Genomic DNA, 57,671 nt, shown 5'->3' on the forward strand with positions numbered 1-57,671 from the left:
CGTTCGATTTTGGTTCCCGTAACAACTTCAATTTCATGGAGCACTTCATCTAAGGTAATTCCATATCCTGATCCAATATTAAAAACATGCTCTGTTCCAGTGTATGCGATGCATTGAAGCATAGCGCTTATTACGTCTGATATGTGTATATAGTCTCGAATAACAGAACCATCCCCCCATATTTCTATTGGCTCTTTGCGCAGTGCTTTCCCCAAGAATACAGCTATAGCACCTTGTGCTGAACTAATGCGCTGCTTTTCTCCAAAGGGATTAGATAATCTCAATACTATATAGTCGAGCCCATGTAACTGATGATATAGACTCAAATATTTTTCAATAGCAAGTTTCGTAATGCCATATGAGCAGATTGGATTTGTTGGATGATTTTCGTCAATAGGAAGATGTAATGGGGCACCATAAATAGTTCCTCCTGACGAGAGAAAAATAACTTTCTTAACTCCTGATCTGGCAGCTTGATTTAATAACCGGACAGTTGCCATGAGATTTGTTTCTATATCAAAAATGGGATCTAAGTTAGAGGATTTTGGCAGGACAGTTGAAGCTAAATGATAACAAATATCGCTATTCTTAATAGCATAGGCAATGTCTGAATCATTGGTAATATCACCCTCAATATATTGCAGCTGTGGATTAATATTGTCAAAGTATGTAGGTTTTGATCGGCTAAATACTTTGACCGAATGGCCTTCATCCACCAAGGCACTCACTAAATGAGAGCCTACAAAACCATTGCCCCCTAATACCAAGACATTCAGTTGAGATATTTTCATAAATTAAAATCGACTTAAAATCAGCACGTTAATCCTAAGTTATCCTTCATATAAAAACCAATAATAGGCGCATTTGCATTATCAGAGAACATCGGCAAAGCCCTTGCGTGTTTTTTGAAACCAGGCAAATCCTAACGAAGCAAAAACGAATGAGAAAGCAAAATAGTTAAGATAAGGCACAAAGGCAGGTATATGTCCCCAATATAAAACGTCCCGGATTCCCTCAATAAAGGGTACTAATGGGTTCAGGTTTAAAAGAAACTGGTATTCTGCAGGTATTATTGAAATGGGGTAAAAAATAGGTGAAAGAAACATCATGACGGTAATTATTATTCCAATCATTTGTCCCATGTCTCTAAGGTAAACACCTAATGAAGCAAAAATCCACATTAATCCCATAATAATTAACGCGACGGGCAAGATAATCATGGGCAAAAAAATCAATGTGCCAAGTGGCATGCCAAAGAACAACATATAAAATAGCAGCCATACACTCAAATTCATGACTAACTGAAACAAGGCTGAACACAAAGAAACCCAAGGCAAGATCTCTAAAGGGAAGACCACCTTTTTAACGTAATTAGTATGAGAAATAATTAATGAGGGCGCGCGCGAAATGCATTCGGAGAACAAATTAAAAACAATTAAACCTGCAAAAAGAATTAGAGCAAACTCCATTTTAGAGCCGCTACCGTTTCCCCAGCGTGCATTAAATATAATGCTAAAGACAAAGGTATAAACAGCCAGCATTAAAATGGGCTGAAAAAAAGACCAAAATAATCCGAGCACTGAGCCACGGTAACGACTCTGTACATCACGTTTGGCTAGCGATAGGATTAATCCTCTATTGCGCCAGAGACTTTGAATCATCTCAATGGGGGTGGCGGCAAAGTCTTTCATCGTATTTCCGTTGTTAAGCGTTATAAGTAGTTTAATTCAATCAATTGACCAAGCATCCTATCAATGTAAACTCTCCAGTCAGGTAAAACAATCTGGAGATTAGAGGCTAGAGTCTGATTATTTAGCACAGAGTTTTTAGGCCGAGCTGCTGGGAGCGGATAGGCTTCTGTCAGTATAGGATTAATTTTGGAAGGATCAATTTTTAACTCAATATTGGACGCTAGCGCTTTTTCAATCACATAACGGGCTAAATCATACCATGTTGTTACACCACTTGCGGTTAAATGATAAATACCTGGTTGTAAGCGATCTTGACGGGCTGCCATGATTGCTAAGCAGGAGATATCACTAATAAGCTCAGCAGAAGTTGGTGCGCCATGCTGATCACTTACAATGGAGAGGGTCTCTCTTTGTTTAGCTAAGTCTAAAATCGTTTTAATAAAGTTATGCCCACGGGCGGAATACACCCAACTTGTTCTAAAAATATATCCTAAACAGCCACTCTCTAGTATGGCTTGCTCCCCGGCTAATTTGGATTCACCGTAAATGTTTAATGGGTTTGTATGATCCGTTTCGACATAAGCTCCCAGCTTGTTTCCATCAAAAACATAGTCAGTAGAATAGTGAATTAAAGGCAAGCCATTTCGCTTGGCATATTGGGCAAGTGCTCCAACTAGCTCAGCGTTAACTTTGTAAGCTGTAATTTTATCTGTTTCAGCCTTATCAACAGCAGTATAAGCTGCGGCATTGACAATAAGGTCAGGTTTTATTTGCCCAAGTATCTGGTGCAAGGCATTAAGATCGGTTAAATCAAGTTCAGCACGTCCTAGGGCGCTAAGTTGGCCTAGGGGTAGTAGGCTACGTGTTAGTTCCCGCCCAACCTGGCCATCTTTCCCTAATAATAAAATATTCATGCTGTGTAGCTCCGTATTTTTTGATCTTCTAATCAATGGTCAATTTCTGAATTGCTGATTTTTGCCGTATAAATTTCTAGCGAATAAGTTCTTTTAAGCGTTTTACTCGCTTATGCCTTCCACGGTTTAAAATCCGGTTAGTAATTAATTTAAACAAGATTTTTGCCTGATTTTTTATCCCGTGATTTATGTAAAACTGCCTTGCTGTTTCAGCTATACGATCATCAAAATAATGAGAGTCTGATTGAATAGCTAAATTGAAAGAGCGAACATAGTGATACAAATTCATAAATTCAATAGCTGAGAATTTATCGGACATGAGTATTGCAGGATAATATCCCGCTTCCTGTGCTACATAGGGATAAACTCGCTCAATTGCATGAAGTAAGGTCCCATCAGAATTAACCGGCTCGATTGGAAAATCTTTGTATTGCCAATTCTCCTCGAATAAGCGCTTCAACGCCTTGGGGCGAAACCAAAACACTGACCCGAAGGGTGCCAAAGGTGGTTTAAATTCATTAATTGGTACTGTTAATCCTAGTTTTCTATAGATTGCGCTCGTCAGTGTAAAATTTGTTGTCCATTCAAAACCTAAGATAGGAAAGAAATTGGCATGGTTTGGTCCTGGTGGCGACAAAATACCCAAACGTGGATTTTTCTCGAAGGTTTCTAACACGTTATAGACCAGCGTTTGATTTGATAAGGTATTTTCAAAACATTTGTAACTGAATGAGGCGCCTACGGAACTAGGCTTCAAATGTGTAGTTTTTTTATCATGAGCGAAACAGACTAGATCGTAATCTAAAATGATATCTTTAAGTCCTACTAATAAAGCAGCAACATCTCGTCCACGGTTTTCAACCAAGTGGATTTCAAATTGATGGGTCCCTATAGCAGTTAGAATTTCATGGATTTTAGCCTTTTTCTTTTCAGAATCTGTAGTTATATACAGATGACTAAACTCCGGCATCGCCTTTGTCCAGTTCAAAGACTCTTGAATTAAATCTTCAAAATAAATATGGAAAATTAGGGCGATTTTCTTGTTTTTATATAGCGTTTTGATTTTTTCAGCGTCGCAGTGTTGGGTAGATAAGTTATATAGCAAGTTCATATTTTTTGCTAAATCATATTGATGAGATGTTCGTAAGATTGGATTCCAAATCAAATCTACATCATAATCAGCATGATTTTGTAAGTAGTGATAAAGCGCTGTAAGTTGCTCTCCAGATGTACTATGGAGCGTATCGTTTATTTCGTGGGAAAAGCTATTTCTTTTGAACACCGGGCAACGATAGTCGGCAACAAGTTTTTTGGGGCATATTAGCAAGGGATTATTATTAAAATCACGAAGCTCCTGCATTTCAACAGAGGTAGACCATTGATAACCTAAATCACTAAAATGTTTTGTAAAAATCGTTTCATGAAAACCAATGGCTTCTGCATAGCTATTAACTTCTTTCATTTCATCCCAGTATTGATGAAATGCCTTAGCTGAAAACAAACTCTTACGAACCGCAATAAAATAGGATTGAATATGGTCTGGGATATGGCCGTACTTAATAGTGCCGAAGGGATCTGAATCTTGTTTAAAATAAGAGGTTATTCCCCAAAAGTCCAAATCTTGCGTATCCATTTTTTCAAAAGACTCGGAAAAGGGATAAACTGGCCCCATCATTGTATTGTTAAACAGAATGACCTCATCATAGTCATTTAATTTGTTCCAACCGATGTGAGAAAGGGCATGCTTATAAGCCCAAACATCAAATCCTTGATTTTCGCGCTCAATAACGGTACCAAAAAACTCAAGTTTTTGACGTTCCTTAGGCTCAAGTTTGCCATTAACTACAATCAGGGTATCACTAAAGTTTTTTGTAAGATCTGCTAATAAATAGGTAACATACTGATCAACAATGCCAAATTCATCGAAGAAACATAGAATCCCCAAACGCTTTGTAGTGTCTGCATTGAGTAACATATACCTTTCACCTAAACCCAAAAAACTTCATTTAGTCAACGTAATCCCTGAATAAAACTGCTTAGTTATAACACAACCTTTTGTACTACCTAATAGCATCTGCTTATCTCGTCTTTGCGGGCAGGCCTTGTTGTGTGAATCTTGTTCTAATCAATCCGTTGCCTGGAGGCAGTGAAGCGGAATCCAGGCTACATTCCTATGCAAATACAGCAGCATTTTGGAGGCTTACACCTTGCTGATCTTTTACTGATAACAGAGGCGTTCCCTCTAGCGGCCATTTAATACCTAATTCGCTATCATTCCAGATAAGGCATCGTTCATGTTCTGGAGCCCAATAGTCGGTTGTTTTATAGATAAGCTCAGCTGATTCTGATAAGACCATAAAGCCATGGGCAAAACCTTCAGGAACCCAGAGTTGTTTATAGTTTTCTGCGGTTAATATTTCACTCACCCATTGCCCGAAAGTTGGGGAATTCTGGCGCAGATCCACTGCAACATCAAAAATCGCTCCAGATATAACGCGGACTAGCTTTCCCTGGGCTTGATTAATTTGATAATGCAAGCCTCGAACGACATTTTTGGTGGATCGTGAATGATTATCTTGTACAAATCGAATAGAAGGGTCGATAGCGTCGTTAAATCGTTGTTGATTAAAACTTTCTAAAAAAAAGCCGCGTTCATCACCAAATACCGTGGGTTCCAAAACAAGAACCTCAGGTATTGCCAGAGAACTAATTTTCATACAACTTCCTCCATCAATACACTCATCAAATATTTACCATATTCATTTTTTAGCAATGAATTAGCTAACTTTTCTAGCTGATCGCGATCAATCCACTGCTGCCTATAGGCAATTTCTTCAAGACAAGCAATCTTTAAGCCTTGTCGATTTTGCAAGGTGCTTACAAACATACTCGCTTCTAACAAAGAATGGTGAGTTCCTGTATCAAGCCAGGTATGACCTCTGCCCATAAGCGTTACATTCAGTAGTCCCTGCTCAAGATAGAGGCGATTTAGATCAGTAATTTCGAGCTCCCCTCGCGCAGAAGGTTTCAAATCATGGGCTAAATGAGCCACATTTTGATCATAAAAATAAAGTCCAGTAACGGCATAGTTTGATTTTGGTTGTTGGGGTTTTTCCTCTAGAGAAAGTACCTTCCAATTTGAATCAAATTCCACAACACCGTAACGCTCAGGATCATGTACGTGATAAGCGAAAACAGTGGCTCCACTATTCCGCTCCATAGCATTGGCACATAAATGATGAAGGTCGTGGCCATAAAAAATATTATCGCCCAATATCAGTACAGAGGGGCTGTCCCCTATAAAAGACTCACCTAAAATAAAGGCTTGGGGCAATCCTGCTGGGGAGGGTTGCACCACGTATTCAAGATTTATCCCCCATTGCTCTCCTGTCCCTAAAAGTTGTTGAAACAAGGGCATATCTCTTGGTGTTGATATAATTAGAATGTCCCTAATTCCAGCAAGCATTAAAGTACTTAATGGATAATAAATCATTGGTTTATCATAAATAGGTAGAAGCTGTTTAGAAATTACAGTTGTAGCTGGATATAAGCGTGTGCCCATCCCACCAGCTAAAATAATTCCTTTGTACTGCATACTAAATACTCCGTGTGAATTAATCATGCTAACTATAGATTTATATAAACAACAAATCTTGTAGGATAATTGGCAATTTAAGCAATAAGATCTTCTTATTCAATAACAAATTTCTAAACATATTCAACAAGAGGACAAATACCATTGAATTGTTTTTAAAATCCCTGACTCAAAAGTTTCACTAGGTTTCCAATCGAGTTCAAGAGCTATTTTACTCGCATCAATTGCATAACGTTGATCATGACCTGCTCTATCAGGAACAAAACAAATTTGTGATGAGTATGAACCACCATCTTTGCGAGGCGCTAGTTCATCCAAAATTCTGCAAATCATATTGACTACATCAATGTTCGGTTTTTCATTCCAGCCACCAATATTGTAAACCTCCCCTAAACGACCCTGTGCTAAAACGGTTCTAATAGCCGTGCAATGATCACTAACGTACAGCCAATCGCGAACTTGTTGTCCATCTCCGTAAATTGGCAAAGGTTTACCCAACAACGCATTTTGTATACACAAAGGTATTAGCTTTTCGGGGTGTTGGTGTGGGCCGTAGTTATTTGAGCAATTTGTCGTTAATACTGGCAAACCATAGGTGTGGTAATAGGCACGAACTAAATGGTCTGATGCTGCCTTACTCGCAGAATAAGGGCTATTGGGTTCATAGCGGTTCATTTCCGTAAACGCAGGGGCATCCGGTGAAAGTGAGCCATAAACCTCATCTGTTGAGACATGCAGAAAACGAAAAGCATCCTTTGCTGGTCCGCTTAGTTGATTCCAATAGTTACGAGCTGCATCCAGTAGGCGAAAAGTTCCAACAATGTTTGTTTGAATAAATTCTTCTGGACCTTGAATAGAACGGTCAACATGACTTTCAGCTGCAAAATGAACAAGGGCTCGAACTTGATATTTTCTGAGTAATTGGGAGACTTGCTCGGAATCATTAATGTCAGCGTTTACAAAAATATGCCGGGAGTCGGTACTAAGGCTAGCTAAATTTGTTAAGTTGCCTGCATAAGTCAGCTTATCCAAATTAATTAGGGGTTCATCGTTTGTTTTGAACCAGTCTAATACAAAATTGCTTCCAATAAATCCTGCGCCACCTGTTACAAGAACTGTCATATCTATCCTAATGTAAGCGTTCACGCCCTATTCACAGAATAGTCTGTATTTAGCGCAACCTGCACTCAAATCCAAACTTTCACCAAGATTCAAACTTTCACCCTGAACGGATACATCCTAATAGGGGGGGCTGTCTTAGCACAATGCCGGTGATGTTACTAAACACATTATAAATAGTCAAACAGCAGCATTGGTGCGTCCTAATGGCATCAGAGTCATTTAGAAAAAGAGGTTAAAATCTTTTTCTTTAAAGGGGTTATATATTTTCCTTTTATTGGATCCATGCCTAATTTCATAATCATTTTTATGAAGCCAAATGATAGTTTTTTATTCCAATGTATCGAAGCGGATACGGATGTAATTAAAAGCGAAGATAAGTACCAAATGGGGTGCTTTTCTCTAACTATTTTGCTTTCAGTAACAGCATGCGCGTAATTAATTAGCCAAACAGGAGGTACCTGACCAAACTTTGTTTTAAACATTCCATTTATTTCAGCATGCACTTTGGTTCTTGAGCCCAGTGTTTTATTGTCCGCATATAATCTCGATCCTGCTAGTTTCTTTTCTAGGTAGGCAAACTTAACCCCTGCCTTGCCGAGCCTGAGCCAATACTCATAATCCATGCAGTAATTAAGTGAAGTATCAAGCAAGCCATATTTTTCTACTACTCTACGCCTGAAAAAAAGCGCGGGCTGGCAGATAATGCAAACAGATTTTAAGCGCTCAAGACTCCAAGGTTCTGTGGGGTAAGTTTCAAAGGCATGATCATCCAGATCAATATGATCCGCCATACCATAAACCACATCAATGTCAGGGTTTTCTGCAAAGAAATTAAGAACAGAGGCTATGGCTTCTGGATAGTAGATATCATCAGAATTTAACCAGCCGATAATCTCGCCACTTGTTGCAGCAATTCCTTTATTGACAGCATCGGTCTGCCCCTTATCTTTTTCTGAAACCCAGCTATGTAAGGAGCTAGCGTTTTTTAGAATTTCAACAGTATTATCGGTGCTGCCTCCATCGAAAACAACATGCTCAATTTCTCCCCCAGCTTGGTTGGCTACGCTTAAAATGGTGCGTTCAATAAATTGGCCTTGATTATAAGACGGAGTAATAATGCTGATTTTCATCTTGGCTGAAACCTCTAACTTAGTTCAATTGACTCGTGGTTGTCTCGTTTAATGCAACATCACCTGCTAGTTGAGTATCTTGTGATTTCTCTCGTATAGCGGTTTGAAAAAGCTCCCAATATTCTTGAGCCATGAGTTTTGAGTCGGAAAACAATTTCGCACGTTCCTTGCCTGTTACTATGAGTTTCTCTCTTAAGGCCTTATCAGTGGTTAATGTGACAAGTGCTTCTGCAATTTGAGTGGGAATGCGCGGGTTAAATAATAGGGCTGCATCTGCTGCAATTTCAGGTAGTGACGTGAGATTAGAGCAGGCAACAGGAGTTCCTGAGGCCATCGCTTCAATAACGGGGAGACCAAACCCTTCATAGAGAGAGGGAAATACAACGGCAGAGCTATGGGACATTAGTACTGCTAATTCATTATTGGTTAAAAATCCTGGAAAGATAATACGATCGCTAAGGTTCATACTTGCCGCCGCATTTTGCAACCAGGAATGTCTAAGGCCTTCGGCGCCGGTACAAACTAATTTGATATTTGCAGGCAGCTTATCTTTAGAGGCAATACCAAAAGCAGTAAGCAGCATCTCATGATTTTTATGCTTCCAAAAATTTGCAGGGTAGAGCAAATATTGTTCTGATGTTAGACCAAGACGATCCAGAATAGTCTGATCTTGCCCTTCATTAGGCAAAATGCGCTGAGCCATTTGTAAATAAATTGTACGTATTTTTTCTGGGTTAAGTTCGCCATACTTAATTGCAGATTGTCGAGAATATTCAGAAATTGCGGTCAGCATGGATGAGTTACGACAGGCATCAATAAAGGTTTGATGACGGTGTATTATCTCTTCTTGGCTAAAAAACTCGGGATAGGTTTTGTATTGCAGGTCATAAATCGTGCAAACAGTAGGCACGCCTGCCTCGAAATAAGTCGGTGCAGTAAAAGGACAAAAAAGCAGGTCGGCCTTGATTTCTTTTAAAACGGAATGGGCTTGTTTACGTTTTAACATCGTATAAAGTCGATAACCTAATCGTCCTAGTTTACGACCGATGTAAGGTAATTTTTGTAAACTTGACATCAGCTTATTAAATAAGGGGAGTGACTTTACTGAGTTACCTAAGACCATAATACATTTAATATTTTCACTCTCCATAGCCTTTAGTTCGCTATGGGATTTTTCCTGGGTTAAAAGGATAAATGAAGTTTTAGGTGCTAGCTGCGCAAGTTGCTTGAGTAATTCAAGAACAAAGATTTTTGCCCCACCATTCTCTCCGCCAGGAAGTACAGGAGTTAGGTCAACTGCTACCGTCTCTATGCGTTCTGCCATCAGTTTTTCCTTTGCAAAAGTTTGTTACGGATGATTCGGGGGGCGCGGTTTGATAAAAAATGAATAATTGCTTGAGCCCTGAAATGTAAGCGATTTAACTTAGTAGACTCTTTAATCTTTTGATTTATATTCATTTCCTGAGCTAGAAGCTCTAATTCTCTGGTTTCTTTATGACGCGCAATACGCTGTTCTTCGTTTTCATTAAGTAAGGCAGACAATCTCTTTATTTGGTTGAAGCGCTCCTGACGATCAGCTTCTAATTCGTTAAGGGTTTTTGTCATTTCTTCGATCTGTTGTGTACGTTTAAGGCGCTCTGTTTCGGACTCTTTGAGCATTGTTGTTAGGGCCTCGATTTGCCTGGTTTGTTCTTTTCGGTCAATTTCCCGGTCCTTCAGTATTTTGGCCAGGGTGTCGATTTGTTTTGCCTGATCGGTGGGTTCGGAGGCGAGTTTCTTAAAAGAATATGAAAAATCATTAAATCCCTTATCAAAGGTCAGTTGTCTGGCTTCAAATTCACAAAGCATTTTAGTTAAAACGTTTACCTCCTTGGTAAGATTCATAAGCTGCATATCATAAATTGATGATATCTTATCGAGACTAAGGCCATAGTCTATTTCAAAAGCAGCATTATTTGCCAGGAGGATATCCTCTTCTGCTTCTTTTTGAGCAACAACCGCGCAATCGGGGCTGACTCCCCTAAACACCTCAAGCAAACTAAGCTGAGTTGCACCGGCAAGCTCTTTGTTTTCCTGTAAGCGCAGTAACTTAGATTTACTGAATCCATAATATTCTGGTAGAAATCCTAATAATTGCGGAGGAATTGGATGTCTATGTGTCGGGTCTAGATAAAAATTCGCTGTACCTACAACGACATTTTCTGGATTTGGTGTTTCGATAATTAAAATACCACCTGGGCGTAATACACGTAAGGCTTCTTTTACTAGTATTTCTACATCTGCAAAAGGAATATGCTCAATAATATGAAAAGCAGAAATAATAACCTGGCTTTCATCGGCTAGCCCTTTCAGAAAAGTTATTGCTTCGCCAAGATGTACGTTTAAGCCTGCTTGTCTTGCGGGCTCAAGCATGTCTTCATTCGAATCTACGCCGCTGGCTGAAAAGCCATTTTCATTAAGTAGCTCTAACCATTCGCCCCGACCACAACCTAGATCAACTACATTAGCCTCAGGATAAAAGGCTAATAAAGGCTTTATAAAAGGCAAATAAACTTCCAGACGCGACTTGATAATTTGGCGTGGGCCTCGAAATTTTTCTTCAAATGCTCTGTAAAAATTTAGGTTCATTTTCTTCAACTTATATAATCTGGTCTTGTTTTGCCTGAAGAGTTTTATGTATCCAATTCTAATTCTGGTTGAATATCATAAATTCCACTCCAGCTAAAATGGCTGCCTTCGACAACCTCAAAAATCAAGAAGGATTGATCGAAAAATAAGGCTTGCTCAAATAATCCTCTGTCATAACCTTTGTTGGCTACTCCTACCATGAGTTCATAGGTGCCAGGGCCTAGCCGGCAGTGAAACTTGAAACGGACAGACAATTTTTCACCTGCTGAAACTGGGCGAGTTGGGTATTGCAAGGTGTAAGTATTGGCCTCATAGACCATAATACCAAGTTTTGTCCGAATACCAATTCCAATATGTGGGTCAACATAATCGTTATCGAATGCAGCTGTAACACGAATGGATATGTGATCTCCAGTGTGAATAATTTGGGTTTCACCAATAATTTCTACATTAACCCCGCCGATTGTTTTTGACGCAAGGACCGCTTTAGAGTCTCTGGTATCCAGCTGAGTAGTTGTTTCAGTGATCTGGGGTTGTACACTGGTTTTGGCTTCCATTCTTGATACTTGGTTTGCCATATAGAAATCCATTACGCTAGTTGCTTCTCCCATTTTAGCAATAGCCCCATTTGCAAGCATTATGCCCCGCTGGCAAAGGGCTCGAATCGTTTCTGGTGAATGAGAAACTAAAAGCAGCGATGTGCCTTCTTGCTGAAACTCCCTAATACGATTTATGCATTTATGTTGGAAATAACTGTCACCTACGGCAAGTGCTTCATCGACGATCAGGATATCAGGTCGAGAGGACGTGGCGACCGCAAAGGCGAGACGCATTTGCATTCCACTAGAATAGACGCGCATAGGTTCATCAAAATAAGAGCCAAGCTCAGCGAAGGTTTCAATATTAGCTATTAATTTATCAATTTCGTTGAGATTACAGCCCATTAACCCTGCAACATGACGAGCATTTTGTCGGCCGGTACGTTCTAAAGAGAACCCCATTCCTAGCTCAAGTATGGCGGCAATGCGGCCGTTTCGCTCAATAGTACCTTCTGTGGGTTGGAGGGTCCCTGTAATCATTTTAAGTAGGGTGCTCTTCCCTGCGCCATTTTGGCCAACCAGGCCAATAGCCTCTCCAGGTTGAACCTCAAAGTTAATTCCTCGTAAAACCCAATGTTCCTCTTGAGGTTTTACCGGAAGATTAAACCAGGATGCAAAGCGCAACCATTCAGAACGATAGGTCCGATATGATTTTCCAAGGTTATTTATTCGCAGTAAACTCATAATACATCAACCATTTCAGCGTTGGCACGACGAAATATAAACAGTCCTAGCAACATTAAGAGGGAACTAATTAGTATTGTTTCTAACAAACTGTAGATATTAGGAGTGATTCCATAGACAAAGACATCATGGTAAGCATTAATCAGGTTATAGACGGGATTAAAACTTAACCAATGCCGATAAGATTCCGGCAAAATATTTTCAGGATATATAATCGGGGTAAACCAAAACCAAAGCTGCATGACTATTGGAACTACTTGGGAAATATCGCGAACGAATACATTGAGCACCCCTAAAATCAAGCCGATGCCCAGGGCAAAGGTTAGAGTTATTAGAGTGAGCAAAGGTACAGTGACTAACATAGAAAATGAGGGTAGATGACCTAAGAAAAGAAAAATGACTAACATGCAAAATAGCAGTAGGAAATAATTGAGCAAACAGGCACCTATTACAATAGAGGGTAAGGTAATGCGAGGGAAGCTCATTTTTTTAATTAGATTACTTTGCTCTATAAACACGTTGGTACAACGAGTAATAATCTCCGAAAAAAGTGACCAGCATAAGATCCCGGCCATTAGGTAAATTGCATAACTGTATTTGGATTGGATGCCGGGGAGTTTGGTGCTTAATACATTAGTGAGGATCAGCGCGTAAATTAATACCTGGGTTAGCGGATTAATAATTAGCCATAAGGCACCAAGCTTACTCCGTGCAAAGCGATTAGCAAATTCATTACGAATAGAGCTTGTTATAAAATGGCGATACTTCCACAGGTTAGCTAACATATGTTAATACTCATATACATTCTTTTATTGGATTGCTTGAATTTGCCAAGGCTTTCCTTTTAGGCGATTGCAAGGCTTCTGCATAAAGCTGCAATAAAGCTAAGGCACTCTGCTTCCAATCAAAACGTTGTGCTTGTTTTTGGCTTTTCAAACGTAATTCGTCTCTTTGAGTTTTGTTCGAGGCTAGCTGCAACATCGCTTGTGTCCATGCCTCATCTTCTCCAGGAGAAAGCAATATTGCTGCGTCTCCTGCTACCTCAGGCAAAGAGGTGGAGGTAGAGGTTATAGTTGGAGCACCAAATTGCATTCCTTCCAAAACAGGTAAGCCAAAACCTTCAAATAAGGAGGGATAGAGATTTGCATAGCAATTTTGATAAAGCCAAATCAATTCTTCATCTGAAATATAGTCGGTGAATATCACATGAGACTGAATATTTAAATCTTGAATATATTTTTGGAAGTCATCCATCAGCCATCCTTTGCCGCCAGCGAAGACAAGGGGCATAGGGTCGCCATTTAACTTAAGATAGTTCGCATAGGCTTTAACAAGACTGCGCTGATTTTTTCTTGGTTCAATTGTTCCCACACTGAGCCAAAAACGTTCGGGTTTTATGTCTTTAAGCACTTTAGGCTGAGTGCTCTCTAATTGTGTATCGACAAAACGCGAGCAAGGATAGATAACTCGAACCCGATCTTGCGGAAAATGTGGAAACATCTCTAAATAATGATCGCGAGATGCTTCTGAAATGGCAACGATCCAGTCTGCCGCAATCGATGAGCGAAATACACCTTCAAAGCAGCCAAGGCGATTAGCCTCAGTAGTCCATCGAGGATCGACAGCAAAGCCCATATCGTAAAAGGTATAAATTAATCTGCTTGTGTTTAATTGGATAGGACACCAGAAATTGTTCGAATGAATAACATCAGGTGCATTTAGCAGCGTTTCAATGTCTGATTTTGTCCAAAACGCAGACGCTAGTTCGCGAGTAAGATGCCGGGGCCCATAATGACCACTTTTATAATGATTATGCATAGGCATTCTTGGGTCAAAATAGAAGTCACCGAAACTCGGATACAATGAATAACGATGGTTTGGGGCTAGTTCCAACATGGACTGAATTAGCGCATGAGCAAAATATCCACAGCCAGCTTTACCAAAACCTGTCTGGGAAATATCGAAGCCAATATGCATTGCGTTGCTGGTAAGCATAGATTGTGAATCCTTATTTCCTCTGGAGATATTCTATTGATTAACTTTGCATTTATCTAAGCAAAGTTTTTAAGTCGAGTAGGTTATAAATAGCAAAAGCGATATTTTCTCCTTAAACGCATTATAAAATCAAGTGCAGCTGCGATTAAGAGCACTGAAATTGACTTTTTTTAGTAAAAAAAGTAATCTGGCCGCCGTTTTAATAGAGTTAATAACTCTTCAAATCATTTCGACAATAGCGGCCTCAATTCACTGCTTTTCCCTTTTTCTAATCGTAAAAAAACAGTGAGATATGAGCTTATGGGGATATTGAATGCGTAGCGCGTTGATCACTGGAATTACAGGCCAAGACGGATATTTTCTGGCAGAGTTGCTGCAAGAGAAAGGATATAAGGTCTTTGGATTTGCTCGCAGCAATAGCCGTTTAGCAGAAACATCGCCACTGGCAAAAGTTGATATGTATTATGGTGATATTGCCAGTGAGGCTGATATATCCAGAGCTATTCAAGAGTTGAGGCCTGATGAGATCTACAATCTTGCTTCGCAATCTAGGCCAGGCGAGTCTTGGAACCAGGCTTCAAACACTTTATGCATCAATGGATTAGGTGCTGTCCGTTTATTTGAGGCAGTAAAGGCTCTATGCCCAGAGACTAAGGTTTATCATGCCTCTTCTTCAGAAATGTTTGGTCAGACCAGGGTTAGTCCGCAAAATGAAGAAACACCCTTTAATCCCACAAATCCCTATGCAGCATCGAAGGTTTATGCACATCAGATGGTGAAGATCTATCGTGAAAGCTATGGGCTATTTATCGCAAGCGGTATTTTATTTAATCATGAAAGCGAGCGCCGTCCTCTACATTTTGTTACTCAGAAAATTGCCTACGGAGCTGCTTGTGCGGCACTTGGGATTTTAAATTCTCCAGATAAAAATGAAAGAGGGCTACCAATAGTCTCTCAGGGAAAGCTTGCCTTAGGTAATTTTGAAATAGCTAGAGACTGGGGTTATGCCCCTGATTATGTGCGTGCAATGTGGTTAATGTTACAACAAAAAGAACCGCATGATTTTGTTATCGGGACTGGAAAATTACACACCCTGCGTGAGCTATGTGAGCTTGCTTACAGTTATGTTGATCAAGATTGGCAAGAACATGTTATCAGTGACCCTGCTTTAGTTCGCCCTCTTGAGACAACACAAACAGTCGCTGATATTTCAAAGGCGCGCCGTGTTCTTGGTTGGAAGCCGTCTGTTGATTTTGAAGGAATGATACATAAGATGGTACAGGCTCAGATTCATCAGTTATCGTAAGCCAGCAGCTAACGTCAGTAAGCGCCACAGTGCTAGGTTTCGAGACGGCCTAAAGGCCTCCTCAGCCCGAACGGTTTTAATATAGCGTCCTTATCCATAACTGACGTTAATTTAACAATCTTCCTTTTTGCTGTTACCTCGGGGGATTGTTAGGGCTGACAAAAGAATCCCAAGTTCATAAAGAAGGCATAGCGGTATTGCTAGCATAATTTGGGATAGCACATCGGGAGGGGTTAATAGCATCCCTAGAATAAAGGCTATGACGATGGCATAGGGTCTGAATTTCTTCAAAGTCTGTAAATCAAGCCAATCTAAGCGAACTAATACCATGCAGAGAATGGGTATTTGAAAACATAGCCCGAATAACAGCAACATGTGAGTGATGAAGTCCAAGGTATAGGTGATATCCGGCATAAACCTCACACCTGTAGGCACGGTCTTGCTAAAAAATTGAAACATGAATGGCAGGATTAAATAGAAACAGAATAAAACACCACCACAAAACAATAAGGCACTTGCAATAATTAAGGTTTTTAAATGAACCCGTTCCTGTCTATACAGTCCTGGGGCTATAAATCGCCATAGCTGCAGCAAGGCGAAGGGTGTGGAACAAAGCATTGCGGTATTGGACGCTAATTGCATAGGGGTCAGTAGAGGCGAAGTAATTTGCGTCGCAATCAAAGAGTTTTCTCCTGGCAAAACTTGTATTAAAGGCTTTGCCAAAATATGGAACAGCTCATTTGCGTAGAAAAAGAACAATAAAAAAAGAGATAAAAAACACACCATAACTTGCAGAGCTCGCCTGCGCAGTTCTAGCAAGTGGCTTAACATGTTTATTTTTCTCTCAATATAATAACAGTCAGCTAAGCTAACATGCTTTTCTAGTAGGATGCTATAGCAGAGAGGATGGTATGTCTTGCTGCAGTTCTGTCTACTATGTGGATGCCTCTTGAGGAACTTTAGGCTTCTTAATCTAAGTTAAGCATGCTCACCATACCTACAATCTGGCTTCCCGATTCGCTAATGTTAGCTGAGCAAGAAATACCATCTATGTATTCAAAATAAGCTATATGTTGAACTATAGCAATGTTTGTATTGTTAAGATTAAGAAAATATCTGTATACCCAAGAAACTTCAAAAAATAGCATTTTGAAGTTTCTTGGGTATATAATGGCGGCCACAATCAAAGCAGTAGTTATTCTGTTTGCTTTACGACTACAATAATGACTATTACAAACCCCTCCTTCTTGCCTTTAACATCTCCTTTAGTTCTTCTGGTTGAAGACAATACAGTTGCTTTAAAACTAGTTGAGACAATTGTTGCTCAAACAGGCTGTCGTTTTGTATCTGTAACCGATGGTGAGAGTGCTTTGGAGTTGGCAAAAAGTGTTGATTTTGAATTGATAATTACGGATTTGGGACTTCCGGGTATCTCTGGTGCAGAGTTGGCCAGTCAAATTCGCGAGAGAGAGAAGGCCCTAAATTTAGAACAAGTTCCAATTATAGGGTTGACTGCGCAGAAGTTAAACGAATCTGAAAGTAAATGTTTGCAAGCAGGAATGAATAAGGTCTTAAATAAACCACTTTACTTAAATGAAATGCATGAGTTAATTTTTCAGTTTGTTAGTCAGGACTTTGCAGATCATAGAAGGGATTTTTGCTAAAAATTTAACAGCCAATATGAAACCCTGTTTGCAAGAAAAGCGAGCGCTTTTTATAACAAAAACGAAGCCATTTTTTGCGATTTGGTTGGAAAAAAAACAGAATGGAACGCTTAAAGAAGAAATAACATAAAATGTTAGGAACCAAGATAGAAAATCATTAAAATTTTCTAAATTATTTCTAATGTTTCATATCAAATGTGTTACAATGAAATGTTTGGAACAATTAAAAGCCGGCTTTGTTTTTAGGTGAAATCCTGTGAGTCATCGTCCCCGTAAGCGTTTTGGTCAGAATTTTCTACAAAACCAACATACTATTGCTCAAATTCTTAGTGCTTTACATCTGCAAAAAGATGACAAAGTAATTGAAATTGGCCCCGGATTAGGCGCGTTAACGCAGCCTTTATTAAAATATTTGGACAAACTTATTGCCATTGAGATTGATACGGATTTACAAGCCCATCTCAGCTCATTAGCTATTGCCCAGAATAAATTGGATTTAATCCCCGCGGATGCATTGACTGTTGACTATAGTCAGTGGGGTTCTGGCCTGCGTGTCGTTGGCAATTTACCCTACAATATTTCAACGCCTTTGTTGCTTCATTTATTGGATTACGTGGCATCTATAAATGATATGCATTTTATGTTGCAGAAAGAGGTTGTAGAACGCCTGGCGGCTCAGCCTGGCACAAAGGACTATGGCCGGTTAACTGTGATAGTACAGTACCATTGTGAAGTTGAATCTTTATTTGAGGTTCCGCCGGAGGCTTTTCATCCTAAACCTAAGGTAGATTCTGCTGTGGTACGTCTTATACCTCATCAGGCTTCACCCTACCCTGTCGTCGAAGTTTCAGCACTTGAAAAATTGGTTGCAAAAGCTTTTTCTATGAGGCGAAAAACGCTTGCAAATAATTTAAAGCCTGTGCTTAGTGCAACACAATTAAGTGATTTAGGTATTGATCCGCTTGCAAGACCGGAGCAGATCTCAGTTAGGGACTATGTACAAATAACAAAATTTATCACTGCTTAGTGTAAAATTAATAGTAACCACTTGGTTTGGGAGGTTGATTTTGTTTCATCGTTATGGAAAAAAACCGAAGTCGTCGCAGACTAAACCACTAAATGAGCTAACTCGCGTTATTCCCGCGGCTCTGATGTTAGCCGAAGATAAACGTGAGGTTTTACTGCGCCAGATAAAAAACACCTGTGCCTTGGATGAGCCACGGTTTGATAGCCTTTGCCTCAGTCTAATGCATAATTTTATCAATCACTGCCAAAGCCTGCCGGAAACGTCAACAAGCTATTATTCACAACAGGGCGGCTTGGTAGATCATGCCTTAAATCGTACAGAGGCAGCGTTAAACCTCTTTCAACAATATCTGGTATTAGATACAAAAGCAGATTTGTCGGAAGAACAGAAACTGTGGCAGTATGCGCTCTTTTCTGCGGCAATCTTACAAGGTATTGGCAAGCTGCAAATTGATTATCGGGTTGAGCTTTATGATAACAATGGTCAGTTTTTAAAGCAGTGGAATCCTTTGTTAGAAAGCCTAGCTACAGTTGGCAGCTATTACAGTTATGAATTTCTCGGTGATTCTGATGAAGAATTCCGACGCCGCCTCAATTTACTACTTGCTCGACTATTAATGCCGGCAAGCGGTTTTGCCTGGATCGTTTCAAATCCTCAAGTATTAGCTGTATGGCTCGCGCTTCTTAATGAAGATGAATACTCGGCAGGAACCTTAGGCGCTATTTTGATTCGAGCTAATGCTATCGCGATTCAACGTGATTTCAATCAAATAATGCTGAGATCTTACGGTTCTCGTGGTGGCCGTGGTCGTTATGGCCGAGTGAGCACTTTTACTGGCGGTATTCCTGCTGAGTCAGTTGCGGAAATTGAACAGCAACTGGGTATAGAATTTATCCAATGGCTAACCAAAGCCCTTGATGCTGGTAAAGTAATGGTCAACAAATCGCCCTTATTCATGGTTCCCGGTGGCTTATTGATGACTCCAGAAATGTTCCATTTATTTGTGCGTGAGCATCCGGAATATAAAAACTGGCAGGCAGTACAAAACGGCTTTTTATCTTTGGGTATGCATAGTTTGGGGGTTGATGGCAGCATCAATTCACGCTTCGAACAGAGTTCTAATCATCAAATGGTTACGGGTATTGTTCTTTCTGACTATGCGGTTGCCCTACCCGCCGAAGTGCAATTAAATAATTTACACACTGGTAAAGCCTCAGCTATGTCGGCAACGGAACTTATCCACCGCGTAAAAGATAGTGGCAATCATTTTGTTAGCCAACATGCGGTGAATCCTGTCAACCCTCTATTGCACTTGAATACCTCCGGACAATGGCAGGCAGAAACTGCCGTCGCGCACAATGTTTCCTTGCGCGCAGGGGTAACGGCCGGTGCCTGATTTTGCTATTGGCGATGTACAGGGCTGTTATGAACCCTTACAGCGCCTACTTGAGCAGATTAATTTCAATGAGAAGGCCGATAGGCTATGGTTTGTTGGTGATTTAGTTAATCGAGGGCCGCAGTCCTTAGCTGTTTTACGGTTTATTAAAAATCTACCAATTCCCGCAAGGATTACCTTAGGAAATCATGACTTGCACTTATTGGCCAAGCTTTTTTTGCAAGATTCAAGAAAGAATCATGATGATACCTTGCATGAGATTTTAATCGCAGATGATGCTGAGGAACTGGGGCATTGGCTGCGTAGGCAAAATATTTTATACCATGATCCGGCCCTCAATATCCTGATGTGTCATGCTGGTATTGCCCCAACTTGGGATCTGAATTTAGCTAAAGCCTGTGCGCATGAATTAGAGACTGTATTGGCAAGTGATGATTTTTGCGATTTTTTAAGCCAAATGTATGGCAATGAACCCGATCTTTGGTCTTCAGAACTAACAGGTATAGCCAGATTAAGAGTAATTACTAATTATTTTACTCGTATGCGCTTTTGCGATAAGCAGGGGCGTCTGGTTTTAAGTTATAAGGGAACTCTCGCTGATGCGCCTGCAAACCTTGTTCCTTGGTATGCTGTGCCAAATCGTGTATCCATCGAGACTGATATTGTCTTCGGCCATTGGGCCGCTTTACAAGGTTATTCGCCTGATCCCAAAATTTTTGCTATCGACACAGGTTGTTTATGGGGAGGGCAGCTTACTGCACTTCGCTTAGATGATAGGCAACGCTTTTCTGTTCCCGGTGTTTTGTAGGTGGCAAACGCCACCAATTAACCCTCAATGACTAAAAATAAATCATATGATATACTCCCCGAGCCGTGGCATCCTACGGATTATATTGGAGATTTTGAATGAAAATTAGTCATTTTGCGCTTATATCAGCAACATTGAGTGGAAGTCTATTTGCCCAAGATATTAAAATTGTGGGAACAATCACACAACCGATAAAACCATCTCCCTCTGTTTTATCTGCAACAAAGACTGGAGCACCCAAACAAATCAAGTTATTAAAAGTTGAACTGTCCGCAGAGGCTAAAGAAAGTCTGGCAAACAAAGCAAAAATGGCCTTGGCTCATACCCAACAATTTGCCGCAAACCCTTCAAACTCCAAATATCCTAGCCAAGTTGAATTAGGCATGAATGATGTGCCTGTATTAAACCAAGGAATGTATGGTACCTGCGTAACCTTCGCAGTGACTGCTGCTATCGACGCAGTTTTAAAGAAGGGCGATTATTTAAGTCAACTTTGCCAATTGCAACTTGGTAATTATCTTGAAAAGAATGCCTATTCTATTAGTGGTTGGGAGGGCTCTTACGGGCGAGTCGTTCTTAGTCAAATGGATACCTTTGGTATTGTGCCTAAATCGCAAGAACAGATAGAAGGTTGTGGAGGTTTAAGCCGCTATCCAGCAGATGGTATGGCTGATCCTGATGGGGCTATGAGTGTCAGAGAGTATCATCAATTAAGCGAAAGCGTTGCTGATCAAGTGGCTTGGTCTCCTATTTTAGATATCTTTCAAACCCTGGCTGACCGCGTAGATACCAATAAAACCTTAAATGAAGTAAAAGCATCATTAGTTGCTGGTGATCGTGTCACTTTTGCAGTCTTACTACTTGATTTTGATTTAGGTTTAGTGGGGGCTGTTGGTAAAAATCATGCTGAAAATGATACCTGGGTGTTAACACCAGAAATTGCTAGAGATGTCTATCTAAACCCCAATTTTGGTGGTCATGAAATGGTTATTACTGGCTATGATGACAACGCAATTGCTGTTGACGATCAGGGACGAGAATATCGTGGACTGTTGACCCTGCGCAATTCATGGGGTGATAAAGTTGGAGACAAAGGAGACTTTTATATGTCCTATGATTATTTCAAACTACTAGTCACCGAAGCCCAACGTATTCGTGATGTTAGCTATAGTGATGACTAAGATACAAGAATCTCGGTCCGTCTGGATAATGGCGGGCTAATCTCCTTAATTTGACGTAGTAGATCACTCCGTACCCAGGAAAGCCCACTTTGGGCCTATCTCGAGAGAAAAACGGGATTAAAAATTAAACTTTCTCCAAGATTTTTACATCCCACGTGACCTATTACAATTTGACAAATCGGCAAGTGCTGACTAATCTTTGATTGTGCAGTGCAGCATTTGGAGGTTTATATGCAAACCACTAACATTGAGCAATTGGAAAATACTCTTAATTCTATTCAACAGCCTGTTAAAGAGGTTGTTGCCTTAAATATTAGAGTTCTACAAAATCTTTCTTATCCCAATGTCGAAGAGCTAGCAAAAATTCGCCGCCCGGAAGATATTTTGGAGAAAAATCTGGATGCTTTGCTCCATAATGGCCATACCGTATTGGATTATATGCAACAGGCTTTTAATATTTATGAGCGACAGGTGTTATCAGTCACAGATAATTTAAGAGCAAATACGGAGCAAATTCTTAACGAAGCAAAGTTGGCTTTCAATGAAAATATGTTAAACCATCCAGATACTCGTTAGGCCTTTATTGCCAAAAACACCGCATATTGAACCCTGTTTTGGTGAAACGCTTCGCGCATCATTTTTGTTTGTCTGGCAAAGCGAAAACCCCGCCAACCACCCATTCGAAGAAGTTGCAGGAATGAATAAGAACTGAGACGGGATAATCCTATATCCCAGCTCCGTTCTACATTGCTAGTCCAATCTAGTGTTTCCTTTATAGAAAACTGCTGTTTAGCCAATAAATTTTGATAATGATTTATGGTTGGCATATAGGGCAGGTCAAAGGCTAAGCAGAGTTTTTGATATTTTCTAGCGAGTTTATCGTTATATTCTTCTTGATCTGAACACCAGGTCGCTAAAATCAACTTTCCTCCTGGTTTTAGGACACGGAAAGCTTGCTGAATAAACAGGGACTTATCATGAAATTGTTCACAGCTTTCGAGCGACCAAATACAATCAAACGAATGATCATCCAGACTATCTAAGGTTAAAGCGTCTTCAATTTTAAAACTAACGTTTTTGATATTTTTCTCTTGTGCTTGCTGGCTTGCAAGGGCTACTTGTTTGGGGCTAAGAGTAATTCCTGTCATTATCGCTTGATAATTTTCGGCTAGATAAAGACTGCTGCCGCCCATGCCGCAACCTACATCGAGAATTTTTTCCTCTGGTGCAATTTGCAAAAGAGTGGCCAGTTTATCGATTAATAGCTCCTGGGCTGCGAGAGGCTCTACTGCATGGTCGTCTTCATAATATCCGTGATGAATATGAGGTCCCCAGATTTCACGCCATCCCTCAGAAATTTGATCCCAGAACCTAGCAATTTTACGAGTAATCTTATCGCGATGTAGGATGATTGGTTGTGCGGTGCTAATTTTCATGAGAGGTTTTCCTTTACCGAACTGACATTACCTAAACAAGTTACTCGAGTTTATCCAAGTATTGCCGGAAATCAAAATTTGCCGGCAAACAAGTGTGGATTCTTGCTTGATCACAATTAACCTGACTGGGATTAACTATTTTAGTGAATATATTTTGCAAGACTTGTTTAAAAAAATAATGCCATTTGCCAATGTTATTCAGATCAAAAATAGGCATGGAATTTGCTTTGCAATTCGGCTTTGTAAATAATGGACTTTGATTTTTTTAAAAGCTTTAAAATGGTGATTATCGCTGACCTAGTGACCTCATATTAAATTCACTCACTGGCGTTTGCATAAAACCGGTTATTAGATGTTTTTATGAAACAAAAGCCCCTATTTTTAAAGTATGGAGCTAAAGGATTAGCTTTGGATTAGTTATGAGGCAGCGCTATAGCATTGCTAATAATTAAGTCGCTGCCATGCAGAGAAGGAATTTAAAATGAGTCGTATAATCGATGTTGCAATTAAGCGTTTATCGGATAGTAGTTGCAGTGAGTATGAGTTACGCAGGTATCTCGAAGAAGAATTTTCTTCTATGTCCAATCTTGATACTTGTATTGATTCAACGATTAAACAATTAAGAGAATCACATTTAGTCAATGACTTGCGGTTAGCATTAAATCTTGCTCAGCGTTATGCTCACAAGGGAAATAGTTTTATCACGCAAGTTTTAGCGCAAAAAGGGATAGCAGAGGCAGCAATTGCCGCCGTTCTTCAATCCTTAGAAAACGAAAATGTTCGTGCTCTCGATGAAGCTCGTAAAAAACTGGGAGGGCAATGGGACAGTTCCGAGAAAGCGATGACTCTTTTACATCGTTTTCTTAGTGGCCGCAAGTTTCCTTATGCGGTAATCACTACGGTAATCAGACAGCTCGGAGAGCAAAGGCGCTGTTCGATAAATTAATCGCAGCTATTCAGGCCTTACTTGTAAAAAGGCTGTACTCAGTGCATTTCGTGCTAAATACAGCCTTTCACTAAACTTAGTCCTGTTGCAGATACGACTATTTAGCTTGTCCGAGGTCTACATGAACTTTTCCTTGTTCAATTCGAGTTGGATAAACTTGTAAATTTTTTGGTTTTACTACCTTTGCTAATAAATTGCCGACTGCTGGCGGCCACGGGGACCAAGATTTTACATCACCAGAACAGAGGTCAAATTCACTTTTATGAAAGGGGCAAACAATAGCGCAGTCGTCAGTAATTTTTCCCTTTGCGAGCGGTAATTTGAAATGGGGGCATTGTGCTTGAACGGCGTGAACCTGTTCTTTATGCCAGATGAATAAGATTTTTTTGCCATCAACAACAGCTGTTTCACGTTCCTTTTGTTGGAGATCCGCTAAGTCAATCGCTGGTATCCACGCCATAATAATTCCTTGAGTTATTCGTTTGAGCGTGCATCATAGCAGTGCCGGTATTTTGTGTCAGCCGGTAAAATAAAACAAATTTAACTAAGTAACTAATAAACAACATTGCAAGTTGCCTGACTAGAAGTATAAAATGCCGAGATTAATTTGATACTGTCAGAATGTATAGAAAGTACATAAGTTTAAGGAGGGAGCGTGGGCTCTTTGTTTAGAAAAAACGCAGTTATTGTGTCTTTTTTAATGATAAACATGATAATGACTGGTTTATCGCATGCAGCTGAAAATACTGTTAGCAATAGCGTGAGCACAAATTCTGAATCTACTGAAGTTAAGCCTACCGAAGCTAAGCCTACCGAAGCTAAGCCTACCGAAGCTAAGCCTACCGAAGCTAAGCCTACTGAAGCTAAGCCTACTGAAGCTAAGTCTACTGAAGCTAAGTCTACTGAAGCTAAGTCTACTGAAGCTAAGACTGCTGACACTAATACAACTACAGAACCTCTTATTGAAGGCTACTATCCTGTTTATCCAGCAACAAAACCCGCAACTGGCGCGGAAGAAGAGCTAATTAAAAAAGGGGAGTATTTGGCCAGGATGGGCGATTGTATTGCTTGTCATACTGATATGAAAGGCGGTACTCCTGCTTTTGCTGGTGGTTTACCTCTGGCAACCCCTTTCGGGACCTTTTATAGTCCTAATATTACTCCGGATAAAGAAACAGGAATTGGTAATTGGACTGAGCAAGATTTTATTCGTGCCTTGAAAGAAGGACGAGATCCGCAGGGCAGTAATTATTTTCCAGTTTTCCCTTATATTTATTTCTCAAAAGTAAGTGACGATGATGCTCGTGCTCTTTATGCTTATTTCATGAGCATTCCACCTGTTAAGCAAAAGAATAAAGATTTACCCTTTCCTTTCGGTGTACCCGGTGCTCGTCTCTCACTATGGGGCTGGAATTTATTATTCTTCTATCCGAATGATACCCCAATTACCTATGATTCTACTCAGTCTCCTGCCTGGAATCGGGGTAAATACATTGTTGATGGTTTAGGTCACTGCAGTATGTGTCATACTCCTTTAAATGTCTTTGGTGGACCAAAGACTCGTTTTTATCTGACTGGAACCTTTATCGATGGTTATTGGGCGCCTAACATTACCAAATATGGCTTGTACTCAGCGTCTCATGCTGAGGTGGCTGATGTTTTCTCCCAAGGCGAAATGATTAATAAAGCGGGCCCTATTGCGGGTCCTATGGCAGAGGTTGTTCACAATAGTCTTAGCCATTTGACTGAGGAAGATAGGCTGGCAATGGCGACCTATCTGAAAACAGTTGTTAGTGAAGAGCCCTTAGGTGTCGCTGCTTCTGAAGAACAACCAACCTTAAAGCGCGGTAAACAGGTTTATGTGAATGCCTGTGTTATCTGTCACCAAAATGGTGAAATGAGTGCTCCAGTGATTGGCGATTCCTCAAACTGGTATTTACGTTTAAATCATAGTGGTTTGACAGGGTTGTATCGCCATGCAATTGATGGATATAACTCTATGCCAGTAAAAGGTGCTTGTGTTACCTGCTCTGATAATGATGTTATCGCTGCTGTTGATTATATTTTGAATAGCTCTTTGTCACGTTCACAATGGAGCGACCTAACAACAGGTGGTGCATCTAAATACCCGTCAAATGGCCAGGAAATATATAACGAGAACTGCGCTATGTGTCACAACGAAGGGCAACAAGGAGCACCCAAGATCGGTGATAAGACCGTATGGGCGCCATTAATTGCACAAAATATGGACGTTCTTATTGAGAAAACCATGACTGGTGATGATCATCCGAAAAATGGAGGTTGCAAACACTGCACCAACGGTGAGGTGATTGAGGCAATTAAGTACATGGTAAGTCGTTCAAAAACGGGTGGTAATTACTCGCTATGGTAAGAGCCATTCGAAAACTCAGGGTCAAACGTAAATAAATTTAATTATAAGTCGTGATGAAATAAGTAAATCCTGCAAGTACTCTTGTAGGATTTCTTCCAAGATCTGACTAATTGAAGGGGTGAGAACGGGGATGCTAAATAGGTCTATGATAAGCAAGGTGCTTGTTGCCTTGATTGGACTGGTAATGAGCCAGGTAACAATGGCAGAGACTGATCACTGGCAGTTAAACATGTACAAAGGGGTAACGCCCTTAAGTCGAGACATGTATGACCTGCATATGATTGCTATGGTGATTTGTGCAATCATCGGTGTTGTTGTATTTGGAGTGATGATTTACTCATTAATTCATCATCGCAAATCCAAGGGTTATACTCCCGCTACTTTTCATGACAATTTCCGTTTGGAAATTATCTGGTCAATCATTCCCTTTCTGATTCTTATTGGTCTGGCAATCCCAGCAACACAGGTTTTGATTCGTATGGAAGATAGCAGTGAATCCGATGTTACAGTGAAGGTTGTAGGTTATCAGTGGAAATGGCAATACCAGTACCTAGATCAAGGTATTAGCTTTTTTTCAAATTTATCAACTCCCTATGCGCAAATTCATAACCAACAAGATAAGGGCGAATGGTATCTCTTAGAGGTTGATAAGCCCCTCGTGCTACCTGTTAATAAGAAAATTCGTTTCCTGGTTACTTCAAATGATGTTGTCCACTCTTGGTGGGTTCCTGAGTTGGGAGTAAAGCGTGATGCTATTCCGGGTTTTATGCATGAGGCTTGGGCAAGAATTGAGAAGCCAGGTACCTATCGTGGCCAATGCGCCGAGTTGTGCGGTATCAATCATGGATTTATGCCAATCGTTGTGCAAGCTGTTAGTGAAGATGAGTTTAACCAATGGGTTGCTAACCAGGTCAAAGTCAAAGATCAATATGATATCACTTTGAATCAGCCAGCCGAGCAACCAAATATGAAGCGCGATGAGTTGATGAACCTTGGTAGAGAAAAATACGATTTGATCTGCGCGGCATGCCACAGAGTAGACGGTAAGGGCTTACCACCAATGTATCCTGCTCTGAAAGGCAGCTCAGTTGCAGTTGGAAAACCAATATCTCGTCATATTGCGATGATACTACATGGTATTCCTGGTTCTGCGATGCAGCCGTACAAGGATCAATTAAGTGATAAAGAAATTGCAGCGATTGTTACCTATGAGCGCAATGCTTGGGAGAATAATACGGACGATATTGTTCAACCCGCTGATGTAGCCAAGGTGCGTCAAGCAGAAACCCAAAAACCAAAAATGGTAGAAAAAGCGAAGGTCGGAGGTTTACGATGAGTCAAGCGGTAGCGCATGATAGCGAGCATGAAGAACACGGTCCAGAACAGGGTAAAGGCCTGATTGGATTTGCGAAGCGATGGTTATTCACAACAAACCATAAAGATATCGGTACCCTATATTTATGGCTGGCGATGATTAGTTTCTTCGTTGCTGGAACCATGGCCTTAGTGATTAGAGCAGAGCTTTTTCAACCAGGTCATCGTTTTGTCGATCCTAACTTTTTCAATCAGATGACAACGATGCATGGTCTGATCATGCTTTTCGGTGTGGTCATGCCTGCGTTTACAGGCATGGCAAACTGGCAAATTCCGATGATGATCGGTGCGCCAGATATGGCTCTGCCTCGCTTGAATAACTGGAGTTTCTGGTTGTTGCCCTTTGCGTTTGCACTGCTGGGCTCAACTATGTTCCACAGTGGTGGTGGCCCGAACTTTGGCTGGACAATGTATGCGCCGCTATCGACCAAATTTGCTCCCCCAAGTACGGACTTCATGATTTTCTCTGTGCATATGATGGGACTCTCGTCCATTATGGGCTCGATTAATATCATTGCGACCATTCTTAACCTTCGTGCACCAGGAATGACGCTGATGAAGATGCCTATGTTCGTATGGACATGGTTGATTACCGCCTTCTTGCTAATTGCTATTATGCCGGTTTTGGCTGGAGCCGTAACGATGATGCTGGCCGATAGACATTTTGGCACAAGCTTTTTTGAAGCTGCAGGTGGTGGCGATCCTATTTTATTCCAGCATGTTTTCTGGTTTTTTGGACACCCCGAAGTATACGTACTGGTGCTTCCTGCTTTCGGTGTTGTTTCTGAAATCATCCCGACATTTAGTCGAAAGCCCCTGTTTGGCTATCACTTCATGGTGTATGCAACAGTAAGTATTGCAATCCTTTCCTTCGTTGTTTGGGCACACCATATGTTTACGACAGGTGTTCCACTGGGAGCAGAATTGTTCTTTATGTACACAACGATGCTGATTGCCGTTCCAACAGGTATTAAGGTATTCAACTGGGTTAGTACAATGTTCAGAGGGGCAATGACTTTCGAGACGCCCATGCTTTTTGCTATTGCCTTCGTATTCCTGTTTACAATCGGAGGGTTCACTGGACTAATGCTTGCTCTGGTTCCTGCTGATTATCAATATCAGGATACTTATTTCGTCGTAGGACATTTCCATTATGTTCTCGTGCCCGGGGTTATTTTTGCTCTGTTGGGCGCAACCTATTATTGGCTGCCAAAATGGACAGGACATATGTACAACGAATGTATGGCTAAATGGCATTTTTGGTTGTCAGTAATATCAGTGAACATCGCATTTTTCCCTATGCATTTCCTGGGACTTGCAGGTATGCCACGACGAATTCCTGATTATGCTTTGCAGTTTGCGAATTTTAATATGGTGTCAACAATTGGGGCCTTTATCTTCGGCTTCTCCCAACTACTGTTTCTGTACAACGTGATTAGAACTGTACGCAAGCATGGTGAAAAGGTTGATGCACAAGTATGGGAAGGTGCTCGTGGTTTGGAGTGGACTTTATCTTCACCCCCTCCCTATCATAGCTTTGTGACACCTCCACATGTTGAGTCATCCCATCTTCTGCATTACTAATGAGAAGATATTAACCGATGTAAATAATCGCCTGTTTGCAGGCGATTGATGTAAATAAGGCGAGATACAATGACTGGAAAAAGTCATACAAAATTGATTGTAACCTTGGCAGCTGTTGTACTCGCAATGTTTGCTTTTGGTTTTGCATTAGTTCCGATTTACAACAGCCTATGTAAAACCTTCGGTATTAATGGTAAGACAAGCGGTGAAGCAACAGCTTACGATGCTCGTACGGCAAAAGTTGATGCAAGCAGAGAAATTGTAGTCGAGTTTATTGCCACGAATAATGGTGGCGTTCCTTGGGCTTTTTATCCCAAGACTAAAAAAATAAAAGTACATCCAGGAGAAATTGCCAAACTGGCTTTCTATGCAGAAAACAAATCTGGGCATCGAATGACAGTTCAAGCTATTCCCAGTGTAACACCGGGGATAGCTGCAAAATATTTGAAGAAGACGGAATGTTTTTGCTTTACGCAGCAAACACTTAATGGGCATGAGGCAATGGATATGCCGTTGTTGTTCCATCTAGATCCAGAATTACCAGCTAATGTTAAGACTATTACGCTGTCTTACACGCTGTTTGATGTATCGGATAAAGTGATAAATTAGGATTTATTGATGAATATACCCAGCATCTTGAAGTTAATTGGGTGTAGCGGTCAATGAGTTCCATACAAAAGCGCTTGCTATTTTCTGATTTAGGTTAGCAATGAGCACAAATGATGAGGAGAACTATATACAATGGGAGCACATGGCACTTACTACATCCCAAAACCCAGCCACTGGCCTTTAGTTGGCTCAATTGGTCTTACAACAACCCTGGTGGGGGCTGCTTCCTGGCTACACTCTGGTTGGTATGGCCCATATATTTTCACTCTTGGCCTCGCAATTTTAATTGGCATGATGTTTGGCTGGTTTGGCCAGGTTATCTATGAAAATCAGAAAGGTGTTTATGATCTGCAGGTTGATCGCTCCTTTCGTTGGGGAATGTGCTGGTTTATTTTTTCCGAGGTATGCTTTTTTGGAGCGTTCTTTGGTGCGTTGTTCTTCACTCGATTTTGGTCTGTTCCTCTGTTAGGGGGCATGCTTGATCAACATCCAATGACCCACATTACCCTATGGCCTAATTTTGCAGCGAAGTGGCCTTTGCTATCTAACCCCAACAATCAAGTCTTTTTTGGTGCTCACGAAGCAATGGGAGCTTGGGGTTTAGCAGCGATTAATACCCTGATTCTGTTAACCTCCGGTGTCACTATAACTTGGGCACATTGGGCTCTTAAGTTAAACAAGCGTAAGCAATTAATTCTTGGCATGATTTGTACAATTGCCCTGGGTATTTTGTTCCTAACCTTGCAGTCCTATGAGTATCATGAAGCTTATACTGAAATGGGCCTTACTCTTGATGCAGGTATTTATGGAACTACCTTCTTTATGCTCACAGGGTTTCACGGTTTGCATGTGACGATAGGTACAATTATGTTAATTGTTATTCTTTGCCGTTGCATCCGTGGCCATTTCACTCCAGAACGGCATTTTGCATTTGAAGGTGTCGCTTGGTATTGGCATTTTGTGGATGTGGTTTGGTTGTTCTTGTTTGTATTTGTTTATTGGTTGTAAATCGAGGTTTGCTTTTATTGACTCATAGCCTGATGGCTATGAGTCAATATAGAGTGGTAATAGGTCAGTCAGCCCAGCCTACACTCTTCCAATTATTCGCGGCTGAGTTATTACGTAGAGTTCATCAAGACCCTCTATTCTTCCTAGCTCTATCTCAAAGTTTTTGATTGACAACTAATCCTGGTTGAAAATTTATGAAGTCTATCTTTAGGGTATAAGAGAAATGATAGCGACAGAATTTGAGATGAAGAATGCTTGCTTCGCCACGAAAAAACCTTGAGGTAAATACAACCAAGCTCCCTTTTTCCAAGTAATCCGTGCTTGTTAATTGCATTTCACAGTCTGTCAGTTCAATTAGATGGCATGTAGCCTGTGACTGGCCACACTTCAAGCTCACTTCAACTGGCTGTAATGGTTGGATCTGCATAAGCATCTCCGCGAGTTAACAGATAATGACAGAAATGTTTAAATATTGCTCACTTTTTATAAGTATAGGTAGAAAAGAAAAGAGAAAAAAGTGAAATCTGGATTTTGAGATACTATATTTTTTATGAATCCCCGATATTTTCAGGCAAATTTTTTTGAGATGATAACAGAATTTGCTGATAATCTTGTGAGCCGAAGGGTTCGTAATAACTAACGTTAACTGTAATAGGTCACGTCTCCTACCCCGTCATCCAGAGCGCAGCGAAGGATCTCCGGGATTGGCACTGTGCCACATTCAGGAGATCCTTCGCTGCGCTCTGGATGACGTGCTACGTTAGGGTGACGGGGCAGAGGAGCACTTACTATATTAACTTAAGCCGTTTTGCGGCATAGGTTGTTCGCTTAACCCGCGTGTGCTGCTCTTGTCTTCAAAAAATGTGCCTCTGACTGAACCTTTAGTTGGGTTAGCAGCAGGATTTGAACGCCATTCCATACTCTGTGGCTCATTGCCTGTGCTCTGAAACGAATTAGCAAATTTATCAATCTCCTTTTCTAGGTATGACCACTGACTACTAATTTCTGGGCATTCCTTTGTGCGGAAAGTTAACCCCTGTTCCCTAAAAAAATTAACAAGTTCAAGTTGATCCTTAACATCATCGTAAGTTGCCTCATCAGCACGCCGGCGCCAGCTAAACTGAGACTCTTCCTCTGGTGTTTCAAACGTTGGTTGCAGCGGATGACTGACTAAATATTCTAAAAGGTTGTATTCTCTTTTTTCAGAGCTATTGAATGCATAAGCCCTAATTTTTTCATCTTTCAAATTGCAGCCAAAATCCTCAACCAAACTCCGAATCACTTTTATCTTAGTTTGATTATTAAGGTCCGAATTAAGAACAGTATAAATTGGAAGGGCAGCCGCTACTTGAGCACTATCTAAATGGCGTCCTACAACGGACTCTGTAAGTCCATACATACCTTGCTTAAATTGTAGCGCGAAGGCAGTAATTATATTTTTAGGATTTTCTCTCGCTCGCACGATAGATGAATTTGTAAGTAATTCAGAGTCAGAGTATAGGGATTGTATAAACTTAATGCATTCGGCAAAAAAATCAATGACTTGATCAAGCCATGACTTGACCTCCACACAACGTCCAGACAAGCTGAAACATTTAGCGACTAACTTTTCAAGATCACGCTGAGTGTTTTCGTTTAACCCATGAAAATTTACTAAAAAAGTACTCTCTTCTGTCAGAAACCCGGGTTCTGCAAAACGTGAGACATTTTGGTTTGGTAGGGGGAATGATTTGTGTATATCACCAAGACATGACTCGATAAAAGTGCGTTGAGCTTCAATTAAATTGATTTCTTTCACTACCTTGTTACAAACATTATAAGTACTAAGATAAAGTTGCTCATTGTCACTTAAAAGAGCGCTAAGTTGCTGACAATTTTCTAAGACATTCTCTCCTTCTGCCAATTCTCCCTTAAATGGGGGTTTTTTCGTGTATTTTATATCAAAGCAAGCCGCTAATTGTCCTGCATTAAACAGCTCAACCATATTATTATGCTGATCACTTAACTGCTGATTTGTTAATTTAGAAGTGGGAAACTGTTCTTGCAAAAATTGATTGAATCGTTGCTTAGTCTCTAAATCAATCGAATTAAAGTCTTGGCGATGATTGGCAATATATTTAAGCATATCGCCCAAAAGTCTATTTGGAATTTTAGCCTTAGGATCTTCATTCAAGAGCATAAAAAGAATTAATTGGATTGAAGGCTTACCATCTTTAGCGGTGATTTTGTCACCAGACATGCTAATTCCGTCAGTTGCTGCGCAAAAACTTTCTAAGGATTTTGCTTGAGGATACAATGCTAAAGACCATCCTCCCCAAAACTCCACTAGAGATGAGACTCTATTACCCCACTCAAACTCGGCCATAATATAATCCTCTAGTTGCTGACTAAATTGTCAGATTTAAGGTTATATAATGAAGCTTAAAGTTTTATTATGCCTAGGTAGTAAATCCCACCTTGTACAATATAAACAACGAGTTGCTGGGCTATCAGGCATTTAAACCTGGGTCGTTGCATCCGAAATACCAGGATTCTCCAAACTTAGAATGCCTGTATTAAAATCATAGGCAAAGAGCTCAGCGTAACGTCCCCAGTCAATCATTGTGCGTAAAACACGCTCAGCTTCTTTTTCGCTTAAATAGTCCTCAAGTTTGGATAAGAACCGTTCTTCGGACACGCGGTGACCAATTTTTTCATCCAAAATACGACGAATATAACGGGCCAAGGGCACTTTCTCTAAGAGTCTTCTGGCGAACAAAAGCTTACGCTCTTGTAAATCGGCTTCGGAAAATTGCTTGCCTAACTCGCTAAGTTGTATGTCACCATCTGAAACCTTGGCAAAGCCTAATATTTCAAGCGTTTCAAGGATTGGGAATAGGTCATCAATATTCATCATTAACTCATCAGCAAGTTCTGGTAAGTCAATTCGCTCTTCAAAGGATTTCATTGTTTCGATCAAACCTGATAATTCAGAAGGTTCTACATCAGGCAAGCGATAGCCAAGACCAATTTGGCGCTCACGTTGGGCTCCCTTCGATTTATCCTTTGGACCTGTAGTCATAAGGGTATAAATTTTATCGACTAAGGCATGGAATTCCGGAGTCACAGGTTCACGTGGCTGTGCTAGATCTACCTGTAATTCTGCGCGAATATAGCCGGGGTCGGAGCCGAAGATAATAATCCTATCAGCAAGCATCGCTGCTTCTTCAATGTTGTGTGTTACCAATAAGATACCATTGGTATTGGTTTTCTTTTCTTGCCAGAGTTCAAGTAAATCCGATTTCAGGTTTTCTGCGGTTAATACATCGAGTGCTGAAAAAGGTTCATCCATTAGCAAAACATCAGGATTAATCACCAAGGCACGGGCAAAACCGACACGTTGTCGCATACCCCCTGATAGCTCTCGGGGGAAAGCAGATTCAAAGCCATCTAAGCCAATAGTATCAATGGCCTCAATGGCACGGTGCCGTCTTTCTTCGCGCCCAACGCCCTGTGCTTCCAGACCTAATTCGACATTTTCAAGTACTGTTAGCCAGGGCATCAGGGCAAAGGATTGAAACACCATAGCAATACCTGGCATCGGTCCTGTAACGGGATGTCCGCGATAGGATACCTTGCCGGAGGTAGGCGGAATTAAACCGGCGATAATACGCAAAAGCGTAGATTTTCCCGAGCCTGATTTGCCGAGCAGGGCGACAATTTCACCCTCCTGAAGCTTAAAGTTCACATCTTCGAGTACCAGTAAATCCTGTTCAGCCGATTTTTTAAACGACTTACGGCAATTTTCAATGGCAATAATGGTTTCTGACATATCTGCCTCAATTGAAATGAAAGCGCTCTTCCGCTAAACGATAAAGCGGGCGCCAAATTAAATGGTTAAAGGCCAACACATAGATACACATCATTGCAGTACCTAAGGCTATTTTTGGAAAATCACCAGCAATTGTGCCTGCTTGAATATATGCACCCAGGCCCGTAGCTTCCAAGGTTGTGTGTCCCCAACTTACCCATTCGGCCACGATACTGGCGTTCCATGCACCGCCTGCTGCTGTGATTGCTCCCGTAATATAAAAAGGAAAAATACCGGGTAAAGCCAAACGTTTCCACCATTGCCAACCTTTAACACCAAAATTATCTGCTGCCAGATAAAGTTCGCGTGGAATGGTCGAGGCGCCAGCAATAACGTTGAATAAAATATACCACTGTGTACCAAGAATCATCAAAGGTGTCACCCAGATTTCAACACTCAGATTGAAGCGTACAATTGCTATCACAAATAAAGGATAGAAGAGATTGGCAGGAAAGGCGGCTACAAACTGAATAATGGGTTGTATCTTTTGAGCCAAACGGGGTCTTAGGCCAATCCATACGCCCACAGGAATCCAAATCAAGGAGCTTATGATAATGAGCACTATAACGCGGGTTCCCGTTGCGGCGCCCAGGAGAAATACATGCAAAACCTCATTAACCTTTAGATCTTTGAGGATAAACTTCATCAACAAGGAACCGCCGGCAAATATGGCTAGAAGAACTACTGTATTCCACAGCCAATCCAAATGTTTCTGACGGCGAAAATCAATTTCTTTTTGTGAACGGTTGCCTCTGTAACGTAGCCAGTGTGCATTAACGAAATGATCTCTAAAAATCGCTATGCCACGGCTAAAGCGCTTCATCAAACGGCTGCCACGGATCAAATCGATTAGCCAGGACTGATATTCCTCTTCGTCGGGGGAGGGTTCCATCTTGAACTTTTCTGACCAAGCAATGAGTGGCCGAAAAAGAATTTGATCGTAGAGGAAAATAACAATAACCATGGTAAGAATTGCATAGCCAACAGCATGCAGGTCATGGCGCTCAATAGCTAAGGCAATGTATGAGCCAACACCGGGCAAACGAATATTTTGATGGGAAACAGAGATTGCCTCTGATAAGACTACGAAGAACCAGCTTGCGGACATGGACATCATCATATTCCACAATAAACCTGACATGGAGAAGGGAACTTCAACTTTCCAGAAACGTTGCCAGGCAGAGAGATGAAACATTGCAGCAGCTTCTTTTAAGTCGTGGGGCAAGGTTTTCAATGATTGGTAAAAGCCAAAGGTAATATTCCAAACCTGTGCTGTAAAAATTGCGAAGATAGACGCGCACTCTGGGCCTAATAGACTGCCAGGAAACAAATGAATAAAGCCTGTTACGGTAATAGAAAGGAAGCTTAATACGGGCACTGACTGCAAAATATCAATTGCAGGAATGACAACTTGTTCTGCGCGCCTATTTTTTGCGGCCAGGGTACCTACAATAAAGGTGAAAAGAATCGACAAGATCAGGGCAATGAACATCCGCAAGACAGTGCGTAAGGCATAAAAGGGTAAAATGGTTGGCTCAAGAGAAATTGCTAGTTGCTCGCCCAATTGATAGGGGCTTGCCATTTGTTTTCCAGCCCAGCCAAGGAAAAAGATAAGAGAAAAAAAGAGTATTAGCAGCAAAACATCCCAACGATTAATAAATCGGCTGACATTCTCTCGGTTGGCAAAATAAAAACGACTGTTGCGCACAAATGCCCCCCTAACCTCAACCTAAATATTCTGATGGATTTTTTGAACGGTGCTTAGTAACTGACTTGATAGAAAGCCCCAACTAACTTGGTTCTATAAGACAAGAACCGAAGATCCGCATAAAATACCACAAATACCCTATTCTGTCGCCCATGGATCTACGGTTTTCTTCTCAAAATGGAGTTATCAGGGTTGGACAAAGGAAAAGAAATTTAATTTTGCATAAAAATTGAACTTTTATTGATTGGCGGTGTCTAAGTTAATGAGTAACCTAGTGTAGGTTCTCTGCTCCGCGCTCCCCTCTTTTCGCGGAGTAGTGCCTGATAGGCACAATAATCGCCCCGGTTTTATACCGGGGTTTTTTTGTGTGGGAAACGGGACTACAATCAGATTAACTCTTATTCCGAACTGACGTTTGTTTAAAGGATACTATTAATGACTAAAATGAGAGCTTATGCTGCCCTGATCCTATTCGCCTTTTCTCTTACAGCCCGTTCTACACCTGATGAGACGCAACTTGCAGTTTGGGCTAATGAAGCAATAGTTGCTACTTATACCTATAACTACAAGGATTTTATTGAGCGACAAAAACAGATTGCCAAATATTTCACTGCGGGTGGCTGGACTGATTACTCTAATGTTTTTACTGCTTCCAAAATTCCCGATGCAGTGCAAGCCAACTCATACTTTGTCAGCGCAGTAGCAACCCTTCCACCGACTATTAAAGCCAAGGGAGATAATCATTGGCAAGCGGAGATGCCCCTGCTTGTGATCTATAAAAACCCTCAGTATCAGCAAAAGCAAACCTTGGATATTACGCTTGATTTTGGAATAGCATCCCCTGGACAGGGCGTGAGGGGATTAGCGATAACTAGCTTGCAGGCGCAGACTAGTTCTGAGCCTTGCAAATGTGAGGCTGCAAAAGAGGAGGCAGCACCTACAACAGCCGCTCCGTCACAACCACAAGGTGCAAAATAATCAAGATTAATAATAGGGCAATAATGAGATTTAATTTTCGTGGAATGGTGATATCTAGTGCTGCTTGTTGTGGATTATTAGGGTTATAAAAGACATCAATATCCACATCATCCTCATAGGCCATCGCCGCGCGATAGGCGATATTGCGGGCATATTTACTATTGGGATTGTTATGAGAGGTATCGAGGAAAAGGTATTCGCTATAAAAATCCTTATCGAAGACCTGGTAGGTGTATTGAATCTTTGGCCATAATCGAGGCCCTTCTTGAGTCCATTCAAAGAGAGTAATGCGACCTTTGGTAATAAGCCAATATTTTGATTGAGCTAGAAATTGCCTGTCTCGCCAAAAATACCAGAGCATAAACAATAAAAAAAAGAGCCATGCAAAATCAAGCACGCCTCTCCAAGACATTAACCAGTTTATTAGATGTATTTTGCTCAAAGGTGATGCTCTCTTATTATTTCCTTTGCCTATCATAACCCGTCATCCTGGGCGTAGCGAAGGATCTCCGGGATTAGCACAGTGCCACATAGATCCTTCGCTACGCTCAGGATGACGCAAGGGGAGTGACCTATTACCATTCTATCTCCGCCTAAGGGCTTTGAGGCTGAGCGTTATGCCTTAATACCAACAGGTTCTATGTGCTGGGATCCAGTACCGGCCTTGCCAGTGACCTCCTACCCATCCACAGGCACGATAATAGGGTTGGGTGTAGAAAATAGGGCTAACATAGACACCGCCACCCCAGCCGCCGCCATACCAGCCAGCATTATGCCAGCCACCGCCGTGCCAGCCGCCACCCCAGCCACCGCCGTGCCAACCACCGCCGTGCCAACCACCGCCGTGCCAACCACCACCCCAGCCGCCGCCATGCCAGGCATTAGTATCGGTGGTGATGAATAAACAGGCAATAAAAAGCAGGGTCCCGAGAATTTTATGATGCCTTTTAATACTAGCGTTCATAAGAATTTCTCCTCTATTACCTACAAACAGCTTCTTATATAATTATAAGACATTTAGAAATATAAATGTTCTTGTTGGGTTTTTATTGTTCCCTCGGCGGTTGTTAACAAGCGTGATGTCAAAAACTTATTTTTGATTCAAAGTTTGCCAAAATGCGATATGTGCTCCAGTAGGATCGGCAATGACGATAAAGCGCCCCATTTCACCAACCTGAGTGACCGGCATCTTCACGGTTGCACCGAGTTTTGTCGCATTGTTCAGAGTGCTCTCTATATCATCAACCAAAATATATCCCATCCAATGGGGGGGGATTTGGTTTTTTTGCTCATTGGGAATTTGCCACATGCCACCAAATTCACCATCCTTGTGTTTAATCATTGTGTAGATTGAGTCATCTGTTTTATGTTCACTAAAGGTCCAGCCAAGCAAATTGCCATAAAAATCTTTTGCAGCGTTGACATCGTTAGTTGCTAACTCATTCCAGCAAAACTCACCAACCTTTGGCATGTCCATCATTTAGTCCTTGTTTTTAGGTTTATTCGCCCAACAAGACTACTCTAATTTTATTTAATCGTCAGCATATAAAGCCCCGGGCATCAGTTCTTGCTCTGCATTGGTGTCACCTGCTTGGCTTATCAGCTCGGGCTCTTCTTTACTAAATGAGAACTTATTAAATTTAATAAAATTACAGTACATATCGAAAGAAGAGGAGCATGCGGAATCAATAGCTAAATTAGGACCTTGCAAACCTAGCTGGTAAACGATGCGCCCGCTTGCGGTACTTAGTGCATTATCTGCTCCGATATACGCATTAATTTCATTTAAATGGCCATTTTGCTGAATCAATTCACCATAGTCATTCGTTGATATTCCAATAAATACCCCCGTGTCACTGCCGAGAAGGCTGTGCAAGGTAAATTCAATCTCGTCCATATCAACAAGATTCTTGTTGATAACGTCTGGTAATATCGCCATCTCACATCCCAATCTCGTGCAGCATAGAGCTCTATCTACAACACACTACAAAAAGCTCTGCTTACATGAAATGGGTCGCAAAGCAGCCAATATGATTCAGAATAGTACAAAAAACGCACAGATCAAAAATTTTTTTTGCTCCTTAAGTCCCTTATGGCGGTAAGGATCTGAATGGATCGGAGCAAGATTTTTATTCTCAATAAGAAGATTCAACAACTTAGGGCTCATCAGATATCTGATTAGTGGGCTCTGCTTAGCAGAAAAAGATATCCTGCGGCAAGACTTGTCGTGGAGTCGCATCTCGGTATAATCATCTGCACCAACGCGCGAAACGAGGGAATCGCAATGATCGCAAAAACACCACTACACGCCAATCATTTGGCAAATGGTGCCAAAATGGTGGATTTTCACGGCTGGGAGATGCCCCTGCATTATGGCTCTCAGTTGGAAGAACATAATTATGTTCGCAAATCTGCTGGAATGTTTGATGTCTCACACATGACAGTGGTTGATATTTTGGGTGCTGGTGGCAGACAATTCTTACGTAAATTACTAACCAACGATGTCGATCTTCTTGAGCATACTGGACGCGCACTCTATAGCTGCATGTGCAATGAGCATGGCGGAATCATTGATGATCTGATTGTTTACCAACGGGCTTCTGATAACTACAGGTTAGTACTCAATTCAGCAACACGCACTCGTGATCTCGACTGGATTCGCAACAAAAGTGAAGGATTTTCAGTAGGATTGCAAGAGCGCACGGAGCTTGCCATGCTGGCGGTACAAGGTCCAGATGCTATAGCAAGAACAATGAGTATTCTTACACCCGCGCAAATTGATGCCGTTTCGACCCTGACCAATTTTGAATGTGTCGATGTAGACCGCTGGTTTTTTGCAAGGACGGGCTATACTGGAGAAGATGGCCTAGAAATTATTATTCCTAAAGAAGAAATCTCTACCTTATGGACCTCCCTCTTACAGGCTGGAGTTAAGCCCTGTGGTTTAGCCGCTCGCGATACCCTCCGTTTGGAAGCAGGAATGTTGCTTTACGGACAAGACATGGATGAGTCAACTACTCCTTTGGAATCCAGCTTGGAATGGACGGTAAAATGGCGGCCAGAAGACCGGGATTTTATTGGCATGGGCGCCCTCCTATCACAAAAACGGCAGGGTGTTCAACGCAAACTGGTTGGCTTGGTTTTACAAGACAAAGGTGTTATGCGAGCCGGTCAACGTGTTATTGTTGAAGGAAATGCTGAGGGTCTGATTACAAGCGGTACTTATTCACCGACATTGGCGCAATCAATTGCTTTAGCAAGAGTGCCAACAAATACCGGTGAATTGGTAATGGTTGATATTCGTGGAAAATTGATTCCAGCAAGGGTTGGTAAGCCAAGATTTGTCAAACGAGGACAAATTATATAGGGGCTGTTAATAATTATAAGAAGAGGATAAGGCGATGACAGATATGAAATTCACTCAAACGCATGAATGGATACAAGGTGATGGACAGGAAATGACTATTGGTATTACTGAACACGCACAACAACTATTAGGTGATATGGTATTTGTTGAATTACCCGAAGAGGGTGATCTGGTGAAGGCTGGCGATGAATTGGGTGTTGTTGAATCAGTCAAAGCTGCCTCCGATTTTTATGCGCCTATAAGTGGAGTTGTTACTGCGGTTAACCAAGACGTCAGTGATAACCCCGCTATAGTCAATAGCGATCCCTATGGTGCAGGCTGGTTAGTTAAAATCAGAGCGAGCAACCTTGCAGAACTAAGTGACTTGTTGAGTGCTGAGCAATATCAAAATGAGATAGCAGAGGAGCATTAAAATGCCTTATATCCCCCATACCAGCGAAGACGTTGAAGCGATGCTGGCCGACATAGGAGCGAGTAGTACACAGGAGCTATTTGATGAGATTCCTGCTTCTTTACTCTATGGCGAGCTCAAGAATATCCCTGAAGGCTTAAGTGAAATGGCCATGCTGAGAGAAGCTCAGCGCTTGGCCGACAAAAATCAGAATGGTCTGTGCTTTATGGGGGCAGGTTGCTATGAACATCATATTCCTGCGGCTGTGTGGGATATCGCTTCAAGAGGTGAGTTTTTAACTGCCTATACGCCTTATCAGGCTGAAGCAAGCCAAGGCACTTTGCAGTTGCTTTATGAATATCAGACCATGATTGCCGAGCTAACAGGTCTTGATGTAGCCAATGCATCGATGTATGACGGTGCAACCGCGCTTGCGGAGGCTATATTGATGGCGGTTCGTGTGAATAAAAAGAGTAAAGCCAACCGAGTTCTGGTTGCCGGTACTCTGCACCCGCTCTATCGTGACACCTTAGAAACAGTGGTTAGAACACAACATATCGAAGTTATAACCCTTCCCTTTGATGAAAAACAAGGTATTACTGCCCTATCGGCCTTAGAAAAATACAGTGGTGAAGATATTACAGCTTTGGTTATCCCTCAGCCCAATTTCTTTGGCTGTCTGGAGTTGGCCGATGAAATGACTGACTGGGCGCGAAAGAACCAGACAGTCAGTATTGCCGCAGTCAACCCAATTGCGCTTGCACTTTTGAAGCCACCAGGGCAATGGGGTGAGCAGGGCGTCGATATTGCCTGTGGTGAAGGCCAGCCTCTGGGTTCACCCATGGCTTCAGGCGGCCCCTATTTCGGGTTTTTCAGTACACGCATGGAACATGTGCGCCAAATGCCAGGGCGTCTAATAGGTCGAACCTTGGATAAAGACGGTAAAACAGGGTTTACACTGACCTTGCAAGCTCGGGAGCAGCATATCAGACGTGGAAAAGCCACCTCCAATATTTGTACTAACCAAGGCTTATTAGTCACTGCAGCAACTATTCATATGAGTTTGCTAGGTGCAGAAGGTATGTTGGAAGTTGCTCGCCAATGCCATCAAAATACTAATAAATTGGTTGCAGAATTGACTCAAATCAGCGGGGTCAAAGCTGTCTTTTCAGCCCCTTGTTTCCATGAAACGCTTTTACAGCTAGACCAACCCGTGGATAAGGTGCTTATGCAATTACGTGAGCAGGGAATTATTGGTGGATATTCCGTAGAGTCACATTATCCGAAGTTGGTTAACACTATGCTTGTTTGTGTGACAGAAATGCGTACAGACGAGGATATTGCTCTCTATGCTAATTCACTCAAGCAAATTATGGCAAAACGAGGTAGCTAATGTTTATTGTACAGTTAACTTATAAGACGCCAATCTCAGAGGTGGATAAATATTTGCAGGCTCACCGGGAATTCCTGGAATATCACTATAAACAGGGTTTATTCCTTGCTTCCGGACCAATGAAACCAAGAACAGGCGGCATTCTTATTGCAGCAACCAGCGATAGAGACTATCTGGAGTCAGTGCTTAAGAACGATCCCTATCATTTGGCCGAAATAGCAGACTACCAACTCATTGAATTTACACCGGTTAAACATTGCGATGAACTTAAGGATATTATTCAAAAAACGGAGGGCAAATTATGTTAATTTTTGAACGCTCAACGGCCGGCCGTCAAGCAACTGCACAAGCTCCTCACAATAAGGAGCATAGTGTCGCGATTCCCAAGCAGTTTCTGCGCACAAGCGCACCGCGTTTACCAGCTTGCTCTGAATTGCAGGTAATTCGCCATTATACGCGCCTATCGCAAAAGAATTTTGCGATAGATACCAATTTTTATCCTTTGGGGTCTTGTACTATGAAATACAATCCCCGGGGTGTTCATAAGGCTGCGTCGATCCCTGGTTTTATTAATCGCCACCCCCTCGCTCCTGAAAATGCAAGTCAAGGCTTTTTGCAAACTATGCATGAGCTGCAAAGTTATCTGGCTGAAATTACCGGCATGGCAGGGGTGTCACTGACACCTATGGCTGGCTCACAGGGAGAATTTGCTGGTGTCGCAATGATTAAAGCTTACCACCAATCACGCGGCGACACGGGACGCGATGAGATGCTTATTCCTGACGCAGCTCATGGAACCAACCCGGCCTCAGCGGCTATGTGCGGCTTTAAAATCGTCGAACTGGCTACCTCCAAAGATGGTGATCTTGATCTGGATGAGTTACGCCGTAAAGTTGGACCTAAAACAGCCGGCATTATGCTTACAAACCCATCAACCTTGGGCTTGTTTATGCGCCAAATCAAAGAAATAGCTGCGGTTGTGCACCAAGCTGGTGGGCTTTTATATTATGACGGGGCAAATCTGAATGCTATTTTAGGCCGTGTAAGGCCGGGCGATATGGGCTTTGATGTCATGCATTTGAATTTACACAAAACCTTTGCTACCCCTCATGGGGGTGGTGGCCCAGGTGCTGGTCCTGTAGCTGTTGGCAAAAGACTGTTGCCACATTTACCCTTACCTACAGTGATTAAAGACGACAAGCACTATCGTTGGGCTACTGCGAATGATATACCACAAAGTATTGGTCGTTTGTCTTGCTTTATGGGGAATGCGGGAATCCTGCTTCGCGCTTATTTTTACATCCGCGTATTAGGAAAAACTGGCCTATTAAAGGTATCTGAATTTGCTACTTTGAATGCGAATTATTTACTTAGTGAATTAGAGAAGGCCGGATTTAATCCGGCTTATCCGGGACGGCGTGCAACACATGAGTTTATTCTAACTCTGAATCAGGAAAAGAAAACTTATGGCGTTAATGCAATGGATTTTGCTAAGCGTTTGCTCGATTTTGGATTCCATGCCCCAACGACCTATTTCCCTCTGTTAGTGCCTGAATGTTTATTGATTGAACCGACAGAAACTGAATGTAAGGAGGAGTTAGATGGATTCATTAGTGCCTTAGAGGCAATTCGCTATGAAGCCCAATCGAACCCCAATCTTTTAAGAGATGCCCCACATACCTTACCAGTGAAACGATTAGATGATGTCAAAGCTGCGCGGGAATTGGATCTGAATTATTTTGCTCACCAGGAATAGTTAAGCGAGTTATAAAAGATAGCAGGCTGGGCTGAGAAGCCTAATGGCACTTAGAACGCTGTGTAAAAAATGCTTTTTGCCTCCTCGCCACCTCGCACAGCGTGGGGGATACTGCTATTAAGTTAAGGAAGGTTTTGTCATTCCCGCGAAGGCGGGAAACTATTTTTAGCTAAGCACAGTGCCAATGTAGAGATGGTTTCCCGCCTTCGCGGGAATGACAACTGCCCTTAACTTAACGTCAGTTATGGATAAGCACTTATACCCTTGCCTACGTACCGCGCTTTATGCGCGGTATATAGGCGGAAAAATAAGGATGCTACCTCAAACCGTTCGGGCTGAGGAGGCCTTTAGGCCGTCTCGAAGCCTTGCTCTCTGCGGCTATAAAACCCCTTATCTATAACTGACGTTAACTTAATGGCAGTGAGCGTGGGGAACCTTTGGCGTATGAGCGGGAGCCAAGTCATTGGTGGTTGTATGCAATGAGCAGTTTGTACCAGATTGATTATACTTAACTTAAAACATGATGATATAAGTTATTAAATTGAAAAAACAAATCACATCAACTCTGTTCGCTCGACAAGCGATCTACGATAGCCTCAATCAGGTTTGCGCTTATGAGCTTTTGTATAGAGCTGGTGACTTGTTTCGAGCAAATATCGACCTCAGCAATGAGAAAGCGGGTGACGATGCGACTTCTTTTATTTTGTCCCATTTATTTACACATTTAGACATCAATACTATTGTTGGTGCTCATCCCGCATATATCAATTTTACACGTAATCATCTCTTGAAAAGGATACCAACCCTTTTACCTAAGAAGAAAGTAATTATCGAATTATTGGAAAACACGGTGATTGATGAGTCCCTAATTGAAAGTGTAAAAAATCTCCGTGAGGACGGTTATCGCTTAGCGCTCGATGATTTTATTTTTCGCGAAGAGTTAGTGCCCTTGGTTGACCTAGCCGATGTTATTAAGATTGAGGTTTTAGGACTGAGCAAGGATGAAATTAAAAGACAAATAGCGCCACTGGTAGGAAGCAAGGCAAAATTGCTGGCTGAAAAAATTGAAAACAGGGACCAGCTGCTGCTTTGTAAGGAGCTGGGCTTTGAATTATTTCAAGGTTTTTTTCTCAATTACCCTGATCTAATACATGGTAATTTACTTTCTGAAAATAAAACTTATCTGCTGAAATTATTTGCTGAGATTTATGATGTTGATGTTCATATGGAACGAGTTGAGGAAATCATCTTACAAATTCCAAAATTAAGCTATCAAGTTCTCCGATTAGCTAATTCTGCTGCTCTGTATAAAGGTAAAAAAATTGAGTCCCTTATGGATGCAATTAGGCAGTTAGGATTAATTCAAATACGAAACTGGCTAAGTTTGTTACTTGTATCCAGCTTGGATGATGTTGCTCCTGATTTATTGGAAAGGACGTTGATTCGCGCAAAAATGTGCCAGAATCTAGCGACAATTTCAGAGCTGGCGAACCCGCATCAAGCCTATACAGTGGGTATGCTCTCTACACTAGACGCCATTTTAAATGAGACTATGCCTTCTTTGTTAGGCAAGATCCGTTTAAGTGATGAGTTGAATGAGGCACTACTAAAGCATCAGGGAGCACTAGGTTATCTTTTAGCAATGACACAATGGTTTGAGCAAGCTAATTTCTCTAAACTGGATTATGAAAAATTTAGCCCGGAAGACTACAATCAAGCCTATTTGGAAGGGATTGCTTATGCCAGTGCAGTATTGGAAGTAGCGAAATAGGTTAACTCACTGTTTTTAAATAAATAAGAAAAGCTCTTTGCTAGGGAAAAAAAATAAGTTATAACAGTCATAATTAAGCAACGCCCCTAAAGCTCCACAAAAGCTTTAGGGGCGTTGTTTATATCAAGGATGGTAAATTAGGCAATTTTATGGAGATTGCCCTGAACAGAATGGAGGGTCAGAATCCATACTGACAGAACAATTTTTTTCACGGAGTGAAAAATGAATAATAAAGTATTTTCACAACGCTTTAATCGCGAGCTGTCCATGCTAGGCTTTCCCGAAGAAATTACGGAGAAAACTAAGGCAGTTTCCAAGGTTTTTGGTGTCACTCGCCATTTAGCAAATGCGATGATTTTTGGTCATTTACTGCCCTCTACGGATCAGCTGGATAAGATAGCAGAAATATTAGAAGTTTGTCCTTTATGGCTCAGTGGCGCTACCGATAGGAAGAAAGCCTATCAGGGACGTGAAGCGGAAGAGGAGGTGTAAAGAGTGGTGAGCCCCTACCGAGGAACGGCTGTATTTCTCGCAACCTGCACTCAAATCCAACCGTTCGAGTAGATCTAAACATAGGAGACCTGAGCTATTACAGGTGTAGTCTATACTTACTTGAGGTATAATCGTCGCTATTTTAGCGCGTTGTGGTACAGATTATTATTTCAGCTGTGCCGCAAACTATAAATTTTATTCAAGGGTTAGTTAATCATGGAGTGCTTGAGTTACTGCATCGCCAATTCAATTGATCTGGCTCGTCTGGATGCTCATTTTAAAAGTGCTTTGCCGGGTTATCGTTCATCAAGATCACGCGATGTATTAAAACTAGGTCGCAATGATCAGAGTCAGTCACTGATTTTTGTTTTCAAAAATGGAACGGTTGTCTCCTGGGGCGTTAAACGTCATCAAGTCAAAACCTATCTTGATTCTATTCTCCCTTTCGCTGATAAACCCATTTCTTTTTTAGTACGAGATGAATTTAGTTATCAAATCGGTCAAAAGACTGCAATTGAGCCGCACGATTATTTTGAGGTTGATTGCCTTACTATGGAGGCGGACAGTGAGGAGCTCAAACTAAGTTTTTCTTACGGCTTTTCCCAGTCGGTCAAATTGCAGTATTTTGAAACGATCATTGAAGCTCTGATTGATAAATACACACCAATGATTCAAAGCCTTTCTCATCGTGGTCATATGCCAATAAGCCGTAATCAAATCCGGCAAGTCATTGGCGAGATTCTGGGTGCAAAAAGCGAGATGAATCTGATTTCCAACTTTCTTTATCACCCAAAATATTTTTGGCAGCACCCCACGTTGGAAGAATATTACATAATGCTGGAGCGCTATTTACATATCCAACGCCGTGTTAATGCAATAAACCATCGCTTAGATACCTTGAATGAAATCTTTGATATGTTTAATGGCTATTTGGAAACTCGGCACTCTCATAGCTTGGAAATTATTATTATCGTATTGATTACAATAGAAATTGTTTTTGACGTACTTAATTTTGTTTTCTAGATTGAGCTCCTAATTTACTTACAACCTTTTGAAAAATATATATAACTTATAATCCCAATCCCTAAAGTGCTTAAAATTTTTACTATACTATAGAAGGATGGGGTAATATGGAGATTTACGATGAATAAGAAGGATAATGGCGATGAAGGACCTGGTCTTATTGCAATTCTGATTATTATCGTTTTAGCTGCCGTAGGCCTATATTATTTTTTTTCACATCGCCCACCAACAGCCTTAAATATTGATGATAATCCCAATGCGCCTCTTGAGGCGCCTGCTTCGCTCGATAATGATGGGGGTAATGAAGAGTAAGGCGTTCACTCCTTATTCACCGAAAGTCTGTATTTGGCTCATCTAACGAGAAAAACCAGCTTTTTACCAACCCCTAGTTGCAGCGAAAAATAACCCGAATACAAAAAGGTATGAAATTTGTTAGAATGTGTAATACTTTTTTATTTGAAACAAGAAAATCATGCTTATTTGTAATAATCAACTTAGTACTGCCGAGCTAAAAGCCCTTGATAACCTGGCATCCCGCTGTCGTGCAGTAGATGGAGATTTACCTCCACTATATACGCACATTCTTGAGCAAAAACGCCTCACTGATAATAATTTTCTTTATTTTCATGAAGATAACTTGATAGGCTTTTTAAGCATCTACTTTTTCTATACTAATGCCTGTGAAGTCAGTGTCATGATTTCGCCTGCTCATCGACGTCGAGGATTTGCAAAGCAGCTGATTAAGGCCGCATTACCCGTTTTGCTTGCAAAACAAGTGGATACTTTGCTTTTCTCAACACCTGCGGTGGTTAATGAGGGTTGGCTCACACGTCTTGGCTTGCACTATCAAAATAGTGAATACCATATGGAGCGCAACAGTTATGAACCTATTTTGATTAGCAAACATGCTTTGACGATTCGCAAGGCAACAGAAGCTGATATACCCGCTTTATGTGCTATCGATGAGCAGTGTTTTCCCGTTGATCCGGAAGATATGCCGATGCGTTTTATCAATCTGATGAATGATAGTATCTATTCAGTGATGATAGCCTTAAAAGGTAGTAAGGCCGTAGGAAAGGCTCATATTCGTTGGCAAAGCGAGGAGGCTGTTCTCTCTGACATAGCCGTCATGCCTGAGTACCAAAGCCGAGGTTTTGGTAGTGAATTATTAGCTTATTGTATCAATCATGCTCTGATGCTAGGTAAAACTAAGCTTGCTCTTGATGTTGAAACTTCGAATCACAGTGCGCTTAATCTTTATACTCGACATGATTTTAAATCTGTAAATGCCATTGACTTTTGGGCCATCAGTACCGAAAAATTGTGCGCACTTTTAAAGTAACGTCAGTTATGGATAAGAGTTTAAACGACTCTTATCTAAAGTAAGGTTTTCCTATGAAAAAACTAATAATTACGCTTTTAGCAGCTTCCTCAATGGCTTTTGCCGATCCCGTCCAGGAAAAGCAACAGGGCGATGATAATTCCATTAATAGCATTATCAATTCACATTTACAGCGCTATCGTAAACAAGAGATGTTAAGTGCTATTCAGGTTTCGATAAAAACGAAAGATAAAATCAATTCTTATGCTCTGGGCACTCGTGCCAACAATAGTGAGGAAGCAATTTCTACTCGAGATCTTTTCGATCTTGGCAGCATTACCAAATCATTTACCGCCGCTTTAGCAGTCCTTGCTGAGTCTGAGGGGAAGATTAAACTGGATTCACCGCTTAGTGATTACCTACGTGAATATCCTAATTGGGGCTCACTTAGCCTAACAAAATTGCTCAATATGAGTACCGGAATTCCAAATTACTCTGATAGTCCTAGGATCAATTATTTATTTAGTAAAAATATTCAGCGCAGTTGGAGCCCGACTGAGTTAATCGATTTGGTCTACACAAAAAATTTTAATCCGCCATTAAAGCCGGGTTATTTTTATAGTAATACCGGTTATGTGCTAGTCGCGATGATTCTTGCTAATAAGTACAACGATAGTTTTGCAAATCTTTTGGATGAAAAAATTCTTAAGCCGCTTGACCTGAAAAATACCTTCTACCCAGTACCGAACTATAGACCCGAGGTTCTACAACGCATGGTAAGAGGTTATGCCTATAACGTTTATGATAATCCTGAACTTGTAGGGCAAGATGTCACCGAGAATAGTTTAAGTTGGGCTGGCCCGGCTGGTGCTCTTGTTGCTAATAGTGAAGATGTTATTCACTGGGTAGAGCATTTATTTATCGATGATAAGTTGTTAACCCGCCAGCAAAAAGATGAAATGCAGAAACTTGTTTCTACAGAAACGGGCAAACTCCTGGCAATAACGAATAGTGATGAGCCTCGAGGTTTTGGTTTAGGCGTTGTTCAAGCTTACAATAGCAAAATAGGTCATTATTGGTTTTATGAAGGTAAAACCTTAGGTTATCGCTCCTTTTATTTCTATGTACCCTGTAATCAGGTTATTATTAGCGCTCTTTTTAATAGCGTGACCAATAGTGAAAACGATCATGGTCATGAGCTTATTCAAGCGCTCTATAATTATATCCTTAAACAGGATCAGTCATTGAATTGTAGAGCTGAAAAAACGAGCGGCAAGAATTCAGCTTGACAGCTTTTCTATCACACCTTTAGTATGGCGTTTTATTGCGAAAGGAAAGCGCTAAGAGGATAAGGAATGAAAAAACGGGTTGTAATTACAGGAATGGAAATAGTTTCTTCCATTGGTAACGGACTTGAAGCCTTCTGGCAAGCAGCTCTAAACGGGCAATGCGGTATAAAACGCATAGAAAGCTATGATCCAAGTCCTTATCCCACACAAATCGCTGGGGAAATTAGAGATTTGTCACTGGCGCATTTGCCTGAATTTGATAAGTCCAAGCGCTATCCTCGAGCTGCTCAATATGCACTCTATTGTGCCCATCATGCGATTGAGCGCTCAGGTTTAACTGCCACTGAGCTAGCCAATGCCGGTACTTATATTGGTACTAGCCTAGGAGGGACTCCCGAGCTGGAAGCAGCCTATCAGTCTTTTTTTACTGAAAGCTGGAAAAAAATTCCTGCCCTGAGTGTCATTCGAGGCATGCCAAATTCAATTGCAAACCATGTGGCAATTGCCTTTGGTTTGGGTGGTCCTAACTCAACAATTTCCAATGCCTGCGTCTCTTCAGCAGAGGCGATAGGGAATGCTTATCAGCAAATCGTAAATGGCAGACTTAGCACAGTGCTCTGCGGTGGAACGGAATCGCTAATTTGGGAAACCATAATGGCTGCCTGGTGTAAACTGCGTGTGATGTCTACCCAAAATGAGAGGCCTGAATTAGCCTGTCGTCCCTTCGATAAGAATCGTGACGGCATGGTTATGGCGGATGGCGCTGGTGTTTTAATCCTCGAAGAGTTGCAGCAGGCCAAAGCAAGAGGGGCAAAAATTTACGCGGAAATTATAGGCTTTGGTGGTAGCTGCGATGCCTATCATGTGACTGCCCCTACTATGCAAGGCCAGGTTCGTGCTATTAACTCAGCTCTTGATGATGCTAAATTAAGTATGGGTGATGTTCAATACATTAACGCCCATGGGACTGGGACACAATTAAATGACATTACTGAAACAGAAACAATAAAAGCTGTTTTTGGCAAACGGGCTTATGAAATACCTATTACGGCACAGAAAGCCATGACTGGTCATGCGATAGGTGCTGCAGGTGTTATGGAGATTATTGCAACAACACTTAGTTTACAACATGATATCTTATTGCCGACAATCAATTTAAATGAGGCTGATCCTGCTTGCGATCTGGATTATGTGGCTCATGATGCCCGTAAACAACAAATTGACATTGCTCTATCCAATCATTTCGCCTTTGGCGGCGCAAATGCTGCTTTATTATTGAAGCGATTTTAATGCTAAGAATGAGCTGATCGAAACAAAAGCAACGAGATTCACGCAACCTTTTGCTGCCACTACCCTCCTTGCAATTACTGCTCTCAGTAGAAGGAGGTTGTATTTTTTGTAAAACATGATTTAACATTGATCTCTTTGGATTTTAAAGAGCCTTGTTAATGAAAAAATTATACATTCTACTGTTTGCCTCACTCTGTCTCGTTTCCCTTGGTTATGCCAGTAAATTAAGCAAATACATGCACAAGGCAGATGCGCAAGATCAGGCGCGCCAACAGCAAGAATGGCGGCGAGATATGGATTTCAATGATCTGGCTTTTCGGTTGGTTAGACGCTATACCGATGATCATGGTCAACGCTGTCGAGACTATGAATTTAGAGCTCGCTCCAATCCATATCGCCATGGTTATTACACTGTTTGTGACGAGCGTTAAATTGCCCCTACATTTCGTCATCCTGAGTGTAGAGAGAGAGCTCCGGGATTGACACTGTGCTGCATTCAGGAGATGTCTCACTACGCTCGACATGACGTAGGTCTTTGGAGGGCAGATTACGTTTTGAAAAGTCACTTGAAAAATAGTTTGGAAACTGGAATATTGGGGCTATTGATTCAATACACTTTCCCAGTTGTTCACCCATGATAAAACGTAACTCTTTATTGTTATTTCTTAAGAAAAACTGGGAGTTAAAGCGGTTTATCATTTGGTATTTTTTAGCAAATACGCTGTTATTTTGGATAATCGGTGCTGTCTATCTTAACGATATTCTATCGTCAGCCACCCTCTATTGTAATTTGGTACGATGCTATTCCTCGGTATCAGATAAGGCCTTTGTTTTATTTTTTACCTTTGTAAATTATCTTTCCTTCTTGATGTTCCTTGTATTTATTCCCGCCCTAGCCCTGTTAATCATTAGCTGCTTAATTCCCTTACGTCGCTTTATTTGGGGGCTGAGTATTGCAACGGCAACACTACTTGTTGTTTTGCTTTTTGTTGATTCTAAAGTTTACCAATTGTTCAGGTTTCATTTGAATTCGACTATTTTGGCTATGATTTTCAACAGGCAAGCGCTAGAGTTTTTTGATTTTTCCAACTATGAATTGTTTTCGTTTGCGGGAATAACACTCTTTATCATCGTCTTGCAGTCCTACCTTGCTTATTTAGTCTGGACAAAAATTATTCTTCCTAAGCGCTTAAAAATTGGTAAATCAATTTTACTATTTTGGTTTGCCGGAGCCTTATATTCATATCTGACTTTGTTGTTATCAGTTGAGCGACACATTAATGTATTTAGTCAGCAAGCTCCAAGCCTTCCACTTTATAGCCAATTTTTTGTGAAAATCATCCCCACCTCGAGTGCGGCTACTTTCCTAAGATATAGTGAAAATTATTTTGCCTTGCCCGAATATTCAACTCATAAATTAAATTATCCCTTGCATGAGATGCGTTGTGAGAAACCGGCGAAGCCCTATAACATTATTCTTATTGTGGTTGATGCCTTGCGCTTTGACAGCTTAAAAAGAGAATATATGCCAAGTCTGACAGAGTTTGCAGCGAAGAGTTGGCAATTTAAACAGCATCTGAGCGGTGGTAATAGTACTCAGCCAGGACTGTTTTCATTGTTTTATTCCCTGCCTGGAAATTATTGGTCAGCGGTATTAAAGCAAAAAACTGCTCCTCTTTTGCTGGATTTATTAAGTGAATATGGCTATTCGCAACAGATTTTCTGGTCCAACTCAATGCAGATTCCCGCCTTCGATAAAACGGTTTTTGTTAAAGGCTCTTATGCCAACCCTCAGGGGGCGCCGGGGAGCGATAGTGGTAATAAAGATAGATATATTACTGGGCAAGCAATAAAATTTTTAAGCGAAAACGCGCATAAGAACCCTTTCTTTTTGAATCTATTTTATGATGCGCCTCATGCCTATTGCAGTGAACAAAGCTTCCCCTCCCCTTTTCAGCCAGCAGATTCATACTGCTCTCGTATTGAGCTGACAAATGAGACGGATCCCCTTCCATATCTCAATCGTTATTTGAATGCTGTTCTATTTGTTGATTCCGAGATTGCTAGGGTTCTTAAAACAATTGAAAGCCAGGGCTATCTACATGATTCCATAGTAATTATTACGGCTGATCATGGTCAGGAGTTCAATGATTATCATCAAAACTATTGGGGGCATGCTGGCAGCTTCAGTGATGTACAGGTTCATGTGCCCTTTATTATTCATTGGCCAAATAAAGAAAACATGGAAATTAATTACTTAACTTCTGGCTATGATCTGGTTCCAACCTTATTTGAACGCTTATTCCATTGCAAGAATGATAGGGCGGACTATAGCATTGGTCAGAATTTATTAGTTGAACAGGGGCGACCGCCTTTTGTTTTGGTCGGTAGTTATATCCACATGGGTATTATTGAACCCGATCGCATAACAACATTGGAGGTTTCAGGAAATATTCAAATTACAGATAAAAAAGAAGTTCCAATCAACCAGGCAACACCAAGAATGCCTGTATTAAACCAAGCTTTAGAATTAATGAGTCGTTATTATATCGACAATTAAGAGATAGCAGTTTAAATTATTCATTGATATTATTCGGATTTTTGCCGTATAAGGAAAAGTACAAATCATGCAAAAAATGTCCAAGATGTTAATTGTTTCACTCCTTGCTGTTTTACCTTGTTTGCAAAATCCCGCTTATGCAGAGATTAGCCAAAGCTGGCTTGATGCAAAAATCCAGGCCTTTATCAAGGACAAACCTGTTAAAGCAATGATCTATGGTTTATGGATTAATGGTGAACCGGTTAGTGTCCAAGCTACCGGTGAGTCAATGACAGCCGTCCCTGCTACAAAAGACATGCATTTTCGCATTGGCGGCGTTACCGAAACGATGCTAACCACCTTACTTATGCAAATGGTTGAGCAAAAAGTAGTAAAACTTGACGATAAGATAAGCCGTTGGTACCCCGATTTGCCGAATGCCGATCTTGTTAATCTTAAAATGCTAGCGAATTGCACCAGTGGGTATCCGGATTTTGTTTACAATAAAAAATTCATCGATGTAGCCCTTAACCAACCCTTTAAACAATGGACTGATAAGGAGTTAATTGACTTTGCATTTATGGAGGCACCCTTATTCAAACCTGATACTGACCAGCACTATACCCATACTGATTTTGTTCTTCTTGGCGCTATTCTAAGCCAAGCGGGTAAAAAGCCGCTCAAAGGTTTATTGCACTCCTATATCCTTAAACCTCTGGCAATGAGAGGAACGGAATTTAATCTCACAGCAACAATGCTTTCACCAACTCTACACTCGTTTAGCCAGGATAGAGGAGTTTATGAGGATGCAACCTTTTGGGACCCATCCTGGACCGCTGCGTCTGGAGCAGTAAATAGCACGATTGATGATCTGGGCCGCTGGGCAGAAGCCTGGATGCAGGGAAATTTACTTTCAGCAGAATCCACCCAGAAATTACGCGCGCCTGATACGGTAGGTAAGGGAAAAAATCGCGAAGATCGCTATTTTGCAATGGGCTTTGCCGTAGTGAATCATTGGCTAATACAAAATCCCAGGTTCGGGGGATATAGTGGCTTCTTTGCTGTGTTACCTGAGAAGAATATGGTGTTTATCGCCTTTAATACCTTGAAGGCGGATGATAAGGAGAGCCCGAATTTCAGTATGGAATTATGGAAGCAGTTGGCTGGTGAGTTAGCCCCGGAATATCCGTCAACCCTTTAAGTAAGTCTGCATGTAATAGCTCAGGTGGGATGTAAAAATCTTGGAGAAAGTTCATGATAGGTCACGTCCCCCCACCTCTTATCTAAGGAAAACCTTGATTACGGCTGCGCTGCATCAAGGTTTCATTTAAATTCACTACTCTGGGATTTCGCTTCGTTGCATCAAGGCTACAGACTTATTTATTCAAACAAAGCCTTTCACAAGGTCTGTTTTAATGAGAGATCATTCTCTTCTGAGGCCGTGAAATAGGGTAATAATTTGCAAGCGAGTAGAGTGCCTGTAAAAAATAGACCTCCCAATAGCGCCAAATTCCTATTTGAAAAAATGGTAGGGCTCTGCTGAACAGCTACAGGTTGTTCTACAGGCGAGGGTGAAGCAACAGCTACATCATGCCACTGATGCTCAACAGAAAACAAAGGCGAGTCTGTGTTAATGCATCGATAGCGGTATAGTAAATTATTCCATTGTTCGAGATGAGCTTTTTGATAATCCCTCGCCTGCCCATTTTCTAAAACAGTAGAGCTGTTTGCTAAGGTTGATTGTTGCAAAAATTCTTCACATTCGTCGTGCAAGCTATTAATTTCGTCCGCATATTGAACATAGCGTGTAGAAGCATGCTTCCTGAGAATAGGTTGGGCGTGGGCAGGTATTTTTTTATCGAATTGCATATCGGGGTTAGTACTAACGTCGATGGCCAAGGCTAAAATACGATGGGCAATTTGATAGCTATCATGCTGGCATTGTCTTTGTATCTCAGTTCTAGGCACTGATTTTTCTGAAAAATCAAACGACTCCTCTTCATCTATCGCCTCTAATTCTTTTAAAAACTGAGTGGTTCGCTCATCAACAGTTGCATGAATTTTATTATCATCGAGTAACCAGCCGGCATGACCACGAAACGACTCTTGCTCCAGATAAAACTTTAGCTGATCAAAAACATCGACGTAGGCAAATTTTTTGATTGTTTCTGATTCGAAATTAGTTTCCATTTCTTGTAAAAGTAAATCTGCAAAGCCTAGTAACTCATTGACTTCCTCATAAACTAAGGCAGCATTTAATCGTGCATCTGGACCTACTCCTACAGTTGCAAGTTTGACGTATTTCTTAATTTGCACATCAATTAACTCGCATAGAAGATCAAATAGTTCTGCATGTTTGCTCATTTTATTTCTCATTATTTTTATGGGGCAATGGCGAAATATTCTCTGCCAAAAATAGTATTAATACAATGAAAGGTTGTCCTGCCAACGAATATCCAATTCCAGTTTTTTTATACAATTTAGATAGTCCTGAAGTGAAATCTGCCCGACACAGGCAGAGGCTCCAGTTAGTCTAAGGTTTTCTTCACATAAACGTTCAGCTAATAAAATTGCTGGAATGCAGGGGATATAAAGACCATCACCATGTTGCGCATAAATGTCAAAGCGTAAATGTTTCGGCTGCTGTTGCAGGTCATGGCCGAAAAGATCCATATAAAATCCAGTATTATCATGACCAATCGCATTAAACCAACGGGATATTCTAAGCATCGTTTCTGCGCATTTATCCAAGGAAAGAAATAGCCGCAGACGTACCAGCCAAGACAGGGTAAATAGTATCAATTGCAAAGGTTTTAACTCTAAACCTGCCTGAAATTGTATGGTTTTTAGCTGTGGATAGCGTTCCGGGAAAAGAGCTAAATCGGGGACATCGCAATTGCCTAGAAAGCGTGAACCAAGCTGCCAGAATTTTTGCAGTCGCAATCCCTGCCAGCCATAGATGGCTTGCTGTTTTCCATTAATAAGGCAATTAAAGGGTTTTCCTGCATAACTTAAAACGCCTGCGGTTGTTGCTAAACCTTGATTGGTTAGCTGTGCTGTGCCAATGGCATAGTCAATCTTCTCCAGCACAGCGAATTGCGTGAGATAGTTATCTATAATGGCGGAAGTTAAGGCCGGTAACGAACTTGCTCCGCTACAGATGAACAGCTTCTTTTCTCTTGCTTCAGCATCAAATTGACTGATTCCATAGACGAAATCGCGTGAATCAGCTAAATCAATGTAATGGCAGCCTTGTTTCAGGCAGGCCTCCGCTACGCGATAGCCCTGGCCTTGGAACGGCCCTGAGGTATGAATAACGATATCGGGATTCAAGTCTTCAAGTGTTTTAGCAAAATCGTGGAAGATATCACAACTTAGCGCTTGGGCTGGGTGAGCTAGTTCGAGTGTATTAAT

General features: G+C 41.2%; 55 protein-coding genes (2 of these 55 cut by a window edge). 29 read left to right on the forward strand and 26 right to left on the reverse strand.

Annotation, left to right across the window (positions count from 1 at the left end):
• The 13 genes from BN1094_RS02460 to BN1094_RS02520 form a co-directional block, all read right to left on the reverse strand.
• Positions 1-791: the 5' portion of an NAD-dependent epimerase/dehydratase family protein gene (locus BN1094_RS02460; protein WP_099908958.1), read on the reverse strand. 151 nt of this gene lie to the left of the window's left edge; the window shows 791 of its 942 coding nt (coding positions 1-791); its start codon is at positions 789-791; the stop codon falls past the left edge of the window.
• 81 nt (positions 792-872) lie between these two features.
• A complete protein-coding gene (locus BN1094_RS02465) occupies positions 873-1,691 on the reverse strand; it encodes an ABC transporter permease (protein ID WP_043872814.1) in 819 nt (272 codons plus the stop codon).
• Positions 1,692-1,711: 20 nt separating this feature from the next.
• The gene (rfbD, locus tag BN1094_RS02470) at positions 1,712-2,605 is read right to left on the reverse strand and encodes a dTDP-4-dehydrorhamnose reductase (RefSeq protein ID WP_043872815.1); all 894 of its coding nucleotides are present in this window, start codon (positions 2,603-2,605) and stop codon (positions 1,712-1,714) included.
• Between the two features lie 76 nt (positions 2,606-2,681).
• Positions 2,682-4,580, reverse strand: a complete 1,899-nt coding sequence (locus tag BN1094_RS02475) for a rhamnan synthesis F family protein (RefSeq protein ID WP_052403092.1) — start codon at positions 4,578-4,580, stop codon at positions 2,682-2,684.
• A 196-nt stretch (positions 4,581-4,776) separates the two neighbouring features.
• On the reverse strand, positions 4,777-5,322 hold the full coding sequence (gene rfbC, locus BN1094_RS02480; RefSeq protein WP_043872816.1) for a dTDP-4-dehydrorhamnose 3,5-epimerase: 546 nt from the start codon (positions 5,320-5,322) through the stop codon (positions 4,777-4,779).
• Positions 5,319-6,200 (reverse strand): glucose-1-phosphate thymidylyltransferase RfbA, encoded by an 882-nt coding sequence (gene rfbA / locus BN1094_RS02485; protein ID WP_043872817.1) that lies wholly within the window; start codon positions 6,198-6,200, stop codon positions 5,319-5,321. The genes rfbC and rfbA overlap by 4 nt, the downstream gene beginning before the upstream one ends.
• A gap of 123 nt (positions 6,201-6,323) precedes the next feature.
• The gene (gene rfbB, locus BN1094_RS02490) at positions 6,324-7,322 is read right to left on the reverse strand and encodes a dTDP-glucose 4,6-dehydratase (protein ID WP_043872818.1); all 999 of its coding nucleotides are present in this window, start codon (positions 7,320-7,322) and stop codon (positions 6,324-6,326) included.
• Between the two features lie 215 nt (positions 7,323-7,537).
• Positions 7,538-8,452: a glycosyltransferase family 2 protein gene (locus BN1094_RS02495; protein ID WP_043872819.1), complete on the reverse strand. Its 915-nt coding sequence runs from the start codon at positions 8,450-8,452 to the stop codon at positions 7,538-7,540.
• A gap of 19 nt (positions 8,453-8,471) precedes the next feature.
• Positions 8,472-9,776, reverse strand: coding sequence for a glycosyltransferase family 4 protein (locus tag BN1094_RS02500; RefSeq protein WP_081934945.1), 1,305 nt, complete (start codon positions 9,774-9,776; stop codon positions 8,472-8,474).
• On the reverse strand, positions 9,776-11,080 hold the full coding sequence (locus tag BN1094_RS19135; protein ID WP_081934947.1) for a class I SAM-dependent methyltransferase: 1,305 nt from the start codon (positions 11,078-11,080) through the stop codon (positions 9,776-9,778). Before BN1094_RS19135 ends, BN1094_RS02500 begins: the two co-directional genes overlap by 1 nt.
• Before the next feature lie 44 nt (positions 11,081-11,124).
• A complete protein-coding gene (locus BN1094_RS02510; protein ID WP_043872820.1) occupies positions 11,125-12,363 on the reverse strand; it encodes an ABC transporter ATP-binding protein in 1,239 nt (412 codons plus the stop codon).
• The gene (locus tag BN1094_RS02515; protein ID WP_043872821.1) at positions 12,360-13,148 is read right to left on the reverse strand and encodes an ABC transporter permease; all 789 of its coding nucleotides are present in this window, start codon (positions 13,146-13,148) and stop codon (positions 12,360-12,362) included. The genes BN1094_RS02510 and BN1094_RS02515 overlap by 4 nt, the downstream gene beginning before the upstream one ends.
• A gap of 10 nt (positions 13,149-13,158) precedes the next feature.
• Positions 13,159-14,358 (reverse strand): glycosyltransferase family 4 protein, encoded by a 1,200-nt coding sequence (locus tag BN1094_RS02520; RefSeq protein WP_218054597.1) that lies wholly within the window; start codon positions 14,356-14,358, stop codon positions 13,159-13,161.
• Positions 14,359-14,671: 313 nt separating this feature from the next.
• Between BN1094_RS02520 and BN1094_RS02525 the strand changes: the two genes are divergently transcribed.
• A complete protein-coding gene (locus BN1094_RS02525; protein ID WP_043872822.1) occupies positions 14,672-15,664 on the forward strand; it encodes a GDP-mannose 4,6-dehydratase in 993 nt (330 codons plus the stop codon).
• 111 nt (positions 15,665-15,775) lie between these two features.
• Here BN1094_RS02525 and tatC read toward each other — a convergent pair whose 3' ends face one another.
• Positions 15,776-16,495, reverse strand: coding sequence for a twin-arginine translocase subunit TatC (gene tatC, locus BN1094_RS02530; protein ID WP_043872823.1), 720 nt, complete (start codon positions 16,493-16,495; stop codon positions 15,776-15,778).
• A gap of 392 nt (positions 16,496-16,887) precedes the next feature.
• On the opposite strand from tatC, the gene BN1094_RS02535 reads away from it, so the two are divergent.
• The 6 genes from BN1094_RS02535 (at position 16,888) to BN1094_RS02560 (ending at position 22,316) form a co-directional block, all read left to right on the forward strand.
• Positions 16,888-17,328: a response regulator gene (locus BN1094_RS02535; RefSeq protein WP_043872824.1), complete on the forward strand. Its 441-nt coding sequence runs from the start codon at positions 16,888-16,890 to the stop codon at positions 17,326-17,328.
• A gap of 256 nt (positions 17,329-17,584) precedes the next feature.
• Positions 17,585-18,355: a 16S rRNA (adenine(1518)-N(6)/adenine(1519)-N(6))-dimethyltransferase RsmA gene (gene rsmA / locus BN1094_RS02540; protein ID WP_043872825.1), complete on the forward strand. Its 771-nt coding sequence runs from the start codon at positions 17,585-17,587 to the stop codon at positions 18,353-18,355.
• A gap of 40 nt (positions 18,356-18,395) precedes the next feature.
• Positions 18,396-19,751, forward strand: a complete 1,356-nt coding sequence (locus BN1094_RS02545) for a TraI domain-containing protein (RefSeq protein WP_043872826.1) — start codon at positions 18,396-18,398, stop codon at positions 19,749-19,751.
• Complete coding sequence (locus tag BN1094_RS02550; protein ID WP_043872827.1) at positions 19,744-20,559, forward strand: symmetrical bis(5'-nucleosyl)-tetraphosphatase; 816 nt, start codon at positions 19,744-19,746, stop codon at positions 20,557-20,559. The genes BN1094_RS02545 and BN1094_RS02550 overlap by 8 nt, the downstream gene beginning before the upstream one ends.
• 98 nt (positions 20,560-20,657) lie before the next feature.
• A complete protein-coding gene (locus BN1094_RS02555; protein ID WP_043872828.1) occupies positions 20,658-21,740 on the forward strand; it encodes a C1 family peptidase in 1,083 nt (360 codons plus the stop codon).
• A 231-nt stretch (positions 21,741-21,971) separates the two neighbouring features.
• Positions 21,972-22,316 (forward strand): hypothetical protein, encoded by a 345-nt coding sequence (locus BN1094_RS02560; protein ID WP_043872829.1) that lies wholly within the window; start codon positions 21,972-21,974, stop codon positions 22,314-22,316.
• Here BN1094_RS02560 and BN1094_RS02565 read toward each other — a convergent pair.
• Positions 22,313-23,176 carry a methyltransferase domain-containing protein gene (locus tag BN1094_RS02565; RefSeq protein ID WP_052403093.1) on the reverse strand — a complete coding sequence of 288 codons (864 nt, stop codon included), beginning with the start codon at positions 23,174-23,176 and terminating at the stop codon, positions 22,313-22,315. The two genes, BN1094_RS02560 and BN1094_RS02565, sit on opposite strands and share 4 nt — an antisense overlap.
• A gap of 481 nt (positions 23,177-23,657) precedes the next feature.
• Here BN1094_RS02565 and BN1094_RS02570 point away from each other — a divergent pair, with 481 nt between their 5' ends.
• Positions 23,658-24,122, forward strand: coding sequence for a regulatory protein RecX (locus BN1094_RS02570; RefSeq protein WP_043872830.1), 465 nt, complete (start codon positions 23,658-23,660; stop codon positions 24,120-24,122).
• Between the two features lie 97 nt (positions 24,123-24,219).
• On the opposite strand, the gene BN1094_RS02575 is transcribed toward BN1094_RS02570, so the two are convergent.
• Positions 24,220-24,582, reverse strand: coding sequence for a Rieske (2Fe-2S) protein (locus BN1094_RS02575; RefSeq protein ID WP_043872831.1), 363 nt, complete (start codon positions 24,580-24,582; stop codon positions 24,220-24,222).
• A 195-nt stretch (positions 24,583-24,777) separates the two neighbouring features.
• Here BN1094_RS02575 and BN1094_RS02580 point away from each other — a divergent pair, with 195 nt between their 5' ends.
• The 5 genes from BN1094_RS02580 (at position 24,778) to BN1094_RS02600 (ending at position 31,089) form a co-directional block, all read left to right on the forward strand.
• Positions 24,778-26,514 carry a c-type cytochrome gene (locus tag BN1094_RS02580; protein ID WP_245614134.1) on the forward strand — a complete coding sequence of 579 codons (1,737 nt, stop codon included), beginning with the start codon at positions 24,778-24,780 and terminating at the stop codon, positions 26,512-26,514.
• Positions 26,515-26,644: 130 nt separating this feature from the next.
• Positions 26,645-27,850: a cytochrome c oxidase subunit II gene (gene coxB / locus BN1094_RS02585; protein ID WP_043872832.1), complete on the forward strand. Its 1,206-nt coding sequence runs from the start codon at positions 26,645-26,647 to the stop codon at positions 27,848-27,850.
• The gene (ctaD, locus tag BN1094_RS02590) at positions 27,847-29,472 is read left to right on the forward strand and encodes a cytochrome c oxidase subunit I (protein ID WP_043872833.1); all 1,626 of its coding nucleotides are present in this window, start codon (positions 27,847-27,849) and stop codon (positions 29,470-29,472) included. Before coxB ends, ctaD begins: the two co-directional genes overlap by 4 nt.
• Before the next feature lie 69 nt (positions 29,473-29,541).
• Positions 29,542-30,081 (forward strand): cytochrome c oxidase assembly protein, encoded by a 540-nt coding sequence (locus BN1094_RS02595; protein ID WP_043872834.1) that lies wholly within the window; start codon positions 29,542-29,544, stop codon positions 30,079-30,081.
• A 132-nt stretch (positions 30,082-30,213) separates the two neighbouring features.
• Positions 30,214-31,089: a cytochrome c oxidase subunit 3 gene (locus BN1094_RS02600; protein ID WP_043872835.1), complete on the forward strand. Its 876-nt coding sequence runs from the start codon at positions 30,214-30,216 to the stop codon at positions 31,087-31,089.
• Between the two features lie 154 nt (positions 31,090-31,243).
• On the opposite strand, the gene BN1094_RS02605 is transcribed toward BN1094_RS02600, so the two are convergent.
• The 4 genes from BN1094_RS02605 to BN1094_RS02620 all read right to left on the reverse strand — a co-directional run bounded on the left by BN1094_RS02605 (position 31,244) and on the right by BN1094_RS02620 (position 36,647).
• The gene (locus tag BN1094_RS02605; protein WP_043872836.1) at positions 31,244-31,516 is read right to left on the reverse strand and encodes a hypothetical protein; all 273 of its coding nucleotides are present in this window, start codon (positions 31,514-31,516) and stop codon (positions 31,244-31,246) included.
• A gap of 366 nt (positions 31,517-31,882) precedes the next feature.
• Positions 31,883-33,454 carry a hypothetical protein gene (locus BN1094_RS02610; RefSeq protein WP_043872837.1) on the reverse strand — a complete coding sequence of 524 codons (1,572 nt, stop codon included), beginning with the start codon at positions 33,452-33,454 and terminating at the stop codon, positions 31,883-31,885.
• 132 nt (positions 33,455-33,586) lie between these two features.
• Complete coding sequence (locus BN1094_RS02615) at positions 33,587-34,900, reverse strand: ABC transporter ATP-binding protein (RefSeq protein WP_043872838.1); 1,314 nt, start codon at positions 34,898-34,900, stop codon at positions 33,587-33,589.
• 7 nt (positions 34,901-34,907) lie between these two features.
• Complete coding sequence (locus BN1094_RS02620) at positions 34,908-36,647, reverse strand: ABC transporter permease (RefSeq protein ID WP_043872839.1); 1,740 nt, start codon at positions 36,645-36,647, stop codon at positions 34,908-34,910.
• A gap of 435 nt (positions 36,648-37,082) precedes the next feature.
• Between BN1094_RS02620 and BN1094_RS02625 the strand changes: the two genes are divergently transcribed.
• Complete coding sequence (locus BN1094_RS02625) at positions 37,083-37,625, forward strand: DotI/IcmL family type IV secretion protein (RefSeq protein ID WP_043872840.1); 543 nt, start codon at positions 37,083-37,085, stop codon at positions 37,623-37,625.
• Here the strand turns inward: BN1094_RS02625 and BN1094_RS02630 are convergent.
• The 4 genes from BN1094_RS02630 to BN1094_RS02645 form a co-directional block, all read right to left on the reverse strand.
• On the reverse strand, positions 37,585-38,103 hold the full coding sequence (locus BN1094_RS02630) for a DUF3592 domain-containing protein (RefSeq protein ID WP_425411900.1): 519 nt from the start codon (positions 38,101-38,103) through the stop codon (positions 37,585-37,587). The two genes, BN1094_RS02625 and BN1094_RS02630, sit on opposite strands and share 41 nt — an antisense overlap.
• A 144-nt stretch (positions 38,104-38,247) precedes the next feature.
• The gene (locus BN1094_RS19750) at positions 38,248-38,589 is read right to left on the reverse strand and encodes a hypothetical protein (RefSeq protein WP_099908959.1); all 342 of its coding nucleotides are present in this window, start codon (positions 38,587-38,589) and stop codon (positions 38,248-38,250) included.
• A gap of 126 nt (positions 38,590-38,715) precedes the next feature.
• Positions 38,716-39,105, reverse strand: a complete 390-nt coding sequence (locus tag BN1094_RS02640) for a VOC family protein (protein ID WP_425411901.1) — start codon at positions 39,103-39,105, stop codon at positions 38,716-38,718.
• Between the two features lie 51 nt (positions 39,106-39,156).
• Positions 39,157-39,564, reverse strand: a complete 408-nt coding sequence (locus BN1094_RS02645; RefSeq protein WP_043872842.1) for a beta-ketoacyl synthase N-terminal-like domain-containing protein — start codon at positions 39,562-39,564, stop codon at positions 39,157-39,159.
• A gap of 345 nt (positions 39,565-39,909) precedes the next feature.
• On the opposite strand from BN1094_RS02645, the gene gcvT reads away from it, so the two are divergent.
• The 15 genes from gcvT to BN1094_RS02720 all read left to right on the forward strand — a co-directional run bounded on the left by gcvT (position 39,910) and on the right by BN1094_RS02720 (position 55,458).
• Positions 39,910-40,992: a glycine cleavage system aminomethyltransferase GcvT gene (gcvT, locus tag BN1094_RS02650; RefSeq protein WP_043872843.1), complete on the forward strand. Its 1,083-nt coding sequence runs from the start codon at positions 39,910-39,912 to the stop codon at positions 40,990-40,992.
• Positions 40,993-41,026: 34 nt separating this feature from the next.
• On the forward strand, positions 41,027-41,404 hold the full coding sequence (gene gcvH / locus BN1094_RS02655) for a glycine cleavage system protein GcvH (protein WP_043872844.1): 378 nt from the start codon (positions 41,027-41,029) through the stop codon (positions 41,402-41,404).
• A 1-nt stretch (position 41,405) separates the two neighbouring features.
• A complete protein-coding gene (gene gcvPA, locus BN1094_RS02660; protein ID WP_043872845.1) occupies positions 41,406-42,776 on the forward strand; it encodes an aminomethyl-transferring glycine dehydrogenase subunit GcvPA in 1,371 nt (456 codons plus the stop codon).
• On the forward strand, positions 42,776-43,084 hold the full coding sequence (locus tag BN1094_RS02665) for a YciI family protein (RefSeq protein ID WP_043872846.1): 309 nt from the start codon (positions 42,776-42,778) through the stop codon (positions 43,082-43,084). Before gcvPA ends, BN1094_RS02665 begins: the two co-directional genes overlap by 1 nt.
• Positions 43,078-44,532: an aminomethyl-transferring glycine dehydrogenase subunit GcvPB gene (gene gcvPB, locus BN1094_RS02670; protein ID WP_043872847.1), complete on the forward strand. Its 1,455-nt coding sequence runs from the start codon at positions 43,078-43,080 to the stop codon at positions 44,530-44,532. Before BN1094_RS02665 ends, gcvPB begins: the two co-directional genes overlap by 7 nt.
• 541 nt (positions 44,533-45,073) lie before the next feature.
• A complete protein-coding gene (locus BN1094_RS02675) occupies positions 45,074-46,303 on the forward strand; it encodes an EAL and HDOD domain-containing protein (RefSeq protein ID WP_043872848.1) in 1,230 nt (409 codons plus the stop codon).
• A gap of 222 nt (positions 46,304-46,525) precedes the next feature.
• Entirely contained in the window at positions 46,526-46,795 is a 270-nt protein-coding gene (locus BN1094_RS02680) for a hypothetical protein (RefSeq protein ID WP_043872849.1), read from the forward strand.
• 216 nt (positions 46,796-47,011) lie between these two features.
• Positions 47,012-47,818, forward strand: a complete 807-nt coding sequence (locus tag BN1094_RS02685) for an RMD1 family protein (protein ID WP_043872850.1) — start codon at positions 47,012-47,014, stop codon at positions 47,816-47,818.
• Positions 47,819-47,938: 120 nt separating this feature from the next.
• Positions 47,939-48,130, forward strand: coding sequence for a hypothetical protein (locus BN1094_RS02690; protein ID WP_043872851.1), 192 nt, complete (start codon positions 47,939-47,941; stop codon positions 48,128-48,130).
• A gap of 160 nt (positions 48,131-48,290) precedes the next feature.
• Positions 48,291-49,160, forward strand: a complete 870-nt coding sequence (locus tag BN1094_RS02695; protein WP_043872852.1) for a GNAT family N-acetyltransferase — start codon at positions 48,291-48,293, stop codon at positions 49,158-49,160.
• Between the two features lie 53 nt (positions 49,161-49,213).
• Entirely contained in the window at positions 49,214-50,428 is a 1,215-nt protein-coding gene (locus BN1094_RS02700; RefSeq protein WP_043872853.1) for a serine hydrolase domain-containing protein, read from the forward strand.
• Positions 50,429-50,494: 66 nt separating this feature from the next.
• Positions 50,495-51,718, forward strand: a complete 1,224-nt coding sequence (locus tag BN1094_RS02705; protein ID WP_043872854.1) for a beta-ketoacyl-[acyl-carrier-protein] synthase family protein — start codon at positions 50,495-50,497, stop codon at positions 51,716-51,718.
• Positions 51,719-51,876: 158 nt separating this feature from the next.
• Positions 51,877-52,149: a hypothetical protein gene (locus BN1094_RS02710; protein WP_043872855.1), complete on the forward strand. Its 273-nt coding sequence runs from the start codon at positions 51,877-51,879 to the stop codon at positions 52,147-52,149.
• A gap of 203 nt (positions 52,150-52,352) precedes the next feature.
• Positions 52,353-54,278, forward strand: a complete 1,926-nt coding sequence (locus BN1094_RS02715; RefSeq protein WP_043872856.1) for a DUF3413 domain-containing protein — start codon at positions 52,353-52,355, stop codon at positions 54,276-54,278.
• A 67-nt stretch (positions 54,279-54,345) separates the two neighbouring features.
• The gene (locus BN1094_RS02720; protein ID WP_052403094.1) at positions 54,346-55,458 is read left to right on the forward strand and encodes a serine hydrolase domain-containing protein; all 1,113 of its coding nucleotides are present in this window, start codon (positions 54,346-54,348) and stop codon (positions 55,456-55,458) included.
• Positions 55,459-55,655: 197 nt separating this feature from the next.
• On the opposite strand, the gene BN1094_RS02725 is transcribed toward BN1094_RS02720, so the two are convergent.
• Together BN1094_RS02725 and BN1094_RS02730 are read right to left on the reverse strand one after the other, a co-directional pair.
• Entirely contained in the window at positions 55,656-56,621 is a 966-nt protein-coding gene (locus tag BN1094_RS02725) for a hypothetical protein (protein ID WP_043872857.1), read from the reverse strand.
• A 57-nt stretch (positions 56,622-56,678) separates the two neighbouring features.
• On the reverse strand, positions 56,679-57,671 hold the 3' portion of the coding sequence (locus BN1094_RS02730; protein WP_043872858.1) for a saccharopine dehydrogenase family protein. 129 nt of this gene lie beyond the right edge of the window; 993 of the gene's 1,122 nt are visible here — the last part of the coding sequence; its start codon lies off the right edge, out of view; the stop codon is at positions 56,679-56,681.

This window comes from Legionella massiliensis (genome assembly GCF_000756815.1).
Taxonomy (GTDB): domain Bacteria; phylum Pseudomonadota; class Gammaproteobacteria; order Legionellales; family Legionellaceae; genus Tatlockia; species Tatlockia massiliensis.

Excerpts from the sequence above, each read along its gene's own strand:
- BN1094_RS02595 (WP_043872834.1), top strand. The coding sequence starts at position 29,542 with ATGACTGGAAAAAGTCATACAAAATTGATTGTAACCTTGGCAGCTGTT.
- BN1094_RS02495 (WP_043872819.1), bottom strand. The coding sequence starts at position 8,452 with ATGAAAATCAGCATTATTACTCCGTCTTATAATCAAGGCCAATTTATT.
- BN1094_RS02535 (WP_043872824.1), top strand. The coding sequence starts at position 16,888 with ATGACTATTACAAACCCCTCCTTCTTGCCTTTAACATCTCCTTTAGTT.
- gcvPA (WP_043872845.1), top strand. The coding sequence starts at position 41,406 with ATGCCTTATATCCCCCATACCAGCGAAGACGTTGAAGCGATGCTGGCC.
- BN1094_RS19135 (WP_081934947.1), bottom strand. The coding sequence starts at position 11,080 with ATGAACCTAAATTTTTACAGAGCATTTGAAGAAAAATTTCGAGGCCCA.
- BN1094_RS02600 (WP_043872835.1), top strand. The coding sequence starts at position 30,214 with ATGGGAGCACATGGCACTTACTACATCCCAAAACCCAGCCACTGGCCT.
- BN1094_RS02645 (WP_043872842.1), bottom strand. The coding sequence starts at position 39,564 with ATGGCGATATTACCAGACGTTATCAACAAGAATCTTGTTGATATGGAC.
- BN1094_RS19750 (WP_099908959.1), bottom strand. The coding sequence starts at position 38,589 with ATGAACGCTAGTATTAAAAGGCATCATAAAATTCTCGGGACCCTGCTT.
- BN1094_RS02700 (WP_043872853.1), top strand. The coding sequence starts at position 49,214 with ATGAAAAAACTAATAATTACGCTTTTAGCAGCTTCCTCAATGGCTTTT.
- BN1094_RS02640 (WP_425411901.1), bottom strand. The coding sequence starts at position 39,105 with ATGATGGACATGCCAAAGGTTGGTGAGTTTTGCTGGAATGAGTTAGCA.
- BN1094_RS02725 (WP_043872857.1), bottom strand. The coding sequence starts at position 56,621 with ATGAGCAAACATGCAGAACTATTTGATCTTCTATGCGAGTTAATTGAT.
- BN1094_RS02500 (WP_081934945.1), bottom strand. The coding sequence starts at position 9,776 with ATGGCAGAACGCATAGAGACGGTAGCAGTTGACCTAACTCCTGTACTT.
- rfbD (WP_043872815.1), bottom strand. The coding sequence starts at position 2,605 with ATGAATATTTTATTATTAGGGAAAGATGGCCAGGTTGGGCGGGAACTA.
- BN1094_RS02695 (WP_043872852.1), top strand. The coding sequence starts at position 48,291 with ATGCTTATTTGTAATAATCAACTTAGTACTGCCGAGCTAAAAGCCCTT.
- BN1094_RS02705 (WP_043872854.1), top strand. The coding sequence starts at position 50,495 with ATGAAAAAACGGGTTGTAATTACAGGAATGGAAATAGTTTCTTCCATT.
- BN1094_RS02615 (WP_043872838.1), bottom strand. The coding sequence starts at position 34,900 with ATGTCAGAAACCATTATTGCCATTGAAAATTGCCGTAAGTCGTTTAAA.
- BN1094_RS02665 (WP_043872846.1), top strand. The coding sequence starts at position 42,776 with ATGTTTATTGTACAGTTAACTTATAAGACGCCAATCTCAGAGGTGGAT.
- rfbC (WP_043872816.1), bottom strand. The coding sequence starts at position 5,322 with ATGAAAATTAGTTCTCTGGCAATACCTGAGGTTCTTGTTTTGGAACCC.
- rfbA (WP_043872817.1), bottom strand. The coding sequence starts at position 6,200 with ATGCAGTACAAAGGAATTATTTTAGCTGGTGGGATGGGCACACGCTTA.
- BN1094_RS02630 (WP_425411900.1), bottom strand. The coding sequence starts at position 38,103 with ATGATAGGCAAAGGAAATAATAAGAGAGCATCACCTTTGAGCAAAATA.
- BN1094_RS02680 (WP_043872849.1), top strand. The coding sequence starts at position 46,526 with ATGAATAATAAAGTATTTTCACAACGCTTTAATCGCGAGCTGTCCATG.
- tatC (WP_043872823.1), bottom strand. The coding sequence starts at position 16,495 with ATGTTAAGCCACTTGCTAGAACTGCGCAGGCGAGCTCTGCAAGTTATG.
- ctaD (WP_043872833.1), top strand. The coding sequence starts at position 27,847 with ATGAGTCAAGCGGTAGCGCATGATAGCGAGCATGAAGAACACGGTCCA.
- rfbB (WP_043872818.1), bottom strand. The coding sequence starts at position 7,322 with ATGACAGTTCTTGTAACAGGTGGCGCAGGATTTATTGGAAGCAATTTT.
- coxB (WP_043872832.1), top strand. The coding sequence starts at position 26,645 with ATGCTAAATAGGTCTATGATAAGCAAGGTGCTTGTTGCCTTGATTGGA.
- gcvH (WP_043872844.1), top strand. The coding sequence starts at position 41,027 with ATGACAGATATGAAATTCACTCAAACGCATGAATGGATACAAGGTGAT.
- BN1094_RS02685 (WP_043872850.1), top strand. The coding sequence starts at position 47,012 with ATGGAGTGCTTGAGTTACTGCATCGCCAATTCAATTGATCTGGCTCGT.
- BN1094_RS02555 (WP_043872828.1), top strand. The coding sequence starts at position 20,658 with ATGAAAATTAGTCATTTTGCGCTTATATCAGCAACATTGAGTGGAAGT.
- BN1094_RS02715 (WP_043872856.1), top strand. The coding sequence starts at position 52,353 with ATGATAAAACGTAACTCTTTATTGTTATTTCTTAAGAAAAACTGGGAG.
- BN1094_RS02475 (WP_052403092.1), bottom strand. The coding sequence starts at position 4,580 with ATGTTACTCAATGCAGACACTACAAAGCGTTTGGGGATTCTATGTTTC.
- BN1094_RS02710 (WP_043872855.1), top strand. The coding sequence starts at position 51,877 with ATGAAAAAATTATACATTCTACTGTTTGCCTCACTCTGTCTCGTTTCC.
- BN1094_RS02720 (WP_052403094.1), top strand. The coding sequence starts at position 54,346 with ATGCAAAAAATGTCCAAGATGTTAATTGTTTCACTCCTTGCTGTTTTA.
- BN1094_RS02510 (WP_043872820.1), bottom strand. The coding sequence starts at position 12,363 with ATGAGTTTACTGCGAATAAATAACCTTGGAAAATCATATCGGACCTAT.
- BN1094_RS02570 (WP_043872830.1), top strand. The coding sequence starts at position 23,658 with ATGAGTCGTATAATCGATGTTGCAATTAAGCGTTTATCGGATAGTAGT.
- BN1094_RS02525 (WP_043872822.1), top strand. The coding sequence starts at position 14,672 with ATGCGTAGCGCGTTGATCACTGGAATTACAGGCCAAGACGGATATTTT.
- BN1094_RS02565 (WP_052403093.1), bottom strand. The coding sequence starts at position 23,176 with ATGAAAATTAGCACCGCACAACCAATCATCCTACATCGCGATAAGATT.
- BN1094_RS02625 (WP_043872840.1), top strand. The coding sequence starts at position 37,083 with ATGACTAAAATGAGAGCTTATGCTGCCCTGATCCTATTCGCCTTTTCT.
- gcvT (WP_043872843.1), top strand. The coding sequence starts at position 39,910 with ATGATCGCAAAAACACCACTACACGCCAATCATTTGGCAAATGGTGCC.
- BN1094_RS02575 (WP_043872831.1), bottom strand. The coding sequence starts at position 24,582 with ATGGCGTGGATACCAGCGATTGACTTAGCGGATCTCCAACAAAAGGAA.
- BN1094_RS02515 (WP_043872821.1), bottom strand. The coding sequence starts at position 13,148 with ATGTTAGCTAACCTGTGGAAGTATCGCCATTTTATAACAAGCTCTATT.
- BN1094_RS02560 (WP_043872829.1), top strand. The coding sequence starts at position 21,972 with ATGCAAACCACTAACATTGAGCAATTGGAAAATACTCTTAATTCTATT.
- BN1094_RS02605 (WP_043872836.1), bottom strand. The coding sequence starts at position 31,516 with ATGCAGATCCAACCATTACAGCCAGTTGAAGTGAGCTTGAAGTGTGGC.
- BN1094_RS02465 (WP_043872814.1), bottom strand. The coding sequence starts at position 1,691 with ATGAAAGACTTTGCCGCCACCCCCATTGAGATGATTCAAAGTCTCTGG.
- BN1094_RS02690 (WP_043872851.1), top strand. The coding sequence starts at position 47,939 with ATGAATAAGAAGGATAATGGCGATGAAGGACCTGGTCTTATTGCAATT.
- BN1094_RS02520 (WP_218054597.1), bottom strand. The coding sequence starts at position 14,358 with ATGCTTACCAGCAACGCAATGCATATTGGCTTCGATATTTCCCAGACA.
- BN1094_RS02610 (WP_043872837.1), bottom strand. The coding sequence starts at position 33,454 with ATGGCCGAGTTTGAGTGGGGTAATAGAGTCTCATCTCTAGTGGAGTTT.
- gcvPB (WP_043872847.1), top strand. The coding sequence starts at position 43,078 with ATGTTAATTTTTGAACGCTCAACGGCCGGCCGTCAAGCAACTGCACAA.